Here is a 56,592-nt window from a genome sequence, read left to right as displayed (position 1 = left end):
GTCAAGCTCACCCATCCCCCTTATCCATGAATTAACGTCCAGCCTCACTGGCCGGCAGTTACCGAAGCCCTGACCAGCTTGCTCTCAGCCTAGCGGACCATTGAGCAGCGGGACGAAGCGCACGGAATCCAGCACCTGGCGCTGGAAGCCATCCTCGGTGCGGACGATCAGCATCAGTTGCTGCACCTCGCCGCCGCCCACCGGAATCACCAGCCGCCCCCCCGGCGCCAGTTGGTCCAACAACGCCTGCGGGACCTCGGCCGCGGCCGCGGTGACAATAATGCCGTTGTAAGGCGCCAGGGCAGGCCAACCTTCCCAGCCATCGCCCCAACGAAAGACAACATTTCTCAGGTTTAGCTCCGCAAGTCGCTCCTTGGCGCGATCCTGCAGGGCCTGGATACGCTCGACGGAAAACACCCGCTCCACCAGCTGTGACAGCACGGCGGTCTGGTAACCGGAACCGGTGCCGATCTCCAGCACCTTGTCCAGCGGGCCCGCGGCCAACAGCAACTCGGTCATCCGCGCCACCATGAAAGGCTGCGAAATGGTCTGGTTGTGGCCGATGGGCAGCGCGGTATCTTCGTAGGCGCGGTGCGACAGTGCCTCGTCGACGAACAGGTGGCGCGGTGTACGACGAATCACTTCCAGCACATGGGCGTTGGACAGACCCTCTTCGTACAGTCGCTGGATCAGGCGCTCGCGAGTGCGCTGGGAGGTCATGCCGATTCCGCCGCGGCGCGACAATTCATTGGCCATGGTCGAGCCCTCCGAGCCAGTCGCCAAGGACATTGAACGCCTCCCGGTAGGTCCGGTCCATCTGCAGCGGCGTGACGGACACGTAGCCCTGCATCACTGCGTGGAAATCGGTGCCTTCGCCACCGTCCTCGGCATCGCCGGCAGCAGCGATCCAGTAGCCTTCCTTGCCGCGCGGGTTGACCACCTTCACCGGCGGTTTGGCACGGGCGCGATGGCCCAGGCGAGTCAATTGGATGCCCTTGATGCGCTCCAGCGGCAGGTTGGGAATGTTCACGTTGAGCACGGTACGCGGCGGCAGCTCGAGCTTCCCGTGGGACTCCACCAGCAGACGGGCGAAATGCATGGCGGCCGGCAGGTTGTCCGTCAGCCGCGAGCACAGCGAGAAGGCAAAGGCCGGGCGGGTCAGGAAACGCCCTTCCAGGGCCGCCGCCACGGTGCCCGAATAGAGCACGTCGTCGCCCAGGTTGGCGCCGAGGTTGATGCCTGAGACGACCATCTCCGGCACCTCTTCGAGCAGGCCGTTGAGGCCCAGGTGCACGCAGTCGGTCGGAGTGCCGTTGAGGCTGATGAAACCATTGCCCAGGCGATGGGGATGCAGCGGCCGATCCAGCGTCAGCGAACTACTCGCTCCGCTACGGTCGGTTTCCGGGGCGATCACGATGCAGTCCGCATAATCGGACAGCGCGTCGTGAAGCGCGGCGATACCGGGTGCAGTGACCCCGTCGTCGTTGGCAATCAATATGCGCATGGGCTTTCCGTCTGCCCTGCCGGCACGAGGTCGATCAGCTCGCGCACTACCACGGTGGCGAAGCAGCCAGCCGGCAGGACGAATTCCAGTTGCAGAATGTCAGGGGCGGGATAATGCCATGTAAGACCCGGGATGGGGAGGCGCAGAATGCGCCGTTCGTGCGCCATGTCCGCACTGGCGAGCCACTGGCAAAGCGCCACCTCCGCCTGCTGCACGCTGCTTTCGATTGCTCCCGGCTGGTTCGTCGCCGGTGAATCGCCCTCGCCCCACAGGGGGCCGGTGGGGTGCAGGTCGAGTGCCGCGAGGCGCGGGTCGGAGCATTCCGCTTCGCCGGCGGGGAAGAAGCTGCGGCTGTCGGTGAACGCGAGCAGGTCGCCGACCAGCGCCTGGTTCCAGGTGCCCTCCGCCACGCGGCGGGCCAGCACCTGGTTGAAGAGGTAGCTGCGGGCCGCCGAGAGCATCCGCGAACGCATGTTGCGATGCTCCGGCAGCTTGCCGCGCTCGGCGAAGCCACGGGCGTCGAAGATATTGCCGCCATCATGGCCAAAACGCTGGGTACCGAAGTAGTTCGGCACGCCCTGGGCGACTATGGCTTTCAGACGCACTTCGAGCTGCTCGCGGTCCGCCTGCAATTCGGTCAGGCGCAAGGTGAAACCGTTGGCCGAATGAGCGCCGCGCTGCAATTTGCGCCGATGGCGATTGCGCTCGAGGATGCGCAGGCTGTCGTCCTCGGCAGCGGCCAGGTCCGGATCGGACTTGCCTGGCAGGTGCAGGCTGAACCACTGGCGAGTCAGCGCCTGGCGATCCTTGAGGCCGGCGTAGCTGATCATCTTCACCGGTACGCCGGCAGCACGGGCCAGGCGACGTGCGGCTTCCTCGGTATTCAGGCCGCGCTTCTCGACCCACAGCCAGAGGTGTTCGCCATCACCGGAGAGCGGGATGTCCAGTACCTCGTCGACCTGGAAGTCTTCCGCCACGGCCTTGAGCACGGCACTTCCGCAAGCATCACCATGGGCGCGCGGGCCCAGCAGTTCCAGCTCCGTCATGCGCGAACCAGCAGGGCAACGGCGTGGACCGCAATGCCCTCTTCACGGCCGGTGAAGCCGAGCTTCTCGGTGGTGGTGGCCTTGACGTTGACCTGGTCCAGCTCGACCTTCAGGTCGGCGGCTATCGTCTCGCGCATGCTCTGGATGTGCGGCGCCATCTTCGGCGCCTGGGCGATGATGGTGGCGTCGACGTTCTCCACCTTCCAGCCCTTGGCCTCGACCAGGCCCAGCACGTGGCGCAACAACGCACGGCTGTCGGCGCCCTTGAACTGCGGATCGGTATCGGGGAAGTGCTTGCCGATGTCGCCCAGCGCGCAGGCGCCCAGCAAGGCATCGGAGAGCGCGTGCAGCAGCACGTCGCCGTCGGAGTGGGCGACGAGCCCGAACTTGTGGGGAATACGCACGCCGCCCAGGGTGATGAAGTCGCCCTCACCGAAGCGGTGTACGTCGTAGCCATGTCCGATACGCATGAAAAAACGCCCTGTGGATGTCAGGGCGTCGATTCTACCGGATCACTGCACCGAGGGTGTCAGCCACAGAGCGCCGCCGCGTGGTGACGCAGGTGATCTTCGATGAAGCTCGCAATGAAGTAGTAGCTGTGGTCGTAGCCGGGCTGCAGGCGCAGCACCAGCGGATGGCCGACCGCAGTGGCCGCTTCGCGCAGGGCTTCGGGCTTGAGCTGCACGGTGAGGAAGTCGTCGCGGTCGCCCTGGTCCACCAGAATCGGCAGGCGCTCAACGGCATTCGCCAGGAGCTCCACGGCATCCCACTCACGCCAGGCAGCCGGGTCCTCCCCCAGGAAGCGGCCCAGGGCCTTTTGCCCCCAGGGGCAATCGCTGGGATGGGTGATGGGCGCGAAGGCCGACAGCGACAGGTAGCGGCCCGGATTGCGCAGGGCGCAGATCAGCGCGCCATGGCCACCCATGGAATGCCCGCTGATGCCGCGTTTCTGGGACACCGGGAAGTTCGCCTCGATCAGCGCTGGCAACTCCTGCACCACGTAATCGTGCATGCGGTAGTGGCGCGCCCAGGGTTCCTGGGTGGCGTTGACGTAAAAGCCGGCCCCCAGACCGAAGTCCCAGGCACCGTCCGGATCACCCGGCACCTCGGGACCGCGCGGGCTGGTGTCCGGCGCCACGATCACCAGACCGAGCTCGGCGGCCATGCGCTGGGCGCCGGCCTTTTGCATGAAGTTTTCGTCGGTGCAGGTCAGGCCGGACAGCCAGTACAGCACCGGCAGTCCCGCCTCGGGCTCAGCCTGGGGCGGCAGGTAGACCGCGAAGACCATGTCGCAGCCCAGGGTTGCGGAACGGTGGCGGTAACGCTGGTGCCAGCCGCCGAAGCTTTTCTGGCTGCTGATCAGTTCGATGGAATCCGTCATGGAATTCTCCTTCCTGCAAGGCCGGGGCCGGTGTACGCCCCGGCATGTCGGTCAGTAATGGATGACGGAGCGAATGCTCTTGCCTTCATGCATCAGGTCGAAGGCCTCGTTGATCTTCTCCAGGCCCATGGTGTGAGTGATGAAGGTATCCAGCGGGATCTCGCCCTTCTGCGCCTTTTCCACATAGCTCGGCAGCTCGGTGCGACCCTTCACGCCACCGAAGGCGGAGCCGCGCCAGACGCGGCCGGTGACCAGTTGGAACGGACGGGTGCTGATTTCCTGGCCGGCGCCGGCGACGCCGATGATGGTCGACTCCCCCCAGCCCTTGTGGCAGCACTCCAGCGCCGCACGCATCAGCTGGACGTTGCCCACACACTCGAAGGAATAGTCGACGCCACCGTCGGTCATTTCGACGATGACTTCCTGGATCGGCTTCTGGTGGTCCTTCGGATTAACGAAGTCGGTGGCGCCCAGCTCCCTGGCGATGTCGAACTTCGCCGGGTTGATGTCCACGGCGATGATGCGCGAGGCCTTGGCCATCTTCGCGCCGATGATCGCCGCCAGGCCGATGCCGCCCAGGCCGAAGATGGCGACGGTAGCGCCCTCTTCCACCTTGGCGGTGTTCAGCACGGCGCCGATGCCGGTGGTCACGCCACAGCCGAGCAGGCAGACCTTCTCCAGCGGCGCTTCCTCGGGGATCTTCGCCAGGGAGATCTCCGGCAGCACGGTGTACTCGGAGAAGGTCGAGCAGCCCATGTAGTGGAAGATCGGCTCGCCCTTGTAGGAGAAACGGCTGGTGCCGTCGGGCATCAGGCCCTTGCCCTGGGTGGCGCGCACGGCCTGGCAGAGGTTGGTCTTGCCGGATTTGCAGAATTTGCACTCGCGGCATTCGGCGGTGTACAGCGGGATCACGTGGTCGCCCACTTTCAGCGAGGTCACGCCCTCGCCCACCGCTTCGACGATGCCGCCACCTTCGTGCCCCAGGATGCACGGGAACACACCCTCGGAGTCCTGTCCGGACAAGGTGTAGGCGTCGGTGTGGCAGACACCGGTGGCGACGATGCGCACCAGCACTTCACCCTTCTGCGGCGGCGCCACATCCACTTCGACGATTTCCAACGGCTTGTTGGGGGCGAAGGCGACGGCGGCACGGGACTTGATCATCGGGAATCTCCTGAACGAAGGAAACGACAACGTCCGCCAACGGCGGACGGGTTCGGCGCAACGGCCGAGAAACCGGGACGGGCCTGGGCCTCGTCGGGGAACGTTCGGGGTAATGCGCCCAAAGCACGCCCCAAAGCCTTGGAAGTGTAGAAAACCTCGTTTCAGGGAATAATCAGGCAATAATCAAAACATTATTGCCATACAGGGATAATCCAGATGCACCGCTGGGAAGGACTGGACGAATTCGTCGCCGTCGCCGAAACCGGCCAATTCACCGCCGCCGCCGAGCGCCTGGGGGTGTCTTCATCCCACGTCAGCCGCCAGGTTGCTCGGCTGGAGGAACGGCTGCAGACCCGCCTGCTCTACCGCAACACCCGCAAGGTGACGCTGAGCGAAGCCGGCCAGGCTTTCCTGCAGCATTGTCGACGCCTGCAGGATGCTCGCGAAGAAGCGCTGCGAGCCGTCAGCGATCTGGCCGCAGAACCCAAGGGCCTGCTGCGCATGACTTGCGCCGTGGCCTATGGCGAGCGTTTCGTGGTGCCGCTGGTAAACGAGTTCATGGCGCAGTTTCCGCAACTGCGGGTAGAGATCGAGCTCTCCAACCGCCAGCTCGATCTGCTCCACGAGGGCTTCGACCTGGCGATCCGTCTCGGCCGACTCAGCGATTCACGGCTGGTGGCGACGCGCCTGGCACCCCGGGTGATGTACCTGTGCGCCACACCGGACTATCTGGCCCGCCACGGCACACCGCAAAGCGTGGCGGACCTGACGCAGCACAACTGCCTGGTAGGCAGCAGCGACCAATGGAGCTTCCTGGAGGACGGCCGCGAAGCCCAACACCGGGTACAAGGCAACTGGCGCTGCAACAGCGGCCAGGCGGTGCTCGACGCGGCGCTGCGCGGCTTCGGCCTGTGCCAGTTGCCGGACTACTACGTGCTGGAGCACCTGCGCAGCGGGCGCCTGGTCTCCCTGCTGGATGCGCACCAGCCGCCCAATACCGGAGTCTGGGCGCTTTATCCACAGCAGCGGCATTTGTCGCCCAAGGTGCGGCAACTGGTGGATCACCTGAAGGACGGCCTGCAACATCTGCAGCCACCACCCTTGTCCTAGAGCAGGCAGGCGCAGCCCTGCCCGGCTAGAATGGGCGGTTTCCCATCCTTCGGATCAAGGACGACGAGATGTCAGCCCTTTCTTCTTTTCGCGAGCGCTTTCTGCTGCGCTTCTGGTCGCCACTGCCAACCTTGGTCGCCCTGGGCGTCATCTCCGCCTATTACTTCGCCATGACCGGCACCTTCTGGGCGGTCACCGGCGAGTTCACCCGCTGGGGTGGCCACGTACTGTCCTGGTTCGGCCTGCAGCCGCAGGAGTGGAGCTACTTCAAGATCATCGGACTGCAAGGCACGCCGCTTGACCGTATTGATGGCGTGATGATCATCGGCATGTTCCTCGGCGCTCTGGTCTGTGCGCTCTGGGCCGGCAACGTCAGCCTGCGCTGGCCAACCAGCAAACGGCGCCTGCTGCAGGGGCTGGTCGGCGGCGTGATCGCCGGCTTCGGCGCACGCCTGGCCATGGGCTGCAACCTGGCGGCTTTTTTCACCGGCATTCCGATGTTCTCGGTGCATGCCTGGGCCTTCATGTTCTCCACCGTCATTGGCGCCTGGTTTGGCGTGAGGATCAGCCTGCTGCCGTTCCTGCGCATTCCGCTGAAGGTCGGCGGCAAGGCCGCAGCCCTGCCGAGCGCCGGGTCTCTCGCGCGCCGCGCCAAGCTGCAATGGCGCCTGGGCATGGGCGTACTGGTCATCGCTGCGCTGTTCGCTGCCTGGCGTTTCGAGGTCTCGCTGGTGCTGGGCATGGCCTGCCTGTTCGGCCTGCTGTTCGGCGGCCTGATCGAGCGCGCGCAGATCTGCTTCACCAGCGCCGCCCGCGATCTCTGGACCACCGGCCGGACCCAGGCCGCGCTGGGCATCCTGCTGGGCATGGCCGCTGCCTGCATCGGCACCTTTGCCGCAATCCACAACGGCCTGCCGCCAAAGATTTTCTGGATGGGCCCGAATGCCGTGATCGGCGGCGTGCTGTTCGGCATCGGCATCGTCCTGGCCGGCGGTTGCGAGACCGGCTGGATGTACCGCTCGATGGAAGGTCAGGTGCACTTCTGGGTGGTGGGCGTCGGCAACGTGATCGGCGGCACCCTGGTCGCGGTGTACTGGGACCAGCTCGGAACCAGCCTCGCCCTGCCCTATCCGAAACTCAACCTGCTGCAGGAGTTCGGCCCCGGCGGCGGCCTGCTGATCACTTTCGCCGGCCTCGCCCTGTGCATGCTGCTGGTACAACTCAACGCGCAACGCTTCACTCGTAAACGGAAAGCCAACGATGTCCGAAACCAAGACGCCGACGCTGTCGCTTGATCTGCGCGGCGAACATTGCCCGTATAACGCCATCGCCACCCTGGAGACCCTGGAGACGCTCAAGCCGGGCGACCTGCTGGAGGTGATCACCGATTGTTCGCAGTCGGTGCATGGCATTCCGGAAGACACGAAGCGCCATGGCTATCAGTGCCTGGCGGTGGAGCAACACGGCGCTTTGTTCCGCTTCCTGATCGAGGTGCCGCTGTTAGGCTGATGGGATTTTCGTAGGAGCGGACTCCGTCCGCGATGGTATCCGGCGCGATGCGGGTCAATCGCGGACAAAGTCCGCTCCTACGCAACCTCGAACATCAGACTCACCCTGTAGGAGCGGGCCGTGCGCGTGGCGCGCTCCAACAGGGAGATTCCGAAGGCTTCAGTGCTTGGCGAAGTTGCGCTGCAGGCGCTGCAGGTCTTCCGGGGTGGTGACCTTGATGTTGTCCACCCGCCCTTCCACCATGCGCGGCTTGTAGCCCGCCCACTCCATGGCAGAAGCCTCGTCGGTGATGGCCGCGTCGGCCACCAGCGCATCGGCGAGCGCGCGATGCAGCGCGCCAAGGCGGAACATCTGCGGGGTGTAGGCCTGCCAGACCACGCTGCGGTCGATGGTTTCCTCCACTCGGCCGTCAGCGCCGACGCGCTTCAGGGTATCCCGCGCGGGCACCCCCAGCAGGCCACCCACGGCGTCGAATTCCAATTCGCCCAACAGGCGATCCAGATCCGCACGGGCCAGGTTCGGCCGGGCGGCGTCGTGCACCAGCACCCAGTCGTCGCTGCCAGCGCCCAGCTCAGTCAGGCGCAGCAGGCCATTGAGCACGGAGTCGGCGCGCTCGTGGCCGCCTTCGGCGCGCTGGATCAGTTCGTTGGAAGCGCTCGGCAGGGTCGGCCACCAGGGGTCGTCGGCGGCCAGGCACACCACCAGGCCCTTGAGCCGGGGATGGCCGAGGAAGCAGTCGAGGGTGCGTTCGAGAATGCTGCGACCGGCGAGGTCGAGGTATTGCTTGGGGCGGTCGGCGCGCATCCGCGAACCGATGCCGGCGGCCGGGATCACGGCCCAGAAGGCGGATGTGGTCATTGCGCGAGCTGGTAGAGGGTTTCCTTGTCCTTGACCATGCCGAGTTCGTGGCGCGCACGTTCCTCGACCGTCTCGGTGCCTTTCTTGAGCTCGGCGACTTCCGCCTCGAGGATGCGGTTACGCTCGAGCAGGCGCTCGTTCTCGCCCTGCTGGTCGGCGATCTGCTTCTGCAGGTCGCGCACCTGCGCCAGGCTGCCATCGCCAACCCACAGGCGATACTGCAGGCCGGCCAGCGCCAGGATCAGCACGACGAACAGCCAGTAAGGGCTACGTAACCTCAAACCTTCAGCTCCATACGCAAAGGGGTGGCTCCTGCCACCCCTTCACCGTACCAGACTAGGATCAGCCGCGGAATTCCGCGCGACCACGGTACGGCGCCTTGGCGCCCAGCTGCTCTTCGATGCGCAGCAGCTGGTTGTACTTGGAAACGCGGTCGGAGCGGCAGAGGGAGCCGGTCTTGATCTGACCAGCGGCAGTGCCGACGGCCAGGTCAGCGATGGTGCTGTCCTCGGTTTCGCCCGAACGGTGCGAGATCACGGCGGTGAAGCCGGCGGCCTTGGCCATCTGGATGGCTTCCAGGGTCTCGGTCAGCGAGCCGATCTGGTTGAACTTGATCAGGATCGAGTTGCCGATCTTCTCGTCGATGCCGCGCTTGAGGATCTTGGTGTTGGTCACGAACAGGTCGTCACCGACCAGTTGCACCTTCTCGCCGATCTTGTCGGTCAGGACTTTCCAGCCAGCCCAGTCGGACTCGTCCATGCCGTCTTCGATGGAGATGATCGGGTAGCGCTGGGTCAGGCCGGCCAGGTAGTCGGCGAAACCTTCGGCGCTGAACACCTTGCCTTCGCCTTCGAGGTCGTACTGGCCGTCCTTGAAGAACTCGGAGGAAGCGCAGTCCAGGGCCAGGGTCACGTCTTCGCCCAGCTTGTAGCCGGCGTTGGCGACGGCTTCGGCGATGGCGGCCAGGGCGTCTTCGTTGGAAGCCAGGTTCGGCGCGAAGCCACCTTCGTCACCCACGGCGGTGTTCAGGCCACGGGCCTTCAGCACGGCTTTGAGGTGATGGAAGATCTCGGCGCCCATGCGCAGCGCGTCGGCGAAGTTCTTGGCGCCAACCGGCTGAACCATGAACTCCTGGATATCAACGTTGTTATCGGCGTGCTCGCCGCCGTTGATGATGTTCATCATCGGAACCGGCATGGAGTATTGACCCGGGGTGCCGTTCAGGTCGGCGATGTGCGCGTACAGCGGCACGCCCTTGGCCTGAGCAGCGGCCTTGGCGGCGGCCAGGGACACGGCCAGGATGGCGTTGGCGCCCAGCTTGCCTTTGTTCTCGGTACCGTCGAGATCGATCATCGCGTGATCCAGACCTTTCTGGTCAGTCGCGTCCTTGCCCAGCAGCAGGTCGCGGATCGGGCCGTTGATGTTGGCCACGGCCTTCAGCACGCCCTTGCCCAGGTAACGGCTCTTGTCGCCATCGCGCAGTTCGAGAGCCTCGCGGGAACCGGTGGATGCACCGGACGGGGCGCAAGCGCTGCCGACGATGCCGTTGTCCAGGATCACGTCCGCTTCAACGGTCGGGTTGCCGCGGGAGTCCAGGACCTCACGGCCCTTGATGTCGACGATCTTTGCCATTCTTGATAACACTCCGAAGATAGAGATAAACGGGGCGGCTGGTGAGACATCAGAACCTGCTCGATGTCCCGCAGCGCTTGACGCTGCGGGGCACATCGAGCGGATTCTCAGGCAGTCTCGATGGTAGGGAAACTCTTGACCAGGTCGTCCAGCTGCTTGAGCTGGGACAGGAAAGGCTCGAGCTTGTTCAGGCGCAGGGCGCACGGTCCGTCGCATTTTGCCTGCTCGGGGTCCGGATGGGCCTCCAGGAACAGGCCGGCGAGGCCCTGGCTCATGCCGGCCTTGGCCAGGTCGGTGACCTGGGCGCGGCGGCCGCCGGCGGAATCGGCGCGACCGCCGGGCATCTGCAGGGCGTGGGTCACGTCGAAGAACACCGGGTACTCGAACTGCTTCATGATGCCGAAGCCGAGCATGTCCACCACCAGGTTGTTGTACCCGAAGGATGAGCCACGCTCGCAGAGGATCAGCTGGTCGTTACCCGCCTCCTCGCACTTGCGCAGGATGTGTTTCATCTCCTGCGGCGCGAGGAACTGGGCCTTCTTGATATTGATCACCGCGCGGGTCTTGGCCATGGCCACGACCAGGTCGGTCTGCCGGGAGAGGAAGGCCGGCAGCTGGATGATGTCGCAGACTTCAGCCACCGGAGCGGCCTGGTAGGGCTCGTGCACGTCGGTGATGACCGGCACCTTGAAGGTCTTCTTGATCTCTTCGAAGATCTTCAGCCCTTCTTCCATGCCCGGACCACGGAACGAGGTGATCGAGGAACGGTTGGCCTTGTCGAAGCTGGCCTTGAATACGTAAGGAATGCCGAGCTTCTCGGTGACCGTCACGTACTCTTCGCAGACCTGCATCGCCATATCGCGCGACTCCAGCACGTTCATGCCGCCGAACAGCACGAACGGCAGATCGTTGCCGATCTGAATATCCCCGACGCGGATGATCTTCTGGGTCATGTTCAGGCTTTCCCGGCTTGCTTCAGGGCGGCGTTGACGAAGCCGCTGAACAGCGGGTGGCCATCACGCGGGGTGGAAGTGAACTCCGGGTGGAACTGGCAAGCCACGAACCACGGGTGATCCGGCGCTTCCACGACTTCCACCAGTGCGCCGTCGCCGGAGCGGCCGGAAATCTTCAGGCCGGCGGCTTCCAGTTGCGGACGCAGGTTGTTGTTCACTTCATAGCGGTGACGGTGACGCTCGACAATGACTTCCTTGCCATAGCAGTCGTGCACCAGGGTACCGGCGGACAGCAGGCATTCCTGGGCGCCCAGGCGCATGGTGCCGCCCAGGTCGGAAGCCTCGGTGCGCACTTCGGTGGCGCCGGTAGCGTCCTGCCATTCGGTGATCAGGCCGACGACCGGGTGGCCGCTGGACTTGTCGAACTCGGTGGAGTTGGCATCGGTCCAGCCCAGCACGTTACGGGCGTATTCGATGACGGCCACCTGCATCCCCAGGCAGATGCCCAGGTACGGAACCTTGTTCTCACGGGCGTACTGCACGGCGGTGATCTTGCCTTCCACGCCGCGCAGGCCGAAGCCGCCCGGAACCAGGATGGCGTCGGCGCCTTCGAGCAGGCTGGTGCCCTGCTGCTCGATGTCCTCGGAGTCGATGTAGCGCAGGTTGACCTTGGTGCGGCTCTGGATGCCGGCGTGGGTCATGGCTTCGATCAGCGACTTGTAGGCGTCGAGCAGTTCCATGTACTTGCCGACCATGGCGATGGTGACTTCACGCTCGGGGTTGAGCTTGGCATCGACCACACGGTCCCACTCGGACAGGTCGGCCGGGCCGCACTCGAGGCCAAAGCGCTCGACGACGAAGTCATCGACGCCCTGGGCATGCAGGACGGACGGAATGCGGTAGATGGTATCGACGTCTTCCAGCGAAATGACCGCACGCTCTTCCACGTTGGTGAAGAGAGCGATCTTGCGGCGGGAGGACACGTCCACCGGATGGTCGGAACGGCAGACCAGGATGTCCGGCTGCAGGCCGATGGAACGCAGTTCCTTGACCGAGTGCTGGGTCGGCTTGGTCTTGGTCTCGCCAGCGGTGGCGATGTACGGGACCAGCGTCAGGTGCATCAGCATGGCACGGCGCGAACCGATCTCCACGCGCAGCTGGCGGATGGCCTCGAGGAAGGGTTGCGACTCGATGTCACCGACGGTACCGCCGACTTCAACCAGGGCCACGTCGGCATCGCCGGCACCCTTGATGATGCGACGCTTGATCTCGTCGGTGATGTGCGGGATCACCTGCACGGTGGCGCCCAGATAATCACCACGGCGCTCCTTGCGCAGCACGTCCATGTAGACGCGGCCGGTGGTGAAGTTGTTGTTCTGGGTCATCGTGGTACGAACGAAACGCTCGTAGTGGCCCAGATCGAGGTCGGTCTCAGCGCCGTCGTGGGTGACGAACACCTCACCGTGCTGGAACGGGCTCATGGTGCCCGGATCGACGTTGATGTAGGGGTCCAGCTTGAGCATCGTGATCTTCAGGCCACGCGCTTCCAGAATGGCAGCCAAGGAAGCCGAGGCGATGCCTTTCCCCAATGAAGAAACAACACCACCCGTGACGAAGATGTAGCGCGTCATGAAAAGCCCTGAATGTCAGCGTTTAGGCGGCTCGGCCGCCGGGGAAGCGAAGGTGTCGGGTACAAGGACCCGGCTCACGACTTCGTCGTGAAAATAGCGAACTCCCACTGATTCGAAGGCGAATCAACAGGAGCGGTACAAGACGGGAGCGTAGTCTACCGGAAAGCCGCTATCAGCTCAAACCCGAGTCATTCGTCGGAGGTGTCCAGCGCAGAGTCCAGGCCTGCCCCACCTCTACCCGAAGGTCCGGCAGCAGGGCCACGCCAAGCAGTTCGTCGGCTCGCCAGAGCAGCGGCAGACGGCCGCGCAGGAAGGCCGGAATGGCCGCTTCGTTGAGCAGGCGCTTGAGATCGCGACTGCCACGACCGACCAGTGTCATGAGTTCTCCGCCCTGCCTGTAGCGAATCTCCAGCGGGCCGCCCGGCGGCTCACCCTCGAAACGCAGCGAACCGTTATCTGGCAGAGAAAGCGGTTGCGACGGGTCGCGCCAGGCCTGATTTGCGGGTACGAAACCAAGCCAGGGACTGGCCAGCCACCACAGCCGGCCATGGGCGCGACGCAGTTCGCCGTCGGCGAGACGCCAGATGGGTTCGGCGTCTTCGCGGGCATCGCGCAGGTCTCGCCAGCCGGCCCAGTGTGCGCTGTCGGGCAAACGTGCCAGCGGAGCCAGCCAATGGCGCAACGCATTGCGCTGGCGCGGCTCGCTCAGCTCCGCCAGCGCGGCGATGGCCAGCGAGGGCAGTTGCATACCGATGTATTCGTTGCGGGCACCGGCGCAAATCAGGTCGTTCTGCGCCAGCTCCCCCAGCAGCCCGTCGGCTTCCGCCAGGTTCTCGGCGCTGCGGGTGATGGTTTCGACAGCCGAGGGCCAGCGCTGGACGATGTCCGGCAGCACCCGGTGGCGCAGATAGTTGCGGTCATGCTCGTCGCAGGCATTGGATGGGTCTTCCACCCAGTCCAGTCCGTGGCGGCGGGCGTACCGCTCCAACTCCGTACGCTTGACGCCGAGCAGGGGACGCAGCAGCACTGCGGCACCAAGCGGACGGGTGGCAGCCATGCCGGACAGTCCGCGCACCCCGGCACCACGGAACAACCGGAACAGAACGGTCTCCGCCTGATCGTCCCGGTGCTGGCCGGTCATCAGGCATTCGCCCTCCCCCAGCGCCTCGGCGAAAGCCGTATACCGCGCCTCGCGCGCGGCGCGCTCCAGGCTCGCACCGTCATCGACCTGCACGCGCACCACCCGCATCGGCACGCCAAGGGAGTCGCAGAAGTGCTGGCAGTGTTCCGGCCAGGCATCACCAACAGCCTGCAGGCCATGGTGCACATGAATGGCGGAAACTGGTGGCAAGGCCTCGCGAGAGGCGATCTGCACCAGGAGATGCAGGAGAACGGTGGAATCCAGCCCACCGGACAATGCGACACGCCACGCCGGCGCATTACGCCAGGGCGCGAGGAAATTCAGCAGTCGGGATTCGAATTCAGCAGGCATGGCGCAGACCGGCAGGGTCGGGGACGAGGCAAGGATACCTCGTCACCCGCGCTGCGCCGAAGGCGTCGATCAGGCGACGCCGTAGCTCATCAGGCGCTCGTAGCGGCGCGCGAGGAGTTCTTCGGTGCTCAACTGGTTCAGCGTATTGAGCTGGCCGAGCAGGGAGTTGCGAATGGTCTCGGCCATGGCGGCCGGATCGCGGTGGGCACTGCCCAGCGGCTCGGGGATGACGTTGTCGACGATACCCAGGTCCTTCAGGCGGTTGGCGGTGATGCCCATGGCTTCGGCCGCTTCCGGCGCCTTCTCGGCGGTACGCCAGAGGATCGAGGCGCAACCTTCGGGCGAGATCACCGCGTAGGTGGAGTACTGCAGCATGTTCAACTGGTCGCACACCCCGATGGCCAGTGCACCGCCGGAGCCGCCCTCACCAATCACGGTGGCGATGATCGGGGTCTTCAGGCGCGCCATGACACGCAGGTTCCAGGCGATGGCCTCGCTCTGGCCCCGCTCTTCGGCGTCGATGCCCGGGTAGGCGCCGGGGGTATCGATGAAGGTCAGGATCGGCATCTTGAAGCGTTCGGCCATTTCCATCAGGCGGCAGGCCTTGCGGTAGCCTTCCGGACGCGGCATGCCGAAGTTGCGGCGTACCTTCTCGCGCACTTCGCGGCCCTTCTGGTGGCCGATGATCATCACCGGCTGGTCTTCCAGGCGGGCAACACCACCGACGATGGCCGCGTCATCGGCGAAATGACGATCGCCGTGCAGCTCTTCGAACTCGGTGAAGATGTGCTCGATGTAGTCGAGGGTGTAGGGACGACGAGGATGGCGCGCGAGCTGGGCGATCTGCCAGCTGGACAGGTTGCCGAAGATGTTCTCGGTCAGCGCCTTGCTCTTCTCCTGCAGACGGGAGATCTCGTCGGTGATGTTCAGGGCGTTGTCGTTACCGACCAGGCGCAGCTCTTCGATCTTGGCGTGCAGGTCGGCAATGGGCTGTTCGAAATCGAGAAAATTCGGGTTCATGGGCTATCCGTCGTTCTGTTGGCGGCTGGGCCTGGTCCGTAGGCGCCCTACCTTACGGTATCGGGCGCCGAGGGTCGAGACTGGCGGGCGGGCGGCCATGGGCCACCGGCCTCGCTAGCGGTAGTTCAGGAAGACGTTGTCGCGACCGAACTGGTCACGCAGCGCTTGAATCAGGTTGTCTGCCGGGTCGATACGCCACTGCTCACCGAACTGCAGCAGGGCGCGCGCCTGCTCGCCACTGTAGTCGACGGTGACCGGACAACTGCCACGGTGACGGGTGCACAGATCGGCCAGCCAGCGCAGGCGGTCGCCCTTGAGCGCATCGGCGTGGACGCGCACTCGCAGGCTCTCCGCCAGCGAGGTGCGAGCCTCTTCCAGGCCCATCACACGCTTGGCGCGCAGGCGCAGGCCGCCGGAAAAATCATCCTGGCTGACTTCGCCTTCGATCACCACCAGCGCGTCGGTCTGCAACAGCGCCTGGTTGGCGGCGAAGGCCTCGGCGAACAGCGAGGCCTCGATACGCCCGGAGCGGTCATCCAGGGTGACGAAGCCCATCTTGTCGCCGCGCTTGTTCTTCATCACCCGCAGGTTGACGATCAGGCCGGCGACGGTCTGGGTATCACGCGCGGGTTTCAGCTCGACGATGCGCTGACGGGCAAAACGTCGCACCTCGCCTTCGTATTCATCGATCGGGTGGCCGGTGAGGTACAGGCCGAGGGTATCCTTCTCGCCCTTCAGGCGCTCCTTGAGATTGAGCTCCTTGACCTTGCGGTGGTTGGCGTAGACGTCCGCCTCGGGTTCGGCGAAGACGCCGCCGAACAGATCCATGTGGCCGCTGTCGTGGCTGCGCGAGGTCTGCTCTGCGGCCTTGACGGCCTCTTCCATGGACGCCAGCAGCACGGCGCGGTTGATGTCGACGTGGGCGTGGTAGGCCTTCTGCTCTTCATGGAAGTGCGGGCCGAGGCGGTCCAGCGCGCCGGCGCGGATCAGCGCCTCCAGCGTGCGCTTGTTGACGCGCTTGAGGTCGATGCGATCGCAGAAGTCGAACAGGTTCTTGAACGGCCCGCCTTCATTGCGGCACTCGGTGATGGCTTCCACCGGGCCCTCGCCGACGCCCTTGATTGCGCCCAGGCCGTAGACGATCTGGCCCTCGTCATCCACGGTGAAGCGGAACTCGGAGTTGTTCACGTCCGGCGCGAGAATGCGCAGCTTCATGTGGCGGCACTCTTCGATGAGCGTCACCACCTTGTCGGTGTTCTGCATATCCGCGGTGAGTACCGCAGCCATGAACGGAGCTTTCCAGTGGGTCTTCAGCCAGGCGGTCTGGTACGACACCAGGCCGTAGGCGGCCGAGTGCGACTTGTTGAAGCCATAGCCGGCGAACTTTTCCACCAGGTCGAAGATGTTGCCCGCGAGGTTGGCGTCGATGCCGTTGCCGGCACAACCTTCGATGAAACCGCCGCGCTGCTTGGCCATTTCCTCGGGTTTCTTCTTGCCCATGGCGCGACGCAGCATGTCCGCGCCGCCGAGGCTGTAGCCCGCCATCACCTGGGCGATCTGCATCACCTGTTCCTGGTACAGGATGATGCCGTAGGTGGGCTTTAGCACCGGCTCCAGGCCGGCGTACTGGTAATCCGGGTGCGGGTAGGAGATTTCCTCGCGGCCGTGCTTACGGTTGATGAAGTCGTCCACCATGCCCGATTGCAGCGGGCCGGGACGAAACAGCGCCACCAGTGCGATGAGGTCTTCCAGGCAGTCCGGCTTGAGCTTCTTGATCAGCTCCTTCATGCCCCGCGATTCAAGCTGGAAGACCGCGGTGGTTTCCGCCTTCTGCAGCAGGTCGTAGGTCTTCTTGTCGTCCAGCGGGATGCGGTCGATGTCGACGAGGTTATCGTCGCCGTTCTTCTTCTGGATGCGATGGATGATCTCCATCGCCCATTTGATGATGGTCAGGGTACGCAGGCCGAGGAAGTCGAACTTCACAAGGCCCGCAGCCTCCACGTCATCCTTGTCGAACTGGGTCACCAGGCCGGCGCCCTCTTCGTCACAGGCGATGGGCGCGAAGTCGGTCAGCTTGGTCGGCGCGATCACCACACCGCCGGCGTGCTTGCCGGTTCCGCGGGTGACGCCTTCGAGCTTGAGCGCCATGTCCCAGATTTCCTGGGCCTCCTCGTCGGACTTGAGGAAGTCGCGGAGCATTTCCTCCTGCTCGAAGGCCTTCTCCAGGGTCATGCCCACTTCGAAGGGGATCATCTTCGACAGCTTGTCGGCCAGGCCGTAGGACTTGCCCTGTACCCGCGCCACGTCGCGCACCACTGCCTTCGCGGCCATCGAGCCGAAGGTGATGATCTGGCTCACCGCGTTGCGGCCGTATGCGCCCGCCACGTAGTCGATCACCCGGTCGCGGCCTTCCATGCAGAAGTCGACGTCGAAGTCGGGCATGGAAATACGTTCGGGGTTGAGGAAACGTTCGAACAGCAGGTCATAGGCCAGCGGGTCGAGGTCGGTAATCTTCAGCACGTAGGCGACCAGCGAGCCGGCACCCGAGCCCCGGCCGGGGCCAACCGGCACGCCGTTGTTCTTGGCCCACTTGATGAAGTCCATCACGATCAGGAAGTAGCCGGGGAAGCCCATCTGGATGATGGTGCCCAGTTCGAACTCCAGGCGGTCGACGTACACCTGCCGTTTCTCTTCGTAGTTCGGCGTGGTTTCCTTCGGCCAGAGCACCGCCAGACGCTCCTCCAGTCCCTCGTAAGAGACATGGCGCAGGTACTGGTTGATATCCATGTTGTCGTAGGGAATCGGGAAGTTGGGCAGGAAGTATTTGCCCAGCTGCACCTCGATATTGCAGCGCTTGGCGATCTCGACGGAGTTTTGCAGTGCTTCGGGAATATCGCTGAACAGCTCGGCCATTTCTTCCGGGCTTTTCAGGTATTGCTGGTCGGAATAGTTGCGCGAGCGGCGCGGGTCATCCAGGGCGCGGCCTTCGCCGATGCACACGCGGGTCTCGTGGGCCTCGAAGTCCGCCTCCTTGATGAAACGCACGTCGTTGGTTGCCACCAGCGGCGCGCCACTGCGCTCGGCCAGTGCCACGGCGGCATGCACGTGCTCTTCATCGTTGACGCGGTTGGTGCGCTGGATGTCCAGGTAGAAACGCTCCGGGAACACCTCCAGCCACTCGGCCAGCAGCGAATCCGCCAGGGCATCGTCACCCTCCAGCAGCGCCATGCCGATCTCGCCTTCCTTGGAGCCGGACAGCGCGATCAGACCTTCAGCCGCTTCCTTGACCCACTGCCGCTCGATGATGATCTCGCCATTGCGCTGGCCTTCCTGCCAACCACGGGAAATCAGCTCGGTGAGGTTGCGATAGCCCTTGGCGTTCATCGCCAAGAGAGTCAGGCGCGTCAGCGGGCCGTCCTCGTCGCGGTTGGCCAGCCAGATGTCGGCGCCGCAGATCGGCTTGATGCCGCCGCCCATGGCCGTCTTGTAGAACTTCACCAGCGAGCACATGTTGCTCAGGTCGGTCACCGCCACCGCCGGCATGCCCGCCGCGCCGACCGCCTTGATCAGCGGCTTGACCCGCACCAGACCGTCGACCAGGGAGAATTCGGTGTGCAGACGCAGGTGAACGAAGGTGGCGGTCATGGTGGTCCTTGGCAAACGCGAAAAACGGCAAGCCCCGGATTGTACCGGGGCTGTCGGTAAAGCTACAGAGATCAATGGGCCAGCCGTCGCGCCAGGTGATTGAAGTCACCGGCGGCTCGCTGGCCCGGAGGAATTCAGAGTAATAACAGGGAGTTACAGGATACCCGCGGGGTTTTCCAGCAGATCGCGTACCGGACCGAAGGAGCGCCGATGGATGGGTGTCGGGCCGAGGCGTTTGAGAGCTTCCAGGTGCACAGGAGTCGGATAGCCCTTGTGACCGCCAATCCCGTAGCCGGGGTACAGCGCTTCCATTTCCTGCATTTCACGGTCGCGGCTGACCTTGGCCAGGATCGAGGCTGCGGCAATAGCAGGGACCTTGGCGTCGCCCTGCACCACCGGTGCGGCCGGTACCTTCAATTTCGGGCAGCGGTTGCCATCGATCAGTGCCAGTTTCGGTGTAACACTTAACCCCTCCACGGCACGCTGCATGGCCAGCATGGTGGCGTGGAGGATATTGAGCTGGTCGATCTCATGCACGTCCGCACGGGCAATGAACCAGGCCAGGGCTTTCTCGCGAATCTCGTCGAAGAGTTTTTCACGCTTGGCTTCGGTGAGCTTCTTGGAGTCGTTCAGCCCCTGGATCGGACGCGCGGGATCGAGGATCACCGCCGCTGTGACGACAGGACCGCACAACGGCCCGCGACCGACTTCATCGACGCCTGCAACCAGCTCTTCCACCAGGGTGAAATCCAGGCCCATCTGCATCAGCGTTTCTCCACCAGTGCGAGCACCGCTTCGGCGGCCTGCGCGGACGCATCCTGGCGCAGGGCGCGATGGATGGCGTCGAAGGATTCCGTCTGCACGCTGCCATCATCCAGCAGTGGCAACAAGGTTGCGCCGAGCGCGTCGGGGGTTGCCGCATCCTGAATCAGCTCCGGCACCAGCAGGCGGCCAGCCAGAAGGTTCGGCAGCGAGATGTACGGGCTTTTCACCAGGCGCTTGAGGATGCGATAGGTCATAGGCGCAACCTTGTAGGCGACGACCATCGGCCGCTTGTACAGCAACGCCTCCAGCGTGGCGGTGCCGGAGGCGATCAGCACGGCGTTGCAGGCGGCGAGCGCTTCATGGGACGCACCGTCGAGCAGCTGCACTGGCAGATCGCGCCCGGCGAGCATTTCTTCGATCTGCACACGGCGTTCGGGGCTCGCGCACGGCAGCACGAAGCGCAGCTCAGGGCGATCCTGCAGCAGGCGCCGGGCGGTATCGAGGAACAACGCACCCAGCTTGCCGACCTCCCCTCCGCGGCTACCCGGCAGCAGCGCAACGACGCAGGCATCCTGCGGCAGGCCAAGACGCTCACGCGCACCGATGCGATCGGCTTCAAGCGGGATGGTGTTGGCCAGCGGATGCCCGACGAAACGCACGGGCACCGCATGCTCTTCGTAGAAGCGCGCCTCGAAGGGAAAGAGTGCGAGCATCAGGTCGCAGGCTTGCTTGATCTTCAGGACGCGTTTCTGCCGCCAGGCCCAGACCGAGGGACTGACGTAGTGCACCGTGCGAATGCCTGCACGGCGCAGCTTCAATTCAATGTTCAGGTTGAAATCCGGCGCGTCAATGCCGATGAACACGTCCGGCTTGGCCGCGATCAGCATCCGCACCAGATCCTTGCGCCGGCGCAGCAATTCGCGCAGCCGACCGAGGACTTCCACCAGGCCCATGACGGCCAGGCGCTCCATCGGGAAATGCGATTGCAGCCCTTCGGCCTGCATGCGTGGTCCGCCGACACCGATGAACTCGATATCGGGATGGCGCTGCTTGAGCGCCTGCATGAGGCCGGAGCCAAGGATATCGCCGGACGCCTCGCCCGCGACCAGGGCGACGCGCAGCTTGCGTGCGGTCGGTTGCATGGTCAGCGGGTGATGCCGCGGGTGGAGCTCTGGATGGAATCGCGGAACACCGCGACTTCCGGGAATTGCTCGGAAGCTTCGACCAACTCCGCCAGCGCCTCGTCCACCGTCAGGCCCTGGCGGTAGACCACCTTGTAGGCTCGGCGCAGTGCCTGGATCGACTCGGTGCTGAACCCACGGCGGCGCAGGCCCTCGAAGTTCATGCTACGGGCCTCGGCAGGGTTGCCGAAGACAGTGACATAGGCCGGTACATCCTTGCCGATGGTGGTTCCCATGCCCGAGAAGGCGTGAGCGCCGATGCGGCAGAACTGGTGCACCAGGGTATAGCCGGAGAGGATGGCCCAGTCATCCACATGAACATGACCGGCCAAGGCGGTGTTATTCACGAGGATGCAATGGTTGCCGATCACACTGTCATGCCCGACGTGAACGTAGGCCATGAACAGGTTGTGGTCGCCGATGGTGGTTTCCGAGCGATCCTGGATGGTGCCGCGATGGATGGTCACACCCTCGCGGATCACGTTGTGGTCGCCGATCACCAGGCGGGTCGGTTCGCCCTTGTACTTCAGGTCGGGAGTGTCCTCGCCGACACTGGAGAACTGGAAAATCCTGTTGTGCTTACCGATCTTCGTGGGACCTTTGACCACCACGTGCGGACCGATCACCGTACCTTCGCCGATCTCCACATCCGGCCCGACCATGGACCAGGGGCCCACTTCTACGTCGTCAGCCAGCTTTGCGCGCGGGTCGATGATGGCGCGAGGATCGATCAAACTCATAGTTTGCGTTCCGCACAGATGATTTCGGCCGAGCATACCGCCTTGTCATCGACGGTCGCGTGGCAGTCGAACTTCCAGATGCCGCGCTTGACGCTGATGAACTGGGCGTTGAGCTGCAGTTGGTCACCCGGCAGCACCGGCTGACGGAAGCGCAACTTGTCGGAACCGACGAAGTAGTAGAGCGTACCGTCGGCCGGCTTCACGTCGAGCATCTTGAAGCCAAGGATACCGGCCGCCTGGGCCATGGCTTCGATGATCAGCACGCCCGGCATGATCGGATGCTGCGGGAAGTGGCCATTGAAGAACGGCTCGTTGATGCTGACATTCTTGTAGGCGCGAATGCGCTTGCCTTCAATGTCCAGCTCCACCACCCGATCCACCAGCAGGAAAGGGTAGCGATGAGGCAGGTATTCGCGAATCTCGTTGATGTCCATCATGTTCAGGGGAGCCTGTTCAGAAAAGGGAAACGCCAAAAAATGCGTGGATCACGCATCTGATGGAGCGTCTCCGCTTGGGGTCACGGCGGCCAGGCGCTTTTCCAGCTGCTGCAGACGACGGGCCATGTCATCCAGCTGACGAATACGCGCGGCGCTCTTCTTCCATTCAGCCGCGGGCTGCATGGCGGTGCCGGAGGAGTAGGAGCCCGGTTCGGTGATCGAACGGGTCACCATGGTCATGCCGGTGACGAAGACGTTGTCGCAGATCTCGATGTGCCCGACCAGGCCGACGCCACCCGCGAGCATGCAATGCTTGCCGATCTTGGCGCTGCCGGAAATCCCGCAGCAGCCGGCCATGGCGGTGTGATCGCCGATCTGCACGTTGTGGGCGATCATGATCTGGTTGTCCAGCTTCACGCCGTTGCCCACCAGGGTGTCGGATAGCGCGCCACGGTCAATGGTGGTGTTGGCGCCAATCTCGACGTCATCACCCAGGGTGACGCCGCCGATCTGCGCGATCTTCTGCCAGACGCCCTTGTGGTTGGCGAAGCCGAAGCCCTCGCCGCCCAACACTGCGCCGGACTGGATTACCACGCGCTTGCCGATGCGCACATCGTGGTACAGGGTGACGCGCGGGGCGAGCCAGCCGCCCTCGCCAACCACGCTGCGCGCACCGACAAAGCAATGCGCCCCGATGGTGACGTTCGCACCGATCTGCGCTCCTGCCTCGATCACCGCGTAGGGACCAACGCTGGCAGTCGCATCGACCTGTGCACCTTCATCGACCACCGCGGTGGGATGAATGCCGACCGGCGCCTTGGGCTTGTGGTCGAACTGGTGGGACAGGCCGGCATAAGCCAGGTAAGGATTGGGAACGATCAGCGCATTACCGGTAAAGCCTTCGGCATCAGCAGCGGTCAGCAGCACAGCGCTGGCCTGGGTGCCTTCGAGGAACTTGCGGTACTGCGGATTGGCCAGGAAGCTCAGCTGGCCGGCACCTGCATCCTGCAGGGTAGCCAACCCACTGATCACCTGAGCGGGATCGCCGCGCAACTCGGCGTCGAGTTGCGCGGCCAGTTCGGCGAGGGTAAACGACAGCTCGGTCATCATCAGCGCAGCTGGTTCATGCGCTCGATGACTTGGCGGGTGATGTCGTACTGCGGCTTGACGTCGACCACGGCACCACGCTCGACCACGAGGTCATAACCACCTTTCTTGATGGTTTCCTCGACAGCCTGATCCAGCTTCGGCTTGAGCTTCTTCAGCATGTCGCGGTCGGCAACGGCCTTGGCTTCGTTCAGTTCCTTGGACTGGAACTGGAAGTCACGGGCCTTCTGCTTGAAGTCGCCCTCGGCTTTTTCACGCTCGGCATTGGACATCTTGCTGCCGCCGTTGACCAGCTTGTCCTGCAGGGACTTGGCGTCGCTTTCCAGGGCCTTGAGCTTGTTCAGCTGGGGGCCGAACTTCTTCTCGGCGTCGACGGCGTACTGCTTGGCCGCGTCCGACTCGAGGAGTGCCATCTGATAGTTGAGCACCGCGATCTTCATGTCGGCGAACGCGGGGCTCGCTGCCAGGGCGGCGGTGATCAGGACGAACTGGGTCAACTTACGCACAATGCACTCCTGCACAAAGCATGGTTGTCATTACAACGGTACGGCCAATTAGAAGGTCTGTCCCAGGGAGAACTGGAAGATCTGGGTTTCGGCGTTGTCCGGCTTCTTGATCGGGGTCGCCAGGCTGAAGCTCAGCGGGCCCAGGGCAGTGATCCAGGTCAGGCCCACACCCGCGGACATGGCCATGTCCTGGAACTTGACGCCATCGCAGCCCTGGGTAGTGGAAATCGGGCAGTCAGTGTCGAACACGTTACCGATGTCGTAGAACAGCACGGTCCGCAGCTGGCGCTGATCCTTCACGAAGGGCAGCGGGAACAGCAGTTCGGCGCCGCCGGTGATCAGGATGTTACCGCCGAAGGCTTCCGGATCCTGGTCCGGGTCGGTGTAGCGGCCTTTGCTGTCAGGGCCAGGAATTTCGTCACCATTGGCGTTACGAGCCACGCTCGGCGTACTACGCGGACCAAGGGAGCTGTCCTTGAAGCCACGCACCGAGTTGAAGCCACCGGCGTAGTAGTTCTCGTAGAACGGCAGACGATCGGTATCGCCGTAGGCGCCGCCGTAACCGAGCTCGGTGTGGAAGCGCATGGTGTAGGTTTCGGTCAGCGGCGCAAAGATCTGGCCGCGGTAGTCGAGCTTGTAGAACGACAGGTCGCTACCCGGAATGGTGGTTTCCAGTACCAGGCTCTGCGAGTGGCCGCGGTTCGCCAGCACGCCCTTGTTCAGGGTCGACTCGGACCAGCCGATGGACGCCTTGAAGTTGGTGAAGCTGTCGCCTTCCTTCTCGATGAAGTCGAAGATCTCGTCGACGGTGTAGGCGCCGGTGTCGATGTCGTCGCGCTGCACGGTCAGGCCGTAGGTCAGGCGCGAGGTCTCGCTGATCGGGTAACCGATGCTGACGCCGGCCCCCAGGCTGTTCACCGAGTAGCTGGAAACGTCGACATCGAGCTCGTCGTAGTCGGTCTTGCGGTAGAAGGCGTTGTAGCCCAGGCTCACGCCGTCGACGGTCCAGTAGGGGTCGACGAAGCCGAAGTTGTAGCGGGTCTGGTAGTCGGACTTGGTCAGGCCGATGCTGACCTTGTTACCGGTACCCAGGAAGTTGTTCTGGCTGATCGAGCCGCCGAGGATCAGGCCGGCGCTCTGGGCGAAGCCCACGCTCGCGGTGATCGAGCCGGACGGCTGCTCTTCCACGCTGTAGTTGACGTCGACCTGGTCGTCGGTACCCGGAACGGCCGGGGTCTCGACGTTGACCTCCTTGAAGTAGCCCAGACGCTCCAGGCGCTGCTTGGACTGGTCGATCAGGTAGGTCGACGCCCAGCCGCCTTCCATCTGGCGCATCTCGCGACGGAGCACTTCGTCCTCGGTCTTGGTGTTGCCACGGAAGTTGATGCGGTTGACATAGGCGCGCTTGCCCGGATCGACCACGTAGGTGATCGACACGGTCTTGTTCTCGTCGTTCGGCTCAGGGACGCCGTTGACGTTGGCGAAGGTGTAGCCCTCGTTACCCAGGCGGCGGGTGATCAGGTCGGAAGTGGTGGTCATCACCTTGCGGGAGAACACCTGGCCCTTCTTCACCAGCAGGAGCTTCTTCACTTCGTCTTCCGGCACTTTCAGGTCGCCGGAGAGCTTCACGTCGCTGACGGTGTACTTTTCACCCTCGTTGACGTTGACGGTGATGTAGACGTGCTTCTTGTCCGGGGTGATGGAGACCTGGGTGGAGGCGATATCCATGTGGATGTAGCCGCGGTCCAGGTAGTAGGAGCGCAGGCGCTCCAGGTCACCGGAGAGCTTCTCGCGGGAATACTTGTCATCGTTCTTGAAGAAGGACAGCCAGTTGGTGGTCTTCAGCTCGAACAGGTCGGTCAGGTCTTCCTCGGAGAAGACGGTGTTGCCCACCACGTTGACATGGGCGATGGCCGCCACGGTGCCTTCGTTGATGTTGATCTTCAGCGCGACGCGGTTACGCGGCTGCGGCACCACCTCGGTTTCGATCTCGGCGGAGTAGCGGCCCTGGGCCACGTATTGGCGCTGCAGTTCGTTGCGCACACCTTCGAGGGTCGCACGCTGGAAGATTTCGCCTTCGGAAAGGCCGGATTGCTTCAGACCCTTCATCAGGTCTTCGGTGGTGATGGCCTTGTTGCCTTCGATCTCGATGCTGGAGATGGAGGGGCGTTCTACCACGTTGACGATCAGCACGTTGCCGTCGCGGCTGAGCTGGATGTCCTGGAAGAAACCGGTCTTGAACAGCGAACGGGTCGCTTCGACCAGGCGACGATCGTCGATCTGCTCGCCGACGTTCAGCGGCAGTGCCGCGAACACGCTGCCGGCCGACACACGCTGCAGACCGTTGACCCGGATATCGGAAACAGTGAAGGACTCGGCGTGAACCTGGGCGATCATCAGCGCGGAAAGGGCCGCGGGAAGCAGAAAGCGTTTCATGGAGTCCTTTTATTCCAACTGACAAATAGAGAATCTGCCGCAAAGGGCGGCAGATCCGAAATCCAACGGCGGGTTACAGCCGACTCAGATCGTTGACCAGGGCCAACAACATGACCCCGACTACCAGGCTGATGCCAATCTGCATCCCCCAAGCCTGGACCCGCTCCGACAATGGGCGACCACGCACCCACTCGACCACGTAGAACAGCAGATGCCCGCCATCGAGGACAGGAATCGGCAACAGGTTGAGAACCCCCAAGCTGATGCTCAGATAGGCGAGGAAATGCAGAAAATCCCCTACGCCGGACTGGGCTGAAGCGCCCGCCACTTTAGCAATGGTTATCGGCCCGCTCAAGTTTTTTACCGAGAGCTGCCCGAGCACCATTTTCTTTAGAGAATCCAGAGTTAGCAGGCTCATGGACCAGGTTCGGGAGAGCGCCTGCCCCACCGCTGCCACCGGCCCATAGCTCACTTCGCGGAGCATTTCCGGCGGCCACTGCCCCCCGGCGACGCCCGCGCCCAGGTAGCCGGTACGGGTCTTGCCCTCCCCTTTGGCCGCCAGGGTCAGGGCGAACTCCTCGCGCTGGCCGGCACGTTCGATGCCCAGGGTGACTTTGCCTTCAGGAATGGCGCGGACACGCGAGACCACTTCCTGCCAATCCGTGACCGATTGACCATCCAGACTGACGAGTCGGTCACCAATCTGAAGGCCGGCGGCCTTGGCCGGCCCCTTTTCGTCCAGTTCGGCGATCACAGGTGCGACAGCGGGTCGCCATGGCTGGATGCCGAGGCCACCGATGGGATCGGGGTTGTCTTCGTTCTTCAGCCAGGAACTGATGCGCACCTGGTGCACGGTCGGAACGCTCGAACCCTGCTCCAGCACCGAAACGCTCAGCTCGCCGGTTTCCCCCAGGCGACGCACCAGCTGCAGGTTGACGCCGCTCCAGCCGTCGACCGCCTCGCCGTCCACCGCAACCACTTCCTGGCCGGACGCCAGGCCGGCAACGGCTGCCGGACTGTTCGCCACCACGGAGCCGATGATCGGCTTGATCTGCTGGCTGCCCAGCATGGCCAGGACCCAGAAGAACACAATGGCCAGCAGGAAGTTGGCGATGGGCCCCGCCGCAACGATGGCGATGCGCTGGAATACGGTCTTGCGGTTGAAGGCGCGGTCGAGCAACTCGGCGGGAACATCGCCCTCCCGCTCGTCGAGCATCTTCACGTAGCCGCCCAGGGGAATGGCGGCCACGACGAATTCGGTGCCGTGGCGATCATGCCAGCGAACCAGCGGCGTGCCGAAACCGACGGAGAAGCGCAGGACCTTGACCCCGCAACGTCGGGCCACCCAGAAGTGGCCGAACTCGTGGAAGGTGACCAGTACGCCAAGGGCGACTATCAGTCCTACCACCATATAAAGGGCGCTCATCGCTACCTCCTCGGGCTCAACGCCCGCGTTCCTGCAACCACGCCTGCGCGGCGCCGCGTGCACGCTGGTCGGCTGCCAGCACCGCATCGAGCGATTCGACCGGCGCGTGCGCCTCGCGGTTCAGCACCTCGTCGATGATAACCGGGATATCCGTGAAGCGGATGCGCCGCTCGAGGAACGCAGCCACCGCCACCTCGTTCGCGGCATTGAGCATCGCCGGCGCGCTGCCACCCGCTTCGGCGGCCTGGCGCGCCAGGCGCAGGCAGGGGAAACGTTGCTCGTCGGGCGCACTGAAGTCCAGGCGGGCGATGGAGAACAGGTCCAGCGGAGAAACGCCGGAATCGATCCGCTGCGGCCACGCCAGCGCGTGAGCGATGGGTGTACGCATGTCCGGGTTGCCCAACTGCGCCAATACCGATCCGTCAACGTAATCCACCAGGGAATGAATGACGCTCTGCGGGTGGATCACCACTTCGACCTTCGACGGCGCGGCGTCGAACAACCAGCAAGCCTCGATCAGTTCCAGCCCCTTGTTCATCATGCTGGCCGAATCGACGGAAATCTTCCGCCCCATCGACCAGTTGGGGTGCGCGCAGGCCTGCTCGGGTGAAACCTCGGTCAACTGCTCCAAAGGGGTTTCGCGGAACGGGCCGCCGGAGGCGGTCAGCAGGATACGACGAACGCCCACCTCCCCCAGACCGCGGGAGTAGTCCGCCGGCATGCACTGGAAAATGGCGTTGTGCTCGCTGTCGATGGGCAGCAGTACGGCGCCACTGGCGCGGACGGCATTCATGAACAGCGCGCCGGACATGACCAGCGCCTCTTTATTGGCCAGCAACACCCGCTTGCCAGCCTCGACGGCGGCCAGGGTCGGCTTCAGGCCAGCGGCCCCTACGATGGCGGCCATTACCGCATCCACTTCGGGATGGGCGGAAATCTCGCAAAGCCCGGCCTCGCCGACCAGCACCCGAGTCTCGAGGCCGGCGGAATTCAGGCGATCCTGCAGGGCACGCGCCTGCTCAGCATCCGGGACGACCACGAATCGCGGCAGGTGACGCAGGCAAAGCGCCTGGAGCTCAGCCAGACGGGAATAACCACTGAGCGCGAAAACGCGGTAACGATCAGGGTGACGGCCGATGACATCCAGGGTGCTGAGGCCGATCGAACCGGTCGCCCCCAGCACGGTAATCCACTGCGGATGACTCACGGCGCCCCCCAACCCACGGCCCAGAGCAGCGCGGTGAACACCGGGATGGCTGCCGTCAGGCTGTCGATGCGGTCCAGCACGCCGCCGTGGCCAGGCAGCAGATTGCTGCTGTCCTTGAGGCCGGACTGGCGCTTGAACATGCTTTCGGTCAGATCGCCAATTACCGACAGGGCCACCACGATGGCCGCGCAGGGCAGCGCCAGCAGCAATTCGCGGACAGTCCAGTCGCGATAGATGGAGACGGCCACAGTGATCGCCAGGCACAGTGCCATGCCGCCGAAGAAGCCTTCCCAGCTTTTGCCCGGGCTGACGCGCGGGGCGAGCTTGCGCTTGCCGAATGCCTTGCCGGAGAAGTAAGCGCCTACATCGGCGGCCCAGACCAGCACCATCACGGCCACGATCAGCCAGTTGGACAGCGGCCATTGCTTGAGCAGCACCAGGCCCTGCCATGCCGGGAGCAGGATCAGCAGGCCGATAAGCAGGCGACGCCAGCGTCCACCCCAGCTCGACGCGCTATCCGGGTAGGTCAGCACCATGACGATTGCCAGCATCCACCAGAGCAGCGCCAGCACCAGTACAGCCCCCGCCAACTGCGGCAGCCAGGCCAGCACCAGCATCAATGCGGCGACTACGGCAGCGTAACCAACACGGGCAGATTGCTCGTTGTAGCCTGCCAGGCGCGCCCATTCCCAGGCACCGAGGCTCACCACCAGGCCGATGAACAGCGAGAACGCCGCTCCATCAAGCAGAAAAAAACCACCCAGCGCGATCGGCAACAGGATCAGCGCCGTGATGATGCGTTGTTTCAACATGACGGAGGTGCCTCGGCCTCGACCTGCTCGCTGGTCTTGCCGAAGCGGCGCTGACGAGAGGCATAGTCCTGCAACGCCGCCTGCATGGCTTCGTGCTTGAAGTCGGGCCAGTAGAGATCGGAGAAATACAGCTCGGCGTAGGCCAGCTGCCAGAGAAGGAAGTTGCTGATGCGGTGCTCGCCACCGGTGCGGATGCACAGGTCGGGCAATGGCTGGTCACCGGTGGACAGACAGCCCTGGATCAACTCCGGGGTAATCTCTTCCGCGGCCAGGTGACCCGCCTGCACCTCACGGGCGAGGCGCTGGGCAGCCTGGGTGATATCCCACTGCCCACCATAGTTCGCCGCCACCTGCAGCAGCATGCTGCCACCATTGGCAGTCAGCGCTTCGGCCTCGCGCATCGCCGCCTGCAATTCAGGAGCGAAGCGGCTGCGGTCACCGATGATGCGCAGGCGAATGCCATTGGCACTGAGCTTGCGCACCTCACGGCGCAGGGCCATGAGGAACAGCTCCATCAGCGCGCCGACCTCGTCGGCCGGGCGCTGCCAGTTCTCGCTGGAGAAGGCGAACAGCGTCAGCACTTCGACGCCTGCCTCGGCGCAGGTCTTGATCACCGCACGAACGGCGTCCACGCCGGCCTTGTGCCCGGCCACACCAGGCATCAGGCGCTTCTTCGCCCAGCGGTTGTTGCCGTCCATGATGATTGCCACGTGCCGGGGCACGGGCGTCACCTGCTTGGTCTTTTCCATGACGAGAACCCGGCCGTCAGACGGCCATCAGATCCGTTTCCTTGGCCTCGAGGGCCTTTTCGATCTCCGCGACGAACTTGTCGGTGATCTTCTGGATCTCGTCACCAGCGCGACGCTCCTCGTCCTCGCTGATTTCCTTCTCTTTCTGCAGGTCTTTCAGCTGCGCCAGGGCATCGCGACGGATGTTGCGTACGGAAACGCGAGCCTGTTCGGCTTCGGCGCGAGCCTGCTTGGTGAAGCCCTTGCGGGTTTCCTCGGTCAGGGCCGGCATCGGGACGCGAATGGTGGTACCGGCGGTGGCCGGGTTCAGGCCCAGATCCGAAGTCATGATGGCTTTCTCGACAGCCTGGATCATGCTCTTGTCGAAGACGCTCAGAGCCAGGGTGCGCGAATCTTCCACGGTGACGTTGGCCACCTGGCGCAGCGGCGTGTCGGAACCGTAGTAGGACACCATCACGCTATCCAGAATGCTCGGGTGTGCACGGCCGGTACGAATCTTGGCGAAGGCATGACCCAGGGCCTCCAGGGTTTTACCCATACGATCCTGCGCTTCCTTCTTGATCTCGTTGATCATCTCAATCCTCCTCGATCAGGGTGCCTTCAGCACCACCTACAACAATATTCAGCAGCGCGCCGGGCTTGTTCATGTTGAACACCCGCAGCGGCATTTTCTGGTCCCGGCACAGGCAGATGGCGGTCAGGTCCATCACGCCCAGCTTGCGATCGAGCACTTCATCGTACGTCAGACGCTCGAATTTCTCGGCATTCGGGTCCTTGAACGGGTCGGCAGTGTACACGCCGTCCACCTTGGTCGCCTTGAGTACTACGTCAGCATCTATTTCGATGGCGCGCAGGCAGGCGGCCGAATCAGTGGTGAAGAACGGGTTGCCGGTACCGGCGGAGAAGATCACCACTTCGCCGCTTTTCAGATGGCGCATGGCCTTGCGGCGGTCGTAGTGATCGGTCACACCGACCATGGAAATGGCGGACATGACGATAGCGGTGATATTGGAGCGCTCCAGGGCGTCACGCATGGCCAGACCGTTCATCACGGTAGCGAGCATGCCCATGTGGTCGCCGGTGACGCGATCCATGCCGGCCGCGGACAGCGCCGCGCCACGGAACAGGTTGCCACCACCGATTACCAGGCCGACCTGCACGCCGATACCGACGAGCTGGCCGATCTCCAGCGCCATGCGGTCCAGCACCTTGGGATCGATGCCGAACTCCTCGGAGCCCATCAGGGCCTCGCCGCTCAGTTTTAGAAGAATGCGTTTATAGCGAGGTTGACGAGCGCTCAGCTGCTGAGCCATGACCTTTTTCTCCTGCGGCGATTGAATGCTGTGCGCCTTGTGGGCGCTTGGCGGAAAGCTTGGACCAGCCAGCCTTACGGCGCCTTTAAACCCGCCTTGCGGGCCTGCGCCGTGGAAACCGCCCCTTTTGGTTTCCCCATTTTGGCAAAGAGGCCGCGCGCGTTAGCGGGCAGCCTCTTGCGGGGCGACAGTCGTGAGACTGTCTATTACTGCTTGGAAGCGGCTACTTGAGCAGCAACCTCGGCAGCGAAGTCAGCTTCGACTTTCTCGATGCCTTCGCCTACTTCGAAACGAACGAAGGAAACGATTTCAGCGCCGGCTTTCTTGGCCAGGTCACCGACCTTGACTTCCGGATCCTTGACGAACGCTTGCTCGACCAGGCTGGCTTCGGCCAGGAACTTCGAGATACGGCCTTTGACCATATTCTCGACGATGTTTTCCGGCTTGCCAGCGATCTTGTCGGCGTTCAGAGCAAGGAAGATTTCCTTCTCTTTGGCAACGGCTTCTTCGGAAACCTGCGACGGATCGAGGAATTGCGGGTTGCTGGCAGCGACGTGCATGGCGATGTCGCGAGCCAGTTCGGCATTGCCGCCCTTCAGGGTGACCAGAACACCGATGCGGTGGCCGTGCAGGTAGGCGCCAACCACTTCACCTTCGGTGCGAGCCAGGCGACGGATGTTGACGTTCTCGCCGCACTTGGCAACCAGGGCTTCACGAGCCGGCTCTTGCTCGGCGATCAGCGGAGCAGCATCGGTCAGCTTCTGGGCAACAGCCTTGTCCAGGCTGGCAGCGACGAAGTTCTTGAAGTCGTCCTGCAGGGCCAGGAAGTCGGTCTGCGAGTTGACTTCGATGATGGTGGCGGATTTGCCGTCGTCAGCCACTTTGGCGGCGATAGCGCCTTCGGCGGCGATGTTGCCGGCCTTCTTGGCAGCCTTGATGGCGCCGGAAGCGCGCATGTCGTCGATGGCCTTCTCGATGTCGCCCTCGGCGGCTACCAGTGCCTTCTTGCACTCCATCATGCCCTGGCCGGTACGCTCACGCAGTTCCTTGACCAGTGCTGCAGTAATTTCTGCCATTTCGAAATCCTCTTGAGTTGCTCTCAAAACCAGATCGCCCGGCTGCCCGGGCGGAATTTACAGGGTGGCAAAAAGGGGGCCTAGCCCCCTTTCCGCGCACCGCAGGACGTCTGGACGTCCCGGAATCAGCCTTCGGCGGATTCGGCCGGCGCTTCTTCGACGAACTCGTCAGCAGTCACGCCACCGGCGTTCTTGCCACGCAGGACGGCTTCAGCCATCGAGCCCAGGTACAGCTGCACGGCGCGGATGGCGTCGTCGTTACCCGGGATAACATAGTCAACGCCTTCAGGGCTGCTGTTGGTATCGACGATGCCGATAACCGGGATGCCCAGCTTGTTGGCTTCGGTGATAGCAATGCGCTCGTGGTCAACGTCGATCACGAACAGAGCGTCCGGCAGGCCGCCCATGTCCTTGATGCCGCCCAGGCTGCGATCCAGTTTTTCCAGATCGCGGGAGCGCATCAGAGCCTCTTTCTTGGTCAGCTTGGCGAAGGTGCCGTCCTGGGACTGAACTTCCAGCTCACGCAGACGCTTGATCGACTGACGGATGGTCTTGTAGTTGGTGAGCATGCCGCCCAGCCAACGGTGGTCGACGTACGGCATGCCGCAACGGGCAGCTTCTTCGCGAACGATCTTGCCGGCGGAACGCTTGGTGCCGACGAACAGGATCTTGTTCTTGCCCTGGGCCAGGCGCTCAACGAAGGTCAGGGCCTCGTTGAACATCGGCAGGGTTTTTTCGAGGTTGATGATGTGGATCTTGTTGCGCGCGCCGAAAATGAACTTGCCCATTTTCGGGTTCCAGTAACGGGTCTGGTGGCCGAAGTGCACACCGGCCTTCAGCATATCGCGCATGTTGACTTGGGACATGATAGTTCCTCGATAAGTCGGGTTAGGCCTCCATGCATCCCAACGGCCAACCCTCCGACTGTGTCGAAAGGCACCCAGGCCATCGTGTCGATGCATGTGTGGGTTAATGCCCCGAAATGGCCGTAGCCTTCAGAGCGGGGCGCTTTATACCACAACCCCGGCCAGAACAAAACCCGAAAGGACGCCCGGCACCTCCCTCACCGCTTCGCTGCGCCTTGCCCTGCCCTTAATAGAAGAGCCCCAATTCTGATAGACTTGCGTATTCCTCTCATTTACCCGCGCGCTTGCAGCGCCTGAAGAGAAGTCGCATGACCGTCACCATCAAGACGCCCGAAGACATCGAGAAAATGCGCGTCGCCGGCCGTCTGGCCGCCGAAGTGCTGGAAATGATCGGCGAACACGTCAAGCCTGGCGTCACCACCGACGAACTGGACCGTATCTGCCACGACTACATCGTCAACGTGCAGAAGGCCATTCCGGCGCCGCTGAACTACAAGGGCTTCCCCAAGTCCATCTGCACCTCGATCAACCACGTGGTGTGCCACGGCATTCCCAATGAGAAGCCGCTCAAGGAAGGCGATATCGTCAACATTGATATCACCGTGATCAAGGATGGCTACCACGGCGACACCAGCAAGATGTTCTCGGTCGGCAAGACCCCGGAATGGGCTGACCGACTGTGCCAGATCACCCAGGAATGCATGTACAAGGGCATCGCCGTGGTCAAGCCCGGCGCGCGCCTGGGCGACATCGGCGAGGTGATTCAGAAGTACGCCGAGAAGAACGGTTTCTCCGTGGTACGCGAGTACTGCGGTCACGGCATCGGCAAGGTCTTCCACGAGGAGCCCCAGGTGCTGCACTACGGCCGCGCCGGCACCGGCCTGGAACTCAAGGAAGGCATGATCTTCACCATCGAGCCGATGATCAACCAGGGCCGCCCGGAAACCCGCCTGCTGGGCGACGGCTGGACCGCCATTACCAAGGACCGCAAGCTGTCCGCGCAGTGGGAACACACCGTGCTGGTCACCGCCGACGGCTACGAGATCCTGACCCTGCGCAATGACGAAAGCTTCCCGCGCACTTCGGCTGCCTGAATCGCGGTTTGCAAACTTGCCGACGGCTGGGTAGAACATAGAAATCCCGGCCCGGCACAGCCATCGGGCCTGGCGCCACGAGCGCGGGCCCGGTTTCCCTCTTGCCCCTGCCCCCCTAAGCCATTGATCAGGAAGGCCGCCATGCCGCAGGTGGATCCCGAGTTGTTCGACCGTGGGCAGTTCCAGGCGGAACTGGCCCTCAAATCCAGCCCCATCGCCGCATTCAAGAAGGCCATTCGTCAGGCCAACGAGGTGCTCGACGCCCGCTTCAACGGCGGCCGCGACATTCGCCGGCTGATCGAAGACCGCGCCTGGTTCGTCGACCAGATCCTGCAGCGGGCCTGGAATCGCTTCGACTGGGGCGACGATGCCGATATCGCGCTGGTTGCCGTGGGCGGCTACGGGCGTGGCGAACTGCACCCGCACTCGGACATCGACTTGCTGATCCTGCTCGACAGCGAGGACCAGGAGACTTTCCGCGAGCCCATCGAGGGCTTCCTCACCCTGCTCTGGGATATCGGCCTGGAAGTCGGCCAGAGTGTGCGTTCGGTAGCCGAGTGCGCCGAGGAAGCGCGCGCCGACCTCACCGTGGTCACCAACCTGATGGAATGCCGGACCATCTCCGGCCCGGACAGCCTGCGCCAGCGCATGCTCGAAGCCACCAGCGCAAAGCAGATGTGGCCGAGCGGGCAGTTCTACCTGGCCAAGCGCAAGGAACAGATCCACCGCCACACCAAGTACAACGACACCGAATACAACCTCGAGCCCAACGTGAAGGGCTCTCCCGGCGGCCTGCGTGACATCCAGACCCTGCTCTGGGTCGCCCGCCGCCACTTTGGCAGCCTCAACCTGCACGCCCTGGTGCGCGAAGGCTTCCTGGTGGAAAGCGAATGCAGCGTGCTGGCCTCCAGCCAGGAATTCCTCTGGAAGGTCCGCTACGCCCTGCACATGCTTGCCGGTCGCGCCGAAGACCGCCTGCTGTTCGATCACCAGCGGCGCATCGCCGGCCTGCTGGGCTACGAAGGCAACGACGCCAAGCTGGCCGTCGAGCGCTTCATGCAGAAGTACTACCGCGTGGTGATGGCTGTTTCCGAGCTGAACGACCTGATCATGCAGCACTTCGAGGAAGTGATACTGCGCGCCGGCGAGAACGGCCAGATCCAGCCGCTCAACAGCCGCTTCCAGCTGCGTGACGGTTACCTCGAGGTCACCCACGCCAACGTCTTCAAGCGCACCCCGTTCGCCCTGCTGGAAATCTTCGTGCTGCTGGCCCAGCACCCGGAAATCAAGGGCGTACGCGCCGACACCATCCGCCTGCTGCGCGACAGCCGGCACCTGATCGACGACGACTTCCGCCACGACATCCGCAACACCAGCCTGTTCATCGAACTGTTCAAGTGCCAGGAAGGCATCCACCGCAACCTGCGGCGGATGAACCGCTACGGCATTCTCGGCCGCTACCTGCCGGAGTTCGGCCTGATCGTCGGACAGATGCAGCACGACCTGTTCCACATCTATACGGTCGACGCGCACACCCTCAACCTGATCAAGCACCTGCGCAAGCTGCGCCGTCCGGACATGGCGGAGAAGTACCCGCTGGCCAGCAAGATCATGGAGCGCCTGCCCAAGCCGGAGCTGATCTACATCGCCGGTCTCTACCACGATATCGCCAAGGGCCGCGGCGGCGACCATTCGGAACTGGGCGCGGTGGACGCCGAGCAGTTCTGCCAGCGCCACCAGTTGCCGCCGTGGGATACCAACCTGGTGTCCTGGCTGGTGCAGAACCACCTGATCATGTCCACCACGGCCCAGCGCAAGGACCTGTCCGACCCGCAGGTGATCTACGACTTCGCCCAGCTGATGGGCAACCAGACCTACCTGGATTACCTCTACGTGCTCACCGTGGCCGACATCAACGCCACCAACCCGACGCTGTGGAACTCCTGGCGCGCCAGCCTGCTGCGCCAGCTCTACACCGAGACCAAGCGCGCGCTGCGTCGCGGCCTGGAGAACCCGGTGGACCGCGAGGAGCAGATCCGCCAGACACAGAGCGCGGCCATCGACATCCTGGTGCGCGGCGGCATCGACCAGGACGACGCCGAGCAGCTCTGGAGCCAGCTGGGCGACGACTACTTCCTGCGCCACAGCGCCGCCGATGTGGCGTGGCACACCGAGGCCATCCTCCAGCATCCGGACGACGGCACCCCGCTGGTGCTGATCAAGGAAACCGCCCAGCGCGAGTTCGAGGGCGGCACGCAGATCTTCATCTATGCCGGCGACCAGCACGACTTCTTCGCCGTGACCGTGGCGGCAATGGACCAGCTCAACCTGAACATCCAGGACGCGCGGATCATCACTTCCACCAGCCTGTTCACCCTCGACACCTACATAGTGCTCGACGCCGATGGCGGCTCGATCGGCAACAATCCCAGCCGGGTCGAGGAAATTCGCCAAGGACTGGTCAATGCATTGAAGGACCCGGACGAGTACCCGACCATCATCCAGCGCCGCGTCCCGCGCCAGCTCAAGCACTTTGCCTTCAACCCGCAAGTGACCATTTCCACCGACGCGGCCCGCCAGGTCAGCGTGCTGGAGGTGATAGCACCGGACCGCCCGGGCCTGCTTGCACGCATTGGCGGGCTATTCCTGGACTTCGACCTGTCAGTGCAGAACGCCAAGATCGCCACCCTGGGCGAGCGCGTCGAGGACGTGTTCTTCGTGACCGATGGGCACAACCAGCCACTCTCGGACCCTGAGCTGTGCAAACGCATCCAGACCGCCCTGGTGGACATCCTCTCGGATGGTGGCCAGCCAAGCATGCCCGTGCGCATCAGTATCTAGACCCGATCTCGTAAAAGTCAGCAAAGAAAGAGCCTTGCCATGAACCCTGCCCTCGACTCGCTCCAGCCCTACCCCTTCGAGAAGCTCCGCGCCCTGCTGGCCGGGGCCCAGCCGCCGGCTGAGCTCAAGCCCATCGCGCTGTCCATCGGCGAGCCCAAGCACCGCTCGCCGGAATTCGTCGCCAAGGCCCTGGCCGACAGCCTCGACCAACTGGCCGTCTACCCGACCACTCTCGGCATCCCCGCCCTGCGCGAGGCCATTGCCGCCTGGTGCGAGCGCCGCTTCAAGGTGCCGGCCGGCTGGCTGGATGCTGCGCGCCATGTGCTGCCGGTAAACGGCACCCGTGAAGCGCTGTTCGCCTTCACCCAGACCGTGGTGGACCGCAACGCCAAGGGCCTGGTGATCAGCCCGAACCCGTTCTACCAGATCTACGAAGGCGCAGCCCTGCTGGCCGGCGCCGAGCCGCACTACCTGCCGTGCCTGGAAGACAATGGCTTCAACCCGGACTTCGACGCCGTCCCGGCGGATGTCTGGGCGCGCTGCCAGATCCTCTTCCTCTGCTCGCCGGGCAACCCCACCGGCGCGCTGGTCCCGCTGGAAACCCTGAAAAAGCTGATTGCCCTGGCCGACGAGCACGACTTCGTGATCGCGGCCGACGAGTGCTACAGCGAGCTGTACTTCGACGAGCAGAACCCGCCGGCCGGCCTGTTGACCGCCTGCGCCGAACTGGGCCGCGCGGATTTTGCGCGCTGCGTGGTATTCCACAGCCTGTCCAAGCGCTCCAACCTGCCGGGGCTGCGTTCGGGCTTCGTCGCCGGCGATGCCGAGGTGCTGAAGAAATTCCTCCTGTACCGCACCTACCACGGCTGCGCCATGCCGGTTCAGACCCAGCTGGCCAGCGTCGCAGCCTGGAAGGACGAGGACCACGTGCGCGCCAACCGCGACCTGTACCGCGAGAAGTTCGACGCCGTGCTGGACATCCTCGGCGGCGTGCTCGACGTGCAGCGCCCGGACGGCAGCTTCTACCTGTGGGCCAGGACCCCGGTGGCGGATACCGAGTTCTGCCGCGGCCTGTTCGATGCGCAGCACGTCACCGTGGTGCCGGGCTCCTACCTGTCCCGCGAAGTGAACGGCGAGAACCCCGGCGCCAACCGCGTGCGCATGGCGCTGGTGGCTCCGCTGGCCGAGTGCGTGGAAGCGGCCGAACGGATCAAGCAGTACGTGCAGAGCCTTTAAGGTTGCACACCCTGTAGGAGCGAGCTTGCTCGCGAAACCGCTGCATTCCGGCGCTGCCGGATAAGGCTCGCCAACAAGCTCGCCCCTGCAGAAAAGCCCAAAGCGCCTACACCCAGCGCCCCGCCTTGCTGGTCACCCAGGCCTCCTGGCTGTCCAGCTCACCCAGCACCTCGCGCATGGTTTCGTCGTCGATCTCATGCTCGCGGCGCATCCGGTACAGCTCCAGCCGCTGCGCGCGCAACGCCTTGATACGCAGCGCCTGATCGGCCAACTCCAGGGCACGGGCGCGCTCGCGGGCTTCCTGGCTATCCGGTGCCGGATCCAGTTCGTGGCGGTATTCGGCCATCAGCCGCGCCTTCAGCTCTGCCAGCCGGGCCGCTTCGTCGGCATCCGCGCCGTCACGGGCAGGGATTTCCTCAGCTTCAAGCATGTGAATGGCGGCTGCCGCGGTCTTGCGCCAGACCGACTGCACCTCGCGCTCGCGCTGGTCATTGCTGGCCGCTGGTAGTCCTCGAAGCAAAATCGGTAATCCGATGGTGGCGGCGATCAGCGACACCAGGATCACCCCCGTGGCGATGAAGATGATCAGATCGCGTTGCGGAAAAGCCGAACCATCGAGCAGCAGCAACGGCACCGAAAGTACGCCCGCCAGCGTCACCGCGCCGCGCACCCCACCCAGCGCCGAGATCGCCGACAGCCGCAGCACCGGTTCGCCGGATCGGCCACCCAGCTCGATCCCCCACCACTGCTCGAAGCGCACCGACACTTTCCAGTAGCACCAGACCCAGCAAAAGCGCAGCAGGAGCAGCACGGCGAACACCGCCAGCACGTAGAACAGCAGCAGCGAGGAGCGCCACATTACATCGTCGGCGTGATGCGCGACGGACTTGAGAATGTCCGGCAGTTGCAGCCCCAGCAGCAGGAACACCACGCCGTTGAAGGCAAACTCCAGCATCGACCAGACGCTGCGGTTGAGCAGGCGGGTGTTGGTCTGCCGCGGCAGCAGGTCGGCCCAGCTCTGCATCATGCCGGCCGCCACCGCCGCAAGGATGCCTGACACCCCAAGCTCCTCGGCGATCATGTAGCAGGCAAAGGGCAACAGCAGCATCAGCACCACGTGGGTAGCCGGATCATCCCAGCCGCGACGGATCATCCAGCCGCGAATCCGCCCCAACAGCCAACTGATGAAAACCCCGCAGGCCAGCCCGCCAACCGCCACCAGCAGGAAGTTCAGGCTGGCGTCCATCAGCGAGAAGGTGCCGGTCAGGGCGGCGGCGATGGCGAACTTGAAGGCCACCAGGCCCGATGCATCGTTCATCAGCGCTTCGCCCTGCAGCACATGCATCAGACGCTTGGGCAGGCGGTCCTGGGCGATGGCCGAGACCGCCAGCGCATCGGTCGGCGACAGCACCGCCGCCAGGGCGAAGGCCGCCGCCCAGGGAATCTCGGGAATCAGCAGGTGAATGAAGACGCCGCCACCGAGCACGGTGAACAGTACGAGTGCGAAGGCCAGGGTGAGGATCGGCCAGCGCATCTTCCAGAATTCGCCCTTGGGCATGCGCCAGCCGTCGGCGAACAGCAGCGGCGGGATGAACAGGAACATGAACAGCTCGGGGTCCAGTCCCACGTGCAGCCCCAGGCTCGGCCAGGCCAGCGCGGCGCCGGCGGCGATCTGGATCAAGGGCAGCGGCAACGGGATCAGCTGAGCGGCGAGCCGGGTTCCCCCCACGACCAGCAGCAGGATCAGAACGGTGTAAACGGTTTGCATCGACGAACTCCAGCACAGCCATCCATTGAAGCACCCAGGACGAGATGGATCAGCCCCGCATTGGGCAAAAAACTGTTGCAATACGCCGGCCTCCCGGCGGCGTCCCGCAAGGCGCTGGGAAATGGCATAATCCCGCGCCTGAAAAATGTATCGAAAAGGAGTAGCGCCCTGTGAGTCAGCGGACGCTGTTTGGCATCAAGGCTTGCGACACCATGAAGAAAGCCCGCGTCTGGCTGGATGAGCATGGCGTCGACTACGTCTTCCACGACTACAAGAGTAGCGGCATCGACCGCGAACACCTGCGCCAGTGGTGTAACGAGCATGGCTGGGAAACCGTCCTGAACCGTGCCGGCACCACCTTCCGCAAGCTGGACGACGCGCAGAAGGCCGATCTCGACCAGGACAAGGCCATCGAACTGATGGTCGCGCAGCCGTCGATGATCAAGCGTCCGGTGCTGGACCTGGGTGACCGTACCCTGGTCGGCTTCAAGCCCGACGCCTACGCCGCCGCGCTGGCCTGAGCAACACCACGATGAGCATTGCCTGGGCCCTGTTCCTCCCCGCCTGCTTCGCCCTGAATATGGCGCCGGGACCGAACAACCTGCTGTCGCTGAACAATGCCGCCCGCTTCGGCCTGCTGCGCGCGACCGTCGCGGGCGGCGGTCGGCTGCTCGCCTTCGCCGGCATGCTGGCCCTGGCCGCTTCGGGCCTGGCGCTGGTACTGCAGGCCTCGGCCTGGCTGTTCCTGGCGATCAAACTGGTGGGTGCAGGTTACCTGCTGTGGCTGGCCGTACAGCTGTGGCGCGCCCCGACAGCGAACCTGTCGGTGGATGGCTCCCCGGTTGCCGCCACCAGCCTGTGGCGCCTGGCCCGTCAGGAGTTCTGGGTGGCTGCCGGCAACCCCAAGGCCATCCTCATCTTCACCGCTTTCCTGCCGCAGTTCGTCGATCCGCGTCAGGCCGTGGGCGCCCAGTTCGCCCAACTCGGTGCAGCCTTCCTGCTTCTGGAGTGGCTGGCCATCGCCCTTTACGGGCTCGCCGGGGTCCGCCTCGGCAAGCTGCTCGCCGGCACACGCGCCCGGCGCCTGTTCAACCGTGGTTGTGCCGCGCTGCTGGGCAGCGCCGGGCTGGGCCTGCTGCTCAGCCGCCGTCCGGCCTGACCGAATTCGTTATTCGAGAATCTCTTTCAAGGAATCCCACACATGTCGAAATCCCTGTTCAGCATCGCCTTCGGTGTCGGCACCCAGAACCGCCAGGGCAACTGGCTGGAAGTCTTCTACGCGCAGCCGCTGCTCAACCCCAGCGCCGAACTGGTCGCTGCCATCAGCCCGCTGCTGAACTACGAAGGCGGCAACCAGGCGATCGCCTTCACCGCTCACCAGGCCTACCAGTTGGCCGACGCCGTCGAGACCGTCGACGCCGCCCAGGCCGCCCTGCTCAACCGCCTGGCCGAAAGCCAGAAGCCGCTGGTCGCCACCCTGCTGGCCGAAGACGCCGCCCCCGGCTCCACCCCGGAGGCGTACCTGAAGCTGCACCTGCTGTCCCACCGTCTGGTCAAGCCGCACGGCCTGAACCTGACCGGCATCTTCCCGCTGCTGCCGAACGTGGCCTGGACCAACCAGGGCGCCGTCGACCTCGCCGAGCTGGCCGAGTTGCAACTCGAAGCGCGCCTGAAGGGCAAGCTGCTGGAAGTCTTCTCCGTCGACAAATTCCCGAAGATGACCGACTACGTGGTCCCGGCCGGCGTGCGCATCGCCGACACCGCCCGCGTGCGCCTGGGCGCCTATATCGGTGAAGGCACCACCGTGATGCACGAAGGCTTCGTCAACTTCAACGCCGGCACCGAAGGTCCGGGCATGATCGAAGGCCGCGTCTCCGCTGGCGTGTTCGTCGGCAAGGGTTCGGACCTGGGCGGCGGCTGCTCCACCATGGGCACCCTGTCCGGCGGCGGCAACATCGTCATCAGCGTCGGCGAAGGCTGCCTGATCGGCGCCAACGCCGGCATCGGCATCCCGCTGGGCGACCGCAACATCGTCGAGGCTGGCCTGTACGTCACCGCCGGCACCAAGATCGCCGTGCTGGACGATCAGAACAACCTGGTGAAAGTGGTCAAGGGCCGCGACCTGGCCGGCCAGGCCGACCTGCTGTTCCGCCGCAACTCCCAGACCGGCGCAGTCGAGTGCAAGACCAACAAGACTGCCATCGAGCTGAACGAAGCGCTGCACGCGCACAACTAAGCTGGCCGCCCCGCTCTCGCGGGGTACGCACTAAGCTTGGAGAAGCGGGGGCTGCGGCCCCCGTTTTACTTTTTCCGCAACCGGCCGCACGCCCATGTCCATTCCCTCGCCCTGGCGCTCCGACTTCCCGGCCCTCGCCGCCTTCGAGGCCGAGGGCCAGACCTACCTCGACAGCGCCGCCACCGCGCAGAAACCGCGCGCCATGATCGACGCCCTCGCCGGCTACTACGCCAGCGGCGCCGCCAACGTGCACCGCGCCCAGCACCTGCCCGGCGAGCGCGCCACCCGCGCCTTCGAGGCGACCCGCACGCTGGCCACCAACTGGCTCAATGGCGGCAGCCCCGCGCAGATCATCTTCACCCGTGGCGCCACCGAAGCGCTGAACCTGCTGGCCTACGGGCTGGAAGGGCAGTTCCAGGCGGGCGACGAAATCGTCGTCAGCGCGCTGGAACACCACGCCAACCTGCTGCCCTGGCAGCAACTGGCCAAGCGGCGCGGCTTGAAACTGGTGGTCCTGCCGCTGGACAGTGACGGCCGCATCGATCTGACCCGCGCTGCCGGCCTGATCGGTCCGCGTACCCGGCTGCTTGCCGTCAGCCAGCTGTCCAATGTGCTCGGCACCTGGCAACCGCTGCCGGAACTGCTGGCGATGGCCCGGCAACACGGTGCGCTAAGCGTGGTCGATGGCGCGCAAGGGGTGGTTCATGGCCGGCACAACCTGTCCGCGTTGGGCTGCGACTACTACGTCTGTTCCAGCCACAAGCTCTACGGCCCGGAAGGCCTGGGCCTGCTCTGGGGCCGCCCGGAAGCGCTGGAGCGCCTGGCGCACTGGCAGTTCGGCGGCGAGATGGTGCGCGTGGCGGACTACTTCGACGCACAGTTCCACAGCGCCCCCATGGGCTTCGAGGCCGGCACCCCGCCCATCGGACCGGTGATCGCCCTGGGCGCCACCCTGGAGTGGCTGGCCGCGCAGGACAGTGCCGAGGTCAGCGGCCACGAGAGCTTCCTCCACGCGCGCCTGCTGTCTGGCCTGCGCGCCCGCGATGGCGTTCGAGTGCTAGGCGAACCAGACGTGGCACTGGCCAGCTTCATAGTCGAAGGTGTGCACGTCTCCGACCTGGGTCACCTGCTCACCGAGCAGGGCATCGCCGTGCGTGCGGGGCATCACTGCGCCATGCCGCTGATGAAGACCCTTGATGTCTCGGGCGCCCTGCGCGTCTCCCTCGGCCTGTACAACGACGGAGCGGATCTGGAGCGCTTCTTCGCTGCGCTGGACAGTGCCCTGGAGCTGCTGCGATGAGCTTGTCGGCGGCAGCAGAGGATGCCCTGCAAGCCTTCACCGCCCTGCAGGGCTGGGAGCAACGCGCCCGCCTGCTGATGCAGTGGGGCGAACGCCTGGAGCCGCTAAGCGAAGCCGAACTGGCCGACGAGCAGCGCGTACAGGGCTGCGAGAGCAACGTCTGGCTGGTGGCGGATCGGCGGGATGAACGCTGGTACTTCCGCGCCTACAGCGACGCGCGTCTGTTGCGCGGGCTGCTGGCGTTGCTGCTGGTGCGGGTGGACGGCTTGCCGGCGGACGAGCTGCCCGCCATCGATCTACCGGACTGGTTCGAGCAACTGGGGCTGGGTCGTCAACTGTCGCCTTCGCGCAGCAACGGGTTGAATGCGGTGCTCAAGCGGATGCAGGAGCTGATCAGCGCCTGAGGCTTGGCCTGTGCGTAGGAGCGGACTTCGTCCGCGATGGGCACGCATCGCGCCGGAGACCAACGCGGATACATCCGCTCCTGCGAATGCGGTTAGCCCGCCGCGCGCTCTGACGGGCGCCGCGCCCCCGCCACGATCTTATCCACAGCCCTGGCGGCGGCCACCATGCCGAAGGTGGCGGTCACCATCATCACCGCGCCGAAACCGCCCGCACAGTCCAGCTTCACGCCTTCGCCGACGAAGCTCTTGGGCTGGCACACGGTGCCGTCCGGCTTGGGATAGCGCAACTGCTCGGTGGAAAACACGCACTGCACGCTGTAATGCCGGCCCGGCGTGCGCGAGAAGTTGTAGTCGCGACGCAGCATGGAGCGAACCTTGGCGGCCAGCGGATCGTTGAAGGTCTTGTTGAGGTCGGCGACCTGGATCTGCGTCGGGTCCACCTGCCCGCCGGCACCGCCGGTGGTGATGATCTGCAGCTTGCGGCGCTTGCACCAGGCGATCAGCGCGGCCTTGGCCGCAACGCTGTCGATGCAGTCGACCACGCAATCCAGCTCCGGCGTGATGTAGTCCGCCATGGTTTCGCGCGTGACGAAATCGGCTACGGCGTGTACGACGATGCCGGGGTTGATGGCTTTCAGACGCTCCGCCATGACCTCGACCTTCGGCTTGCCCACGGCTCCCTGGATCGCGTGCACCTGGCGGTTGGTGTTGGTGACGCAGACATCGTCCAGGTCGAACAGTGAAATCTCGCCCACACCGCTGCGCGCCAGGGCCTCGGCCGTCCAGGAGCCCACGCCGCCGATCCCGACTACCGCCACATGGCTGGCCGCCAGCCGCTCCAGGCCCTCACGGCCATAAAGCCGCGCGATTCCGCCGAAACGCTGTTCATCCAGTTGCATCGCCACACCTCATTTCGAAACGGCCGGCATTCTATACCGGCAGTCGCCGGCACGCCTGCAACAAAGGCGTGTTGCCGCAGTCTCAGTCACGCACCTGCCGCACATTCTAAACTGTCAGAAATTGCCTACGAACGCCCACGCGGCGGACGGCCCCGGCAACCTGTACAGCCCCTGGAGTGCGGGGTAGGATGCGCGCCGACCGAGCTATCCCGTACGGAGATTGTCCCGGCCCCTCCCCGTTCCACCCTTTGGAACCCGATCGCACCATGCCTGCACGCAAGTTCGGCCTCAACCTGGTGGTATTCGTCGCCCTGGCGGCGCTCTTCACCGGCTTCTGGGCCCTCTACAACCGCCCCGTCAGCGTTCCCGACTGGCCGGAGAGCATTTCCGGATTCTCCTTCTCGCCCTTCCGCCTGAACCAGAATCCGCAGAAGAACCAGTTCCCCAGCGACGACGAGATCCGCTCGGACCTGGAGCTGGTCTCCAAGAACACCGACAACATCCGCACCTACTCGGTGAAGGGTTCGCTGGCCGACATCCCGCGCCTGGCCGAGGAACTCGGCATGCGCGTCAGCCTCGGCATCTGGATCGGCCCGGACGAGGCCGAGAACGAGGCCGAGATCGAGCGCGGCATCGAGATCGCCAACAACTCGCGCAGCGTCGTGCGGGTAATAGTCGGCAACGAGGCGCTGTTCCGCCGCGAGGTCACCGTCGAGCAACTGACGGCCTACCTGGACCGCGTGCGCAAGGCGGTGAAGGTGCCGGTGACAACCGCCGAGCAGTGGCACATCTACGAGAAATACCCGGAACTGGCCAAGCACGTCGACCTGATCGCCGCCCACGTGCTGCCGTACTGGGAGTACACGCCGATGAACGACGCCATCCCGTTCGTCCTCGAGCGTGCCAAGGAACTGCGCGCCAAGTTCCCGCGCAAGCCGCTGCTGCTGGCCGAGGTCGGCTGGCCGAGCAACGGCCGCATGCGCGGCGGCGCCGACGCTACCCAGGCGGACCAGGCCATCTACCTGCGCACGCTGACCAACGCGCTGAACAAGAAGGGCTACAACTATTTCGTCGTCGAGGCCTTCGACCAGCCATGGAAAGTCGGTGACGAAGGCTCGGTGGGCGCCTACTGGGGCGTCTACAACGCCCAGCGCCAGCCGAAGTTCAATTTCGACGGGCCGGTGGTGAACATCCCGCAATGGCGCGCCCTGGCGGTTGCCTCGGTGGTGATGGCGCTGCTGGCCCTGACCCTGCTGATGATCGACGGCAGTGCCCTGCGCCAGCGCGGACGGACCTTCCTCACCGTGGTCGCCTTCGCTGGCGGCTCGGTGCTGGTGTGGATCGCCTACGACTACAGCCAGCAGTACAGCACCTGGTTCAGCCTGACCGTCGGCGGCCTGCTGGGCATCGGCGCGCTGGGCGTGTTCATCGTCCTGCTCACCGAGGCCCACGAACTGGCCGAGACGGTCTGGGTGCGCAAACGCCGCCGGCCGTTCGACCCGGTGCTCACCGATACGGGCTACCGGCCCAAGGTGTCGGTGCACGTGCCCTGCTACAACGAGCCGCCGGAGATGATGAAGAAGACCCTGGATGCGCTGTCCAGGCTCGACTATCCGGACTTCGAAGTCCTGATCATCGACAACAACACCAAGGACCCGGCGGTGTGGGAGCCGGTGCGCGACTACTGCGAAGTCCTCGGCCCGCGCTTCCGCTTCTTCCACGTCGCACCGCTGGCCGGCTTCAAGGGCGGCGCGCTCAACTACATCCTGCCGCACACCGCGCCGGACGTCGAAGTCGTCGCGGTGATCGACGCCGACTACTGTGTCGAACCGAACTGGCTCAAGCAGATGGTGCCGCACTTCAGCGACCCGAAGATCGCCGTGGTGCAGTCCCCGCAGGACTACCACGACGGTGAGGAAAACCTCTTCAAGAAGCTCTGCTACGCCGAGTACAAGGGCTTCTTCCACATCGGCATGGTCACCCGCAACGACCGCGACGCAATCATCCAGCACGGCACCATGACCATGATCCGCCGCACGGTGATGGACGAGCTGAAATGGGCCGACTGGACCATCTGCGAGGACGCCGAACTGGGCCTGCGGGTATTCGAGAAAGGCTATTCGGCCGCCTACTCGCACCAGAGCTTCGGCAAGGGCGTGATGCCCGACACCTTCATCGACTACAAGAAGCAGCGCTTCCGCTGGGCCTATGGCGCCATTCAGATCATGAAGGGCCACGCCCGCGCGCTGTTCCAGGGCAAGGACAGCAAGCTCACCCTCGGCCAGCGCTACCACTTCATCGCCGGCTGGCTACCGTGGATCGCCGACGGCATGAACATCTTCTTCACCCTGGGCGCGCTGCTGTGGTCCTCGGCGATGATCATCGTGCCCAAGCGGGTCGACCCGCCGCTGCTGATCTTCGCCATCCCGCCGCTGGCGCTGTTCTTCTTCAAGTTCGGCAAGATCATGTTCCTTTACCGCCGCGCGGTGGGCGTGAACCTCGTGCGCTCGTTCCAGGCGGCGGTGGCCGGCCTTGCGCTGTCGCACACCATTGCCAAGGCCGTGCTCTACGGGACGTTCACCAAGACCATCCCGTTCTTCCGCACGCCGAAGATGGCCTCCAACCACGGCCTGCTGGTCGCACTGGCCGAGGCGCGCGAAGAAGTCTTCATCATGCTGCTGCTGTGGGGCGCGGCGCTGGGCATCGTGCTGGTACAGGGCGTGCCCAGCCGCGACATGATGTTCTGGGTGGCCATGCTGCTGGTCCAGTCGCTGCCCTACCTCGCCGCCCTGGTCATGGCGCTGCTGTCCGCGGCGCCCAAGGCTCAGGAGGCACCCGTGGCAAGCCCGGCCACACCGGCGGCCTGACCATCCATCCGTAACCAAGAACGCCGGCCAAACGCCGGCGTTTTTGCTTTAAGATGGGCGCCTTTTTCCGTTCCACCCCCAGGATGCCCCTCATGTCCCTCTCGCCGACACTGGCCCTCGCCTGCGAGCTGATTCGCCGTCCCTCCGTCACACCGGTCGATGCCGACTGCCAGCAGTTGATGATGCAGCGCCTGGACGCCTGCGGCTTCGCCCTGGAGCCCATGCGCATCGAGGAAGTGGATAACTTCTGGGCCCTGCGCCAGGGCCGCGACGGCGCCAACGGCCCGGTGCTGTGCTTCGCCGGCCACACCGACGTGGTCCCCACCGGCCCCGAGCAGGCCTGGCAGCACCAACCGTTCGACGCGCTGATCGATGCCGACGGCATGCTCTGCGGCCGTGGCGCGGCGGACATGAAAGGCAGCCTGGCGTCGATGATCATCGCCACCGAGCGCTTCGTCGCCGATCACCCCGACCACCGCGGCAGCATCGCCTACCTGATCACCAGCGACGAGGAAGGCCCGGCCCATCACGGCACCAAGGCCGTGGTCGAGCGCCTGAAGGCACGCAATGAGCGCCTGGACTGGTGCATCGTCGGCGAGCCGTCGAGCACCACTCTTGTGGGTGACATCGTCAAGAATGGCCGCCGTGGGTCGCTGGGCGCCACCCTGACCGTGCGCGGCAAGCAGGGCCACGTGGCCTACCCGCACCTGGCGAAGAACCCGATCCACCTGGCCGCCCCGGCCCTGGCGGAGCTCGCCGCCGAGCACTGGGACAACGGCAACGACTACTTCCCGCCGACCAGCTTCCAGATTTCCAACATCAATGGCGGCACCGGCGCGACCAACGTCATCCCCGGCGAGCTGAAGGTGATCTTCAACTTCCGCTTCTCCACCGAATCCACCGTGGAAGGGCTGCAGCAGCGCGTCGCGGCCATCCTCGACAAGCACGGTCTGGACTGGCACATCGACTGGGCGCTGTCCGGTCTGCCGTTCCTCACCCAGCCGGGTGAGCTGCTCGATGGCGTAGCGGCGGCGATCCGCGCCGTCACTGGCCGCGAGACTACCCCGTCGACCTCCGGTGGAACCTCCGATGGCCGTTTCATCGCCACCATGGGCACCCAGGTGGTCGAACTCGGCCCGGTGAACGCTACCATCCACCAGGTGGACGAACGCGTACTGGCCAGCGACCTCGACGTGCTGACCGAAATCTATTACCAGACCCTGGTGCGACTGCTGGCATGAGTGGACCGAACAAAGGCTTCTGCCTGGGCGCCGTACAGCCCGATACCCCGCCGCCCGCGCCAGCCGCCGAGCGCCGTTATTCCCTGCGCGTGTACCAGATCGCCCAGCGTCGCCGTTCGTTGCCGACCGTGCTGCGCAACGACCTGCCACTGCCGCTGGTGCCGCCGCAAGGGAAGAAATGATGCTGATCTGCCCGCTGTGCCGCGAGGCGCTGACCGAGGTCGACAACGGTGTCGCCTGTTCCGCCGGCCACCGCTTCGACCGCGCCCGCCAGGGTTACCTGAACCTGCTGCCGGTGCAGCACAAGAAGAGCCTCGATCCGGGCGACAACGCCGCCATGGTCGAGGCGCGCCGGCTCTTCCTCGGCGCAGGCCACTACGCGCCACTGGCCGGTCGCCTGGCCGAACTGGCCGCAGAACGCGCTCCGGGGCGCTGGCTGGACATCGGTTGCGGTGAGGGTTACTACACCGCGCAGCTGGGCGAAGCCCTGCCGCAGGCCGACGGCTATGCGCTGGATATCTCCCGCGAGGCCGTCAAACGCGCCTGCAAGCGCGCCCCGCAACTGACCTGGATGGTCGCCAGCATGGCCCGCGTACCGCTGGCCGATACGTCCTGCCAGCTGCTGGCCAGCGTGTTCAGCCCGATCGACTGGAAGGAAGCGGCTCGCCTGCTCACTCCCGGCGGCGGTGTGCTGCGCCTGGGGCCGGCGCGCGATCACCTGCTGGAACTGCGCCAGCGCCTGTATGACGAAGTGCGCGAATACGTCGAGGACAAGCACCTCGCCGACCTGCCCGAAGAGCTGAAACTGGCGCACACCGAACAACTGAGCTTCAAGCTGCCGCTGCACACTCGCGAAGCCCGCGAACACCTGCTCGCGATGACGCCCCATGGCTGGCGGGTCAACCCCGAACGGCGCGAGCGCATCCTCGCCGAGCCCTTCGAGGTGACGGTCGCGGTACGCTACGATTGGCTGCAACGCCAAGAACCCTGACGAGGACGCCATGCGCCAACCGGATATCGAAATCTACCTCAAGGATGCCGACCAGGCCGCCGTCGGCGTCTGGCTGGAAAAGGCCCTTGGCCCCTGCTCCGAATGGCGCGCCCAGGGCGAGACCTTCAAATGCACCGCCGGCAGCATTTCCGTCACCTGGCTGCCCAGGGCCGTGGGCAAGTGGAACAGCCTGTTCCTGGACAGCGACCAGACGCCATGGGACGACGATGTCGCCTGCGCTCGCGCTGCCTGCGCCGCACTGGACGTGGAAGTGCGCTGCGCTCCCGGCAGCTGGAGCGAGGATCAGGGCGAGGAAGACGCCGATCGCTGGCTGAAAGTGACCGCCGCGGGCGTCGAGGAAATCACCTGGCGTACGGGCTGAATCCCGTCACATGCAAGGCTGGAAAAACAAAGGCCCGTCCACTGGACGGGCCTTTGTTCTTTCGGGGGCTCAGACCTTGGCGACGTCTTCCGCCTGGAGGCCTTTCTGACCCTGGATCACCGAGAACTCCACTTTCTGGCCTTCGACCAGGGAACGGTGACCATCGCCACGAATGGCACGGTAGTGAACGAAAACGTCCGGACCGCTATCGCGTTGAATGAATCCATAACCTTTGGCGTCATTGAACCACTTGACGGTTCCGACCTCACGATCAGCCATTACCACACTCTCCAACTTGCCTATTATTTTTTGGATTGGCCCCCGGGAATGAGGACTACGGCAGTCGCCAGCTGAACGCTTTTCTTATCATCCAACCCGCGCCGAATGGCATGTAGGAAGGAAATTCGAATAACGCCCGCAGGCGACAGCGCTCCCGAGTATATAAATCAAAAGTTACAGCTGAAAAGCACTTTTTCATCCACTGCGCGCCCCTATGACCAAACAGGCCAAAGTGCCATTTTCCGGGGCCTGCAGAGCCATTTTGGTGCTCGTTACCCAGCGTAACGAAAGTGTTTCGAACGTGGACCTGTTCGCACTTTCCCGACTTCACGGCGGGTAGTTTCGTTCCTGCTCATCGGGTTCCAGCAATCTGCGGAAATGTCTTTCAGACGCAGTCGGAATGCGCCTTACAGTTTTTTGCCGCTGCAATAATGCCAATCATTTGTCTGCTGAATTGGCGGTCCATCCAATCCATCAGGCTCGATGAATAATGCTCATGAGTATCCATCGACCGCGCCCGATGCGCGGTCAGTCGTGCACCATCAAAGGTCCTGGCCGTTCAGGGACTGACCTGATAGCCCCGACCTTGCAGGCAACCGCTGTAGGCGCTGGAGCTGGCGGTGCTCTGCGCCTCGCTCTGCGTACGACGATCCTGCCGGCGCTCCTGGCGCTGGCGCGAAGCTCCGACCACTGCGCCCGCGGCAGCGGCATCGCCCGCTCGGTTCTGCCGGTACTGCTGCTTGGCATCATCGCTGGCGCGGTCATAAACCTCCTCATGGCGCTGCCCACGCACCTCCGCCGCCACGGCGCCTGCAGCCGCCCCCCTGGCCGCACCACGAACCCGACCACCAACATTCGGGTCGGAACTGCTGGTAGCGCTGCTCGCGGCATTGGCAGCAACGCTGTTGCATTCACTCATGTCCTGCTGCATCTGCTGGCTGCTCTGGCCCTTGAGCGGGACGACGGTCTGCGCCGCGGCGGGCAGCGCAACCGACAAGGCGAACAGACATCCCCAGGTGAACGTACGCATCGCGGAACCTCCATAGAATGTCATCCCCTAAATGGCAGGATAGCCGCTGATCACGGGGTATCCGCCCTCGCCGACCAAGCGCTCCCGGCTTTGCTGGCGAAGGCCTAATCCGGCAAACTAGCCGGCCTGAGCAATCGCTCGTTTTACCTACGCCAGCCATAGGGCCTGTATGCCTCGTTACCCGTTCCGCCGCTTCGGTTTCGGTGCCCTGCGCCGCCTGCTGTACCTCTGGGTGCGCTCGGAAACCATCAACCAGTCGGCCTTCAGCCTGAAGATCGACCGCAGCAAACCGGTCCTCTACGTCCTGCAGCAGCCTTCGGTCAGCGATCTGGCCGTGGTCGATACCGAGTGCCGCAAGGCCGGCCTGCCGCGTCCGGTGATGCCGGTGGCAGTGGGTGAATCCATTGAGCCTGCGGCCTTCTTCTACCTGACCCCGGAGCCCGACTGGCTGGGCCGCCAGGACAAGCGCGGCGCGCCGCCAGCGCTGGTGCGCATGCTCGGCGCCATCGGCCAGAACGGCATCGACGACGCACAGATCATCCCGGTCAGCGTGTTCTGGGGCCAATCGCCGGACAGCGAAAAGAGCGCCTGGAAACTGCTGTTTGCCGACAACTGGGCCGTGACCGGCCGCCTGCGCAAGCTGGCGCGCATCCTCATTCTCGGTCGCAAGACCCGCGTGCAGTTCTCCGCGCCCATCCATCTGCGCGAGCTGGTGGAACAGGGCAAGGGCCACGAGCGCACCTTGCGCATGGTCCAGCGCATCCTGCGCGTGCACTTCCGCAACCAGAAGACCGCGGTGATCGGCCCGGACCTTTCCCACCGCCGCACCCTGGTCAAGGGCCTGCTGCGCGCCCCCCTGGTGCGCCAGGCAATCCAGGAGGAGTGCGAAACCCAGAAGATTTCCCAGGAGAAGGCCGAGGCCGCCGCCCTGCGCTACGCCAATGAAATCGCCGCCGACGTTTCCTATCCGGTGATCCGCTTCCTCGAAGTGACCCTGACCTGGTTCTGGAACAAGCTCTACGAGGGCGTGAAGGTCAACCACATCGAGCGCGTGCAGGAGGTCGCCCAGGGCCATGAGATCGTCTACGTGCCCTGCCACCGCAGCCACATCGACTACCTGCTGCTGTCCTACCTGCTGTTCCGCAACGGCCTGACGCCGCCGCACATCGCCGCCGGCATCAACCTCAACATGCCGGTGGTGGGCTCGATCCTGCGCCGTGGCGGCGCCTTCTTCATGCGCCGCAGCTTCAAGGGCAACCAGTTGTACACCGCGGTGTTCAACGAATACCTGCATACGCTGTTCAGCCGCGGCTTCTCCACCGAGTACTTCGTGGAAGGCGGCCGTTCGCGCACCGGGCGCATGCTGCATCCGCGCACCGGCATGCTGGCGATCACCCTGCGCAGCTTCCTGCGTGATTCGCGCCGGCCCATCGTCTTCGTCCCCGTGTACATCGGCTACGAGCGCGTGCTCGAAGGCCGCACCTACCTGGGCGAGCTGCGCGGCGCGGCGAAGAAGAAGGAGTCGATCTTCGACATCTTCAAGGTCGTCGGCGCGCTGAAGCAGCGCTTCGGCCAGGTCTGGGTGAACTTCGGCGAGCCGATCCACCTCGACCAGTTCCTCGACCAGCAGCAACCGGACTGGCGCGAACAGGAGCTCGGCCCCGAATACCGCCCGGCCTGGCTCTCGGAAACCACCAACCACCTGGCCCGCGATGTCGCCCGCCACCTCAACGACGCCGCCGCGATCAACCCGGTGAACCTGGTAGCACTGGCGCTGCTGTCCACCACCCGCCTGGCCCTGGACGAAACCGCCCTGGCGCGGGTGATCGACCTCTATCTCGACCTGCTGCGCAAGGTCCCCTACTCGCCCAGCGCCACCCTCCCCGAGGGGGACGGCCAGCAACAGATCGAGTACGTGAAGAGCATGAACCTGCTCAGCGAGCAGAAGGACGCCCTGGGCCGCATCTGCTACCTCGACGAGCAGAACGCGGTGCTGATGACCTACTACCGCAACAACGTGCTGCACATCTTCGCACTGCCGGCGCTGATCGCCAGCTTCTTCCAGAACAGCGGACGGATCAGCCGCGAACAGCTGCTGCGCTACACCCGCGCGCTGTATCCCTACCTGCAGGCCGAACTGTTCATCCGCTGGAGCCTGGACGAGCTGGATGCGGTGGTCGATCAGTGGCTGCAGGCCATGGTCACCAGCGAACTGCTCAAGCAGGAGAACGACACCTTCATCCGTCCACCGCCCAGTTCGCGCCAGTACGTGCTGTTGACCCTGCTAGCCCGCGCCATCGCCCAGACCCTGCAGCGCTTCTACATGTCCATCTCGCTGGTGCTCAACGCCGGGCAGAAGCAGCTCACCGCCGAGGAACTGGAGAACCTCTGTACCGTGATGGCCCAGCGCCTGTCGGTCCTCCACGGTCTCAACGCCCCGGAGTTCTTCGACAAGAGCCTGTTCCGCCACTTCATCCAGACCCTGCTGGACGAAGGCGTGTTGCGCAAGGATGAGCACGGCAAGCTGAGCTTCCATGAGCTGCTCGGCGAATTGGCCGAAGGTGCAGCCAAGCGCGTGCTACCGGCGGAGATCCGGCTGTCCATCCGCCAGGTCGCCCTGGAGCGACCCTCCCAGCAAGAGAGCGCCCCCGCCGATCAGCCGCCTGCCAGTCAGGGCTGACCCCTCCCTCTGCCGGCGGCTTGACGCCCGCGCACCGCGACCGATAGATTTCTGACGATCCATCGGTCGCGGTCAGGGACGCTCTCCGTGTTCAACAGGATTCTGATCGTCTGCGTCGGCAACATCTGCCGCAGCCCCATCGCCGAACACCTGCTGCGCGAATCCTTGCAGGGTAGCGACATCTCGGTGGCCTCCGCTGGACTCAGCGCGCTGGTCGGCCACTCGATCGACCACACGGCCCTCGCCATCCTCCGCCGCCACGGCCACCATCCCCACCCGCATCGCGCCCGCCAGCTCACCGCCGAACTGATCCACGAAGCCAATCTCGTTCTGGTCATGGAGCAGTCACAGATCCAGAGCGTTATCCGCCTGGCGCCCGAGGCTCGCGGCAAGACCTTCCTGCTGGGCAAATGGCAGACCGACCAGGAAATCCCCGACCCCTACCGCAAGGGCCCGGAAGCCTTCGAGCGTGCCTATGCCCTCATCGAGTCCGCCGTGGCTCCCTGGGGCGATCGCCTGAGAGCTCGCCGGTAATTTGACGGAACTTTTCGATATCACGAAAAGCGTCAAAATCCCTTACAAATCCTGTATGAAAAAGGCTACGCTCTAGCCCAGCAAGACCATATTCAGCTGTTTGGTCTCCCAGTTACGACACGTAATTTTCCAGGGACCTGCATCGCTTTATGAAAATCCTGCACATCACCGAGTCCTTCGGCGGCGGCGTCACCTCGGCAATCAATTCCTACATCCTCAATTCCCAGCAGCATGAGCATTACCTGCTGGCCGCGGTGCGCAAAGGCGACACCACCGGTGAGGAAAGCCAGGGCCTGTTCAAGCACATGCAACTGGTGCCGCGTCGCCTGTCCAGTCTGGCTCGGGTGAAACCCTATATCGATCGCGTGCAGCCGGACGTCATCCATTTGCACAGCACCTATGCCGGCGCGCTGATCCGCGCCCTGCCTTTCATCCCTGTGCAGAAGATCGTCTACACCCCTCACGGTTTCGCCTTCCTGCGCGGCGATCACCCGATGATGCTCAAGGCCTACCGGGCCATCGAAGCGTTGCTGGCGAAGCGGACCGCAGTGATTGCGGGCTGCGGCCTGGACGAACAGCGCATCGCCGGGGAACTGATCGAGCCGACACATACCCTGGGGCTGGTGAATGTCTGCGATGACTTGCCGGAAGTACCGGCCGTACGCAGCCTCACCAGCAAACCCGTGGTCGGTATGGTCGGGCGCATCAGCCGACAGAAGGGCCACGACTACTTCCGTGCCCTTGCACAGAACTGCGCGGAGGTTGCGCACTTCAAGTGGATCGGTGGCGGTGACGCCCAGGTGATGGCGGAAATGGTCGAGACGGGCATCGAAGTGACGGGCTGGCGCCCGCGCGGCGAAGTCATCGCCCATATGAAGGGTCTCGACCTGTATTTCCATACCGCCGCGTGGGACGGATTTCCTATCTCGGTACTGGAGGCGGCGAAACTCGATCTTCCCATTGCCTTGCGCCGTATCGGCCCCTTCGTCGCCGAGGGTTTGTCCACCGCCCCGGACGTTGCAGAGGCACAACGGCAAGTCATCGCCTTCGCCAAGGGCGACCCTGGCGTGATCGCTGAACTGACCCGCAACAGCCGCAGCATCCAGAGTCTGCATTGCGGTCAGCACCTGCAAAGCTCGCTGGAAAATCTCTATTCCCGCTTCACCCCGCCGCATACCGCCAGGCCTTTGGCTGCCGGCTGACCCGCTGGCCTGCTGTCGAAGCAGGCCCCTTCCCAGCGCCAC

General features: G+C 64.3%; 52 protein-coding genes. 19 read left to right on the top strand and 33 right to left on the bottom strand.

The features are described from left to right. Positions 1–84: 84 nt before the first annotated feature. From MJ122_RS23685 to MJ122_RS23660, 6 genes are read right to left on the bottom strand one after another with little or no spacing between them, the layout of a single operon-like run. Complete coding sequence (locus MJ122_RS23685; RefSeq protein ID WP_088418250.1) at positions 85–720, bottom strand: protein-L-isoaspartate(D-aspartate) O-methyltransferase; 636 nt, start codon at positions 718–720, stop codon at positions 85–87. A 25-nt stretch (positions 721–745) separates the two neighbouring features. Beyond that, complete coding sequence (gene surE / locus MJ122_RS23680; RefSeq protein WP_088417972.1) at positions 746–1,504, bottom strand: 5'/3'-nucleotidase SurE; 759 nt, start codon at positions 1,502–1,504, stop codon at positions 746–748. Further along, positions 1,492–2,550 (bottom strand): tRNA pseudouridine(13) synthase TruD, encoded by a 1,059-nt coding sequence (truD, locus tag MJ122_RS23675; protein WP_239746219.1) that lies wholly within the window; start codon positions 2,548–2,550, stop codon positions 1,492–1,494. The genes surE and truD overlap by 13 nt, the downstream gene beginning before the upstream one ends. Further along, positions 2,547–3,020 (bottom strand): 2-C-methyl-D-erythritol 2,4-cyclodiphosphate synthase, encoded by a 474-nt coding sequence (gene ispF / locus MJ122_RS23670; protein WP_239746218.1) that lies wholly within the window; start codon positions 3,018–3,020, stop codon positions 2,547–2,549. The genes truD and ispF overlap by 4 nt, the downstream gene beginning before the upstream one ends. Before the next feature lie 59 nt (positions 3,021–3,079). Further along, the gene (gene fghA / locus MJ122_RS23665; protein ID WP_239746217.1) at positions 3,080–3,931 is read right to left on the bottom strand and encodes an S-formylglutathione hydrolase; all 852 of its coding nucleotides are present in this window, start codon (positions 3,929–3,931) and stop codon (positions 3,080–3,082) included. 51 nt (positions 3,932–3,982) lie between these two features. Then, positions 3,983–5,095, bottom strand: coding sequence for an S-(hydroxymethyl)glutathione dehydrogenase/class III alcohol dehydrogenase (locus MJ122_RS23660; RefSeq protein WP_017521205.1), 1,113 nt, complete (start codon positions 5,093–5,095; stop codon positions 3,983–3,985). A gap of 216 nt (positions 5,096–5,311) precedes the next feature. Between MJ122_RS23660 and MJ122_RS23655 the strand changes: the two genes are divergently transcribed. From MJ122_RS23655 to yedF, 3 genes are all read left to right on the top strand, one after another. Further along, entirely contained in the window at positions 5,312–6,205 is an 894-nt protein-coding gene (locus MJ122_RS23655) for a LysR substrate-binding domain-containing protein (protein ID WP_239746216.1), read from the top strand. Positions 6,206–6,273: 68 nt separating this feature from the next. Then, complete coding sequence (yedE, locus tag MJ122_RS23650; protein ID WP_239746215.1) at positions 6,274–7,500, top strand: selenium metabolism membrane protein YedE/FdhT; 1,227 nt, start codon at positions 6,274–6,276, stop codon at positions 7,498–7,500. Next, a complete protein-coding gene (gene yedF, locus MJ122_RS23645; protein ID WP_088417966.1) occupies positions 7,466–7,714 on the top strand; it encodes a sulfurtransferase-like selenium metabolism protein YedF in 249 nt (82 codons plus the stop codon). The genes yedE and yedF overlap by 35 nt, the downstream gene beginning before the upstream one ends. Positions 7,715–7,873: 159 nt before the next feature. On the opposite strand, the gene ispD is transcribed toward yedF, so the two are convergent. From ispD to rpsB, 23 genes are all read right to left on the bottom strand, one after another. After that, the gene (gene ispD, locus MJ122_RS23640) at positions 7,874–8,572 is read right to left on the bottom strand and encodes a 2-C-methyl-D-erythritol 4-phosphate cytidylyltransferase (protein WP_239746214.1); all 699 of its coding nucleotides are present in this window, start codon (positions 8,570–8,572) and stop codon (positions 7,874–7,876) included. Continuing rightward, a complete protein-coding gene (gene ftsB / locus MJ122_RS23635) occupies positions 8,569–8,853 on the bottom strand; it encodes a cell division protein FtsB (protein WP_017521200.1) in 285 nt (94 codons plus the stop codon). The genes ispD and ftsB overlap by 4 nt, the downstream gene beginning before the upstream one ends. Positions 8,854–8,914: 61 nt before the next feature. After that, positions 8,915–10,204, bottom strand: coding sequence for a phosphopyruvate hydratase (gene eno / locus MJ122_RS23630; protein ID WP_239746213.1), 1,290 nt, complete (start codon positions 10,202–10,204; stop codon positions 8,915–8,917). Positions 10,205–10,311: 107 nt separating this feature from the next. Further along, positions 10,312–11,157: a 3-deoxy-8-phosphooctulonate synthase gene (gene kdsA / locus MJ122_RS23625; RefSeq protein WP_017521198.1), complete on the bottom strand. Its 846-nt coding sequence runs from the start codon at positions 11,155–11,157 to the stop codon at positions 10,312–10,314. Between the two features lie 2 nt (positions 11,158–11,159). Further along, complete coding sequence (locus MJ122_RS23620; RefSeq protein WP_026079282.1) at positions 11,160–12,788, bottom strand: CTP synthase; 1,629 nt, start codon at positions 12,786–12,788, stop codon at positions 11,160–11,162. A gap of 172 nt (positions 12,789–12,960) precedes the next feature. Continuing rightward, positions 12,961–14,280 (bottom strand): tRNA lysidine(34) synthetase TilS, encoded by a 1,320-nt coding sequence (gene tilS, locus MJ122_RS23615; protein ID WP_239746212.1) that lies wholly within the window; start codon positions 14,278–14,280, stop codon positions 12,961–12,963. 69 nt (positions 14,281–14,349) lie between these two features. Further along, a complete protein-coding gene (gene accA / locus MJ122_RS23610) occupies positions 14,350–15,300 on the bottom strand; it encodes an acetyl-CoA carboxylase carboxyl transferase subunit alpha (RefSeq protein ID WP_239746211.1) in 951 nt (316 codons plus the stop codon). A gap of 114 nt (positions 15,301–15,414) precedes the next feature. Then, positions 15,415–18,945, bottom strand: a complete 3,531-nt coding sequence (gene dnaE, locus MJ122_RS23605) for a DNA polymerase III subunit alpha (RefSeq protein ID WP_088417960.1) — start codon at positions 18,943–18,945, stop codon at positions 15,415–15,417. A gap of 153 nt (positions 18,946–19,098) precedes the next feature. After that, complete coding sequence (gene rnhB, locus MJ122_RS23600; protein WP_017521193.1) at positions 19,099–19,710, bottom strand: ribonuclease HII; 612 nt, start codon at positions 19,708–19,710, stop codon at positions 19,099–19,101. After that, on the bottom strand, positions 19,710–20,852 hold the full coding sequence (gene lpxB / locus MJ122_RS23595; protein ID WP_239746210.1) for a lipid-A-disaccharide synthase: 1,143 nt from the start codon (positions 20,850–20,852) through the stop codon (positions 19,710–19,712). Before lpxB ends, rnhB begins: the two co-directional genes overlap by 1 nt. A gap of 2 nt (positions 20,853–20,854) precedes the next feature. After that, the gene (lpxA, locus tag MJ122_RS23590; RefSeq protein WP_088417958.1) at positions 20,855–21,631 is read right to left on the bottom strand and encodes an acyl-ACP--UDP-N-acetylglucosamine O-acyltransferase; all 777 of its coding nucleotides are present in this window, start codon (positions 21,629–21,631) and stop codon (positions 20,855–20,857) included. Further along, positions 21,628–22,068 carry a 3-hydroxyacyl-ACP dehydratase FabZ gene (fabZ, locus tag MJ122_RS23585; RefSeq protein WP_017521190.1) on the bottom strand — a complete coding sequence of 147 codons (441 nt, stop codon included), beginning with the start codon at positions 22,066–22,068 and terminating at the stop codon, positions 21,628–21,630. The genes lpxA and fabZ overlap by 4 nt, the downstream gene beginning before the upstream one ends. Positions 22,069–22,116: 48 nt before the next feature. Next, positions 22,117–23,178, bottom strand: a complete 1,062-nt coding sequence (gene lpxD / locus MJ122_RS23580; protein WP_239746209.1) for a UDP-3-O-(3-hydroxymyristoyl)glucosamine N-acyltransferase — start codon at positions 23,176–23,178, stop codon at positions 22,117–22,119. Then, positions 23,178–23,681, bottom strand: coding sequence for an OmpH family outer membrane protein (locus MJ122_RS23575; RefSeq protein WP_017521188.1), 504 nt, complete (start codon positions 23,679–23,681; stop codon positions 23,178–23,180). Before MJ122_RS23575 ends, lpxD begins: the two co-directional genes overlap by 1 nt. Before the next feature lie 48 nt (positions 23,682–23,729). After that, on the bottom strand, positions 23,730–26,117 hold the full coding sequence (gene bamA / locus MJ122_RS23570) for an outer membrane protein assembly factor BamA (protein ID WP_239746208.1): 2,388 nt from the start codon (positions 26,115–26,117) through the stop codon (positions 23,730–23,732). A gap of 73 nt (positions 26,118–26,190) precedes the next feature. Continuing rightward, positions 26,191–27,543, bottom strand: coding sequence for a sigma E protease regulator RseP (gene rseP / locus MJ122_RS23565; protein WP_239746207.1), 1,353 nt, complete (start codon positions 27,541–27,543; stop codon positions 26,191–26,193). Positions 27,544–27,559: 16 nt separating this feature from the next. Beyond that, positions 27,560–28,750: a 1-deoxy-D-xylulose-5-phosphate reductoisomerase gene (gene ispC / locus MJ122_RS23560; RefSeq protein ID WP_239746206.1), complete on the bottom strand. Its 1,191-nt coding sequence runs from the start codon at positions 28,748–28,750 to the stop codon at positions 27,560–27,562. Continuing rightward, positions 28,747–29,562 carry a phosphatidate cytidylyltransferase gene (locus tag MJ122_RS23555; RefSeq protein WP_088417954.1) on the bottom strand — a complete coding sequence of 272 codons (816 nt, stop codon included), beginning with the start codon at positions 29,560–29,562 and terminating at the stop codon, positions 28,747–28,749. The genes ispC and MJ122_RS23555 overlap by 4 nt, the downstream gene beginning before the upstream one ends. Continuing rightward, positions 29,556–30,311 (bottom strand): polyprenyl diphosphate synthase, encoded by a 756-nt coding sequence (gene uppS / locus MJ122_RS23550; protein ID WP_017521183.1) that lies wholly within the window; start codon positions 30,309–30,311, stop codon positions 29,556–29,558. Before uppS ends, MJ122_RS23555 begins: the two co-directional genes overlap by 7 nt. Before the next feature lie 16 nt (positions 30,312–30,327). Next, positions 30,328–30,885 carry a ribosome recycling factor gene (gene frr, locus MJ122_RS23545; RefSeq protein ID WP_017521182.1) on the bottom strand — a complete coding sequence of 186 codons (558 nt, stop codon included), beginning with the start codon at positions 30,883–30,885 and terminating at the stop codon, positions 30,328–30,330. Between the two features lies 1 nt (position 30,886). Continuing rightward, a complete protein-coding gene (pyrH, locus tag MJ122_RS23540; protein ID WP_017521181.1) occupies positions 30,887–31,624 on the bottom strand; it encodes a UMP kinase in 738 nt (245 codons plus the stop codon). A 206-nt stretch (positions 31,625–31,830) separates the two neighbouring features. Then, complete coding sequence (tsf, locus tag MJ122_RS23535) at positions 31,831–32,700, bottom strand: translation elongation factor Ts (RefSeq protein ID WP_017521180.1); 870 nt, start codon at positions 32,698–32,700, stop codon at positions 31,831–31,833. 125 nt (positions 32,701–32,825) lie between these two features. Then, positions 32,826–33,566, bottom strand: a complete 741-nt coding sequence (rpsB, locus tag MJ122_RS23530) for a 30S ribosomal protein S2 (protein WP_045210003.1) — start codon at positions 33,564–33,566, stop codon at positions 32,826–32,828. Between the two features lie 293 nt (positions 33,567–33,859). Here rpsB and map point away from each other — a divergent pair, with 293 nt between their 5' ends. The 3 genes from map to dapC all read left to right on the top strand — a co-directional run bounded on the left by map (position 33,860) and on the right by dapC (position 38,737). After that, the gene (gene map / locus MJ122_RS23525) at positions 33,860–34,660 is read left to right on the top strand and encodes a type I methionyl aminopeptidase (RefSeq protein ID WP_268744102.1); all 801 of its coding nucleotides are present in this window, start codon (positions 33,860–33,862) and stop codon (positions 34,658–34,660) included. A 141-nt stretch (positions 34,661–34,801) separates the two neighbouring features. Next, positions 34,802–37,501 carry a [protein-PII] uridylyltransferase gene (locus tag MJ122_RS23520; protein ID WP_088417953.1) on the top strand — a complete coding sequence of 900 codons (2,700 nt, stop codon included), beginning with the start codon at positions 34,802–34,804 and terminating at the stop codon, positions 37,499–37,501. A 39-nt stretch (positions 37,502–37,540) separates the two neighbouring features. Next, positions 37,541–38,737, top strand: a complete 1,197-nt coding sequence (gene dapC, locus MJ122_RS23515; RefSeq protein ID WP_088417952.1) for a succinyldiaminopimelate transaminase — start codon at positions 37,541–37,543, stop codon at positions 38,735–38,737. Positions 38,738–38,843: 106 nt separating this feature from the next. Here the strand turns inward: dapC and MJ122_RS23510 are convergent, their stop codons facing one another. Continuing rightward, complete coding sequence (locus MJ122_RS23510; RefSeq protein WP_239746205.1) at positions 38,844–40,505, bottom strand: Na+/H+ antiporter; 1,662 nt, start codon at positions 40,503–40,505, stop codon at positions 38,844–38,846. Positions 40,506–40,675: 170 nt separating this feature from the next. Here MJ122_RS23510 and MJ122_RS23505 point away from each other — a divergent pair, with 170 nt between their 5' ends. The 5 genes from MJ122_RS23505 to MJ122_RS23485 all read left to right on the top strand — a co-directional run bounded on the left by MJ122_RS23505 (position 40,676) and on the right by MJ122_RS23485 (position 44,445). Next, positions 40,676–41,026 carry an ArsC family reductase gene (locus MJ122_RS23505; RefSeq protein ID WP_316860692.1) on the top strand — a complete coding sequence of 117 codons (351 nt, stop codon included), beginning with the start codon at positions 40,676–40,678 and terminating at the stop codon, positions 41,024–41,026. An 11-nt stretch (positions 41,027–41,037) separates the two neighbouring features. Next, positions 41,038–41,664, top strand: a complete 627-nt coding sequence (locus MJ122_RS23500) for a LysE family translocator (protein ID WP_088417949.1) — start codon at positions 41,038–41,040, stop codon at positions 41,662–41,664. A 42-nt stretch (positions 41,665–41,706) separates the two neighbouring features. Then, positions 41,707–42,741 (top strand): 2,3,4,5-tetrahydropyridine-2,6-dicarboxylate N-succinyltransferase, encoded by a 1,035-nt coding sequence (gene dapD / locus MJ122_RS23495; protein WP_239746204.1) that lies wholly within the window; start codon positions 41,707–41,709, stop codon positions 42,739–42,741. Between the two features lie 94 nt (positions 42,742–42,835). Further along, positions 42,836–44,041: a cysteine desulfurase gene (locus MJ122_RS23490; RefSeq protein WP_239746203.1), complete on the top strand. Its 1,206-nt coding sequence runs from the start codon at positions 42,836–42,838 to the stop codon at positions 44,039–44,041. Continuing rightward, positions 44,038–44,445 carry a SufE family protein gene (locus tag MJ122_RS23485; protein WP_239746202.1) on the top strand — a complete coding sequence of 136 codons (408 nt, stop codon included), beginning with the start codon at positions 44,038–44,040 and terminating at the stop codon, positions 44,443–44,445. Before MJ122_RS23490 ends, MJ122_RS23485 begins: the two co-directional genes overlap by 4 nt. A 92-nt stretch (positions 44,446–44,537) precedes the next feature. Here the strand turns inward: MJ122_RS23485 and tcdA are convergent, their stop codons facing one another. Next, positions 44,538–45,344, bottom strand: coding sequence for a tRNA cyclic N6-threonylcarbamoyladenosine(37) synthase TcdA (gene tcdA / locus MJ122_RS23480; RefSeq protein ID WP_239746201.1), 807 nt, complete (start codon positions 45,342–45,344; stop codon positions 44,538–44,540). Positions 45,345–45,610: 266 nt separating this feature from the next. Between tcdA and MJ122_RS23475 the strand changes: the two genes are divergently transcribed. The 5 genes from MJ122_RS23475 to MJ122_RS23455 all read left to right on the top strand — a co-directional run bounded on the left by MJ122_RS23475 (position 45,611) and on the right by MJ122_RS23455 (position 50,825). Beyond that, positions 45,611–48,211 carry a glycosyltransferase gene (locus MJ122_RS23475; protein ID WP_088417944.1) on the top strand — a complete coding sequence of 867 codons (2,601 nt, stop codon included), beginning with the start codon at positions 45,611–45,613 and terminating at the stop codon, positions 48,209–48,211. A gap of 83 nt (positions 48,212–48,294) precedes the next feature. Beyond that, positions 48,295–49,452 (top strand): succinyl-diaminopimelate desuccinylase, encoded by a 1,158-nt coding sequence (dapE, locus tag MJ122_RS23470; protein ID WP_172419215.1) that lies wholly within the window; start codon positions 48,295–48,297, stop codon positions 49,450–49,452. Next, positions 49,449–49,634, top strand: coding sequence for a hypothetical protein (locus tag MJ122_RS23465; protein ID WP_017521166.1), 186 nt, complete (start codon positions 49,449–49,451; stop codon positions 49,632–49,634). The genes dapE and MJ122_RS23465 overlap by 4 nt, the downstream gene beginning before the upstream one ends. Further along, the gene (locus MJ122_RS23460) at positions 49,634–50,443 is read left to right on the top strand and encodes a putative RNA methyltransferase (protein WP_088417942.1); all 810 of its coding nucleotides are present in this window, start codon (positions 49,634–49,636) and stop codon (positions 50,441–50,443) included. Before MJ122_RS23465 ends, MJ122_RS23460 begins: the two co-directional genes overlap by 1 nt. Before the next feature lie 10 nt (positions 50,444–50,453). Beyond that, a complete protein-coding gene (locus MJ122_RS23455; RefSeq protein ID WP_088417941.1) occupies positions 50,454–50,825 on the top strand; it encodes a hypothetical protein in 372 nt (123 codons plus the stop codon). Between the two features lie 69 nt (positions 50,826–50,894). Here the strand turns inward: MJ122_RS23455 and MJ122_RS23450 are convergent, their stop codons facing one another. Beyond that, positions 50,895–51,104, bottom strand: coding sequence for a cold-shock protein (locus MJ122_RS23450; protein WP_015476243.1), 210 nt, complete (start codon positions 51,102–51,104; stop codon positions 50,895–50,897). A 559-nt stretch (positions 51,105–51,663) separates the two neighbouring features. Then, entirely contained in the window at positions 51,664–52,134 is a 471-nt protein-coding gene (locus MJ122_RS23445) for a YMGG-like glycine zipper-containing protein (protein ID WP_239746200.1), read from the bottom strand. Positions 52,135–52,303: 169 nt separating this feature from the next. Between MJ122_RS23445 and plsB the strand changes: the two genes are divergently transcribed. From plsB to MJ122_RS23430, 3 genes are all read left to right on the top strand, one after another. After that, complete coding sequence (plsB, locus tag MJ122_RS23440; RefSeq protein WP_239746199.1) at positions 52,304–54,814, top strand: glycerol-3-phosphate 1-O-acyltransferase PlsB; 2,511 nt, start codon at positions 52,304–52,306, stop codon at positions 54,812–54,814. An 87-nt stretch (positions 54,815–54,901) separates the two neighbouring features. Beyond that, complete coding sequence (locus MJ122_RS23435) at positions 54,902–55,348, top strand: low molecular weight protein-tyrosine-phosphatase (RefSeq protein WP_088417938.1); 447 nt, start codon at positions 54,902–54,904, stop codon at positions 55,346–55,348. A gap of 149 nt (positions 55,349–55,497) precedes the next feature. Then, complete coding sequence (locus tag MJ122_RS23430) at positions 55,498–56,550, top strand: glycosyltransferase family 4 protein (RefSeq protein WP_239746198.1); 1,053 nt, start codon at positions 55,498–55,500, stop codon at positions 56,548–56,550. Positions 56,551–56,592 lie beyond the last annotated feature (42 nt).

Source organism: Pseudomonas sp. DP-17 (genome assembly GCF_022380625.1).
Taxonomy (GTDB): Bacteria; Pseudomonadota; Gammaproteobacteria; order Pseudomonadales; family Pseudomonadaceae; genus Pseudomonas; species Pseudomonas nitroreducens_A.
Note: the sequence above shows the minus strand (reverse complement) of the source record. Positions and strands in the feature narration are given on the sequence as shown.

Excerpts from the sequence above, each read along its gene's own strand:
- bamA (WP_239746208.1), bottom strand. The coding sequence starts at position 26,117 with ATGAAACGCTTTCTGCTTCCCGCGGCCCTTTCCGCGCTGATGATCGCC.
- tilS (WP_239746212.1), bottom strand. The coding sequence starts at position 14,280 with ATGCCTGCTGAATTCGAATCCCGACTGCTGAATTTCCTCGCGCCCTGG.
- MJ122_RS23465 (WP_017521166.1), top strand. The coding sequence starts at position 49,449 with ATGAGTGGACCGAACAAAGGCTTCTGCCTGGGCGCCGTACAGCCCGAT.
- MJ122_RS23660 (WP_017521205.1), bottom strand. The coding sequence starts at position 5,095 with ATGATCAAGTCCCGTGCCGCCGTCGCCTTCGCCCCCAACAAGCCGTTG.
- kdsA (WP_017521198.1), bottom strand. The coding sequence starts at position 11,157 with ATGACCCAGAAGATCATCCGCGTCGGGGATATTCAGATCGGCAACGAT.
- tcdA (WP_239746201.1), bottom strand. The coding sequence starts at position 45,344 with ATGCAACTGGATGAACAGCGTTTCGGCGGAATCGCGCGGCTTTATGGC.
- fabZ (WP_017521190.1), bottom strand. The coding sequence starts at position 22,068 with ATGATGGACATCAACGAGATTCGCGAATACCTGCCTCATCGCTACCCT.
- rseP (WP_239746207.1), bottom strand. The coding sequence starts at position 27,543 with ATGAGCGCCCTTTATATGGTGGTAGGACTGATAGTCGCCCTTGGCGTA.
- MJ122_RS23510 (WP_239746205.1), bottom strand. The coding sequence starts at position 40,505 with ATGCAAACCGTTTACACCGTTCTGATCCTGCTGCTGGTCGTGGGGGGA.
- MJ122_RS23490 (WP_239746203.1), top strand. The coding sequence starts at position 42,836 with ATGTCCATTCCCTCGCCCTGGCGCTCCGACTTCCCGGCCCTCGCCGCC.
- pyrH (WP_017521181.1), bottom strand. The coding sequence starts at position 31,624 with ATGGCTCAGCAGCTGAGCGCTCGTCAACCTCGCTATAAACGCATTCTT.
- accA (WP_239746211.1), bottom strand. The coding sequence starts at position 15,300 with ATGAACCCGAATTTTCTCGATTTCGAACAGCCCATTGCCGACCTGCAC.
- MJ122_RS23445 (WP_239746200.1), bottom strand. The coding sequence starts at position 52,134 with ATGCGTACGTTCACCTGGGGATGTCTGTTCGCCTTGTCGGTTGCGCTG.
- yedE (WP_239746215.1), top strand. The coding sequence starts at position 6,274 with ATGTCAGCCCTTTCTTCTTTTCGCGAGCGCTTTCTGCTGCGCTTCTGG.
- lpxD (WP_239746209.1), bottom strand. The coding sequence starts at position 23,178 with ATGATGACCGAGCTGTCGTTTACCCTCGCCGAACTGGCCGCGCAACTC.
- rpsB (WP_045210003.1), bottom strand. The coding sequence starts at position 33,566 with ATGTCCCAAGTCAACATGCGCGATATGCTGAAGGCCGGTGTGCACTTC.
- MJ122_RS23485 (WP_239746202.1), top strand. The coding sequence starts at position 44,038 with ATGAGCTTGTCGGCGGCAGCAGAGGATGCCCTGCAAGCCTTCACCGCC.
- dapC (WP_088417952.1), top strand. The coding sequence starts at position 37,541 with ATGAACCCTGCCCTCGACTCGCTCCAGCCCTACCCCTTCGAGAAGCTC.
- frr (WP_017521182.1), bottom strand. The coding sequence starts at position 30,885 with ATGATCAACGAGATCAAGAAGGAAGCGCAGGATCGTATGGGTAAAACC.
- ispD (WP_239746214.1), bottom strand. The coding sequence starts at position 8,572 with ATGACCACATCCGCCTTCTGGGCCGTGATCCCGGCCGCCGGCATCGGT.
- MJ122_RS23450 (WP_015476243.1), bottom strand. The coding sequence starts at position 51,104 with ATGGCTGATCGTGAGGTCGGAACCGTCAAGTGGTTCAATGACGCCAAA.
- uppS (WP_017521183.1), bottom strand. The coding sequence starts at position 30,311 with ATGGAAAAGACCAAGCAGGTGACGCCCGTGCCCCGGCACGTGGCAATC.
- MJ122_RS23475 (WP_088417944.1), top strand. The coding sequence starts at position 45,611 with ATGCCTGCACGCAAGTTCGGCCTCAACCTGGTGGTATTCGTCGCCCTG.
- MJ122_RS23500 (WP_088417949.1), top strand. The coding sequence starts at position 41,038 with ATGAGCATTGCCTGGGCCCTGTTCCTCCCCGCCTGCTTCGCCCTGAAT.
- lpxA (WP_088417958.1), bottom strand. The coding sequence starts at position 21,631 with ATGAGTTTGATCGATCCTCGCGCCATCATCGACCCGCGCGCAAAGCTG.
- dnaE (WP_088417960.1), bottom strand. The coding sequence starts at position 18,945 with ATGACCGCCACCTTCGTTCACCTGCGTCTGCACACCGAATTCTCCCTG.
- MJ122_RS23460 (WP_088417942.1), top strand. The coding sequence starts at position 49,634 with ATGCTGATCTGCCCGCTGTGCCGCGAGGCGCTGACCGAGGTCGACAAC.
- MJ122_RS23655 (WP_239746216.1), top strand. The coding sequence starts at position 5,312 with ATGCACCGCTGGGAAGGACTGGACGAATTCGTCGCCGTCGCCGAAACC.
- yedF (WP_088417966.1), top strand. The coding sequence starts at position 7,466 with ATGTCCGAAACCAAGACGCCGACGCTGTCGCTTGATCTGCGCGGCGAA.
- truD (WP_239746219.1), bottom strand. The coding sequence starts at position 2,550 with ATGACGGAGCTGGAACTGCTGGGCCCGCGCGCCCATGGTGATGCTTGC.
- tsf (WP_017521180.1), bottom strand. The coding sequence starts at position 32,700 with ATGGCAGAAATTACTGCAGCACTGGTCAAGGAACTGCGTGAGCGTACC.
- dapD (WP_239746204.1), top strand. The coding sequence starts at position 41,707 with ATGTCGAAATCCCTGTTCAGCATCGCCTTCGGTGTCGGCACCCAGAAC.
- ispF (WP_239746218.1), bottom strand. The coding sequence starts at position 3,020 with ATGCGTATCGGACATGGCTACGACGTACACCGCTTCGGTGAGGGCGAC.
- plsB (WP_239746199.1), top strand. The coding sequence starts at position 52,304 with ATGCCTCGTTACCCGTTCCGCCGCTTCGGTTTCGGTGCCCTGCGCCGC.
- surE (WP_088417972.1), bottom strand. The coding sequence starts at position 1,504 with ATGCGCATATTGATTGCCAACGACGACGGGGTCACTGCACCCGGTATC.
- MJ122_RS23520 (WP_088417953.1), top strand. The coding sequence starts at position 34,802 with ATGCCGCAGGTGGATCCCGAGTTGTTCGACCGTGGGCAGTTCCAGGCG.
- MJ122_RS23685 (WP_088418250.1), bottom strand. The coding sequence starts at position 720 with ATGACCTCCCAGCGCACTCGCGAGCGCCTGATCCAGCGACTGTACGAA.
- MJ122_RS23455 (WP_088417941.1), top strand. The coding sequence starts at position 50,454 with ATGCGCCAACCGGATATCGAAATCTACCTCAAGGATGCCGACCAGGCC.
- MJ122_RS23430 (WP_239746198.1), top strand. The coding sequence starts at position 55,498 with ATGAAAATCCTGCACATCACCGAGTCCTTCGGCGGCGGCGTCACCTCG.
- eno (WP_239746213.1), bottom strand. The coding sequence starts at position 10,204 with ATGGCAAAGATCGTCGACATCAAGGGCCGTGAGGTCCTGGACTCCCGC.
- dapE (WP_172419215.1), top strand. The coding sequence starts at position 48,295 with ATGCCCCTCATGTCCCTCTCGCCGACACTGGCCCTCGCCTGCGAGCTG.
- fghA (WP_239746217.1), bottom strand. The coding sequence starts at position 3,931 with ATGACGGATTCCATCGAACTGATCAGCAGCCAGAAAAGCTTCGGCGGC.
- rnhB (WP_017521193.1), bottom strand. The coding sequence starts at position 19,710 with ATGCAGATGGGCCTGGATTTCACCCTGGTGGAAGAGCTGGTTGCAGGC.
- MJ122_RS23620 (WP_026079282.1), bottom strand. The coding sequence starts at position 12,788 with ATGACGCGCTACATCTTCGTCACGGGTGGTGTTGTTTCTTCATTGGGG.
- MJ122_RS23555 (WP_088417954.1), bottom strand. The coding sequence starts at position 29,562 with ATGTTGAAACAACGCATCATCACGGCGCTGATCCTGTTGCCGATCGCG.
- lpxB (WP_239746210.1), bottom strand. The coding sequence starts at position 20,852 with ATGCAACCGACCGCACGCAAGCTGCGCGTCGCCCTGGTCGCGGGCGAG.